This window comes from Photobacterium aquimaris (genome assembly GCF_002954455.1).
Classification (GTDB): domain Bacteria; phylum Pseudomonadota; class Gammaproteobacteria; order Enterobacterales; family Vibrionaceae; genus Photobacterium; species Photobacterium aquimaris.
This window is the reverse complement of the sequence record NZ_MSCC01000002.1, coordinates 854,699-897,102: the sequence shown is the minus strand read 5'-3', so window position 1 is coordinate 897,102 and position 42,404 is coordinate 854,699. Positions and strand designations below refer to the sequence as shown.

Sequence of the window (42,404 nt, the reverse complement as noted above, 5' to 3'; positions counted from 1 at the left end):
AAAGGTTGTAAGTCCCATTTAGAAATGTCATGTTGAACTATCTTCAGATCATAGGTTTTGCTATGAACTGGAATCAATAAATGTTGCTCACTATGACTGAAAATGAATTAAGCCGAATCAAATTTATTCAAGATGTTTGTGATAAACAAATTACTGGTGTTGAAGCTGCTTGTCGACTTAACTTGAGTTGTCGTCAAGTATCACGATTAGTAAAACGCTTTACTCAGTTCGGTGCTGGCGGATTACTTTCACAACAGCGCGGCGTGCCAAGTAATCATCGTTATGATGATAACCTTAGGCTGCGTATTTTAAAGCTCATCCACGAATATTACGCAGACTTCGGGCCCACATTGGCGCGTGAAAAATTGATTGAACGTCACGGCATTAAAATTGGATTAGAAACCTTACGCCAATGGATGATCGCTGATGGCCTTTGGGTGCCACATTTCAAACGTAAGCCTCGTGTTTATCAACCGCGTCATCGACGTGATTGTTATGGTGAGTTAATTCAGATAGATGTCTCACATCATGATTGGTTTGAAGGTCGCAGCGACAAATGTTGCTTGTTGGTTTTCATTGATGATGCCACCGGCAAACTGATGAACTTACGTTTTAGCGAAACAGAATCTGCGTTTGATTACATGGTTGCCACGCGTGAATATGTTGAACATCATGGCAAACCCACTGCTTTTTACAGTGATCGGCATGCGGTATTTCATGTCAGTAAACGGGATGCAGAAACCAACCGTGTGACTCAGTTTGGTCGTGTTTTACATGACTTAAACATTGAATTGATTTGCGCAAACAGCTCTCAAGCCAAAGGTCGTGTTGAACGTGCCAACAAGACCTTACAAGATCGCTTAGTCAAAGAAATGCGTTTACAACACATTGATAATATTGAAAAAGCTAATCCGTGGTTCCCCGACTTTATCCTTGATTTTAACCAACGTTTTGCCAATACTGGTGAGACTCAAACCGCATATAGCATCATCATGTTACCTCATGCGAATAGTTTGATTGTTACAGGTTCACTCTCTCAAATAGTCCAGATAGATAACCTATTTCATTACAAGCTAAAATTGGGGATACTTATGATACATCAAGATGCTCTGTTAAATTTGAATCTAAAGTTACATATTTTAAAGGGAAAATAAAAGTATTATCTATTTTTGCAAAGTGGGTTGGTCTAATAATATCAGCTTTATTATTAACTTTACTTACATATTTAGGATTTAACCCTTGAATACACACATTGCTTATTAATTTGTATCTTCTCTGTTTTACCATCAGTTTTTTTTCTATTAATAGGTCAATTATATGTTAAATATGCAAGCACTAAATTAGAATCATTTATGGAGCAGCAAAAAGATGCTGTAGATGATTGGGAAACGGTTTATGGTAATGTAATGAAATAGTTTTTTAAAAGCCGATTATATATCGGCTTTTAAATGAAATTTCATTTTAACTTCTTTAGCATCTAAGCCGTTCTCAATACACGTAATTCATCTGTTGCACCTATTTCGATGATAGCATTCCCCATAACAATCCGATCTAGTGTTAAGGGCCAGCCATCTGGATTATTTTCAAACGCTGATACTGTATTTGCTAGCATTTTTGCCGATGTTATTTGCATTTCATCACCACATTTAAATTATCCGCTATAAGGGATAAATCTCGGCAAGCATACATTTTCATTAAACGCCAACAGATTGACTGTATTGCCTTAAATATGATGTTCTTGTTTTACGTAACAGACTAACTTCCCTACTCTTTAACCTTGCTCACCAAATATAAAAATACCGCCACAGTGGACGGTATTAGATTGGTTCTAGTTATTTAGACTTAGCAGTGCTCTTCTCGGTGTCTTTAAACCAATAGTAAGTCGGCAACTCTGAGTACGTTAGTTGTAACTTGTTAAGCTCATTATTGTATACCGCGCCAAATTTTGGATCTTGTAAGATTAACTTTTTCATTTCTTTAATAGTGACGATTGCGGCTGGTCATCTTACTAAGTATGAGCCTAGCGAACCTTTGTATTTCATGATGGTTAATTAGTTACAGTGTCACTTTTGTGAAATACTGAGATGATTACACCGGACAAGATGTACTTAACCTACTCGCGTTAGGTGGATGGACAGGTGGTCGAATAGATGATGATATGTCGAATCGCTTTGGCATGGAAAGCCGCTATTAACGTTCATAATTAATAGATTTTTAATCTTTATCCGCTACAGGGGATAAATAATAGTAGCAATAATGAAGATAGCTTGATCTACGTTGAATAATAAAGTGGTTAAATATCAGTGTGGATTTTAGGGAAAATACAACTTGCAACGGGGATACGTGAGTAACAACAGCGGCAATAACAAGGTTGACTAACCTACTACTATTGTCGAAATAGTAGTAGGCCAAACATCATAAATAGAAAGATTCTATTCTGCAGTTTGTTGAAGCTTACTAAGCTCTATTTCGATTTTTTCAATTTCAGCAGTGTAACGTGCTTTACTCGCACCATCCCTAGTAGATTTAGACATGGCTTGTAACTTAGAAAGCTTTTTTGTAAGGGTAGCTAATTGATTCTGAGTTCTACGATTGCTGCTCATTAATAAATGGTACTCCAATAAATAAATTTTTGTGTGACATACAATATGAATAGTATGTTAATACAATACCTTAACTCATTAAACGGTTAACACTATTGTATTTCTAGCTCGTTACATTTATAGCGTAGCATATAAGACTACAAAAAATAAAATATTAATAGCGTTTAGTTTCGTTTTGATAACTAGCACCTGTTATTAATGCTATAGAGAGTCGATATTCCCACTAAGATCATAACATTAAGGTTACCTTGTCTGTCTTTTGTTAACAATTGAAGATACTCATAAGTGTTGTATGAGGCTTTTATTGCTTTTATAAAAAAACAAAAAATCCATATCGTGAAATATGGATTTTTAAGGTGTGATTTCAAGTTCTGTTTTAGCCGATGTTTTTACAACGTGAAGCTAAGATAGGATCCACATTGCCTTGAATTTTTTGAATTTTAGCCGCACGTTCACATTCCCATTTTGATACTGGGTATTGCTTATCCCATGCTGTCATTAATTGACGCTGCTGACGGCTCATTTTGTAGCTTGGGTACACCGCTTCAAAATACATGTAAGTACGTGCGATAACACCACGCGCGCGCTCTGGTGGTTGTGCATCATGGTCTTTTTTATCAATGATCATGTCGCAGCTACCAAATGAACGATAGTCTTTGCTGGCTGTTTTAGGCAGCATCACATAGTTGTAGTTCTGGCGAGCCGCATTCACAGCGCCTACTGCTGGGAATAAGTTATATAGGTCTGATTGCATTAAGCGATATTCAGCATTGGCTTTTTCAGCACATTTACGGCCTTTAAATGATTTGCCTTTGCTATCAACACATACCTTTGCCCCATCACGCCATTCACTAAATGAGCGACCAAAGTTCTCCGCAGGTACTACGTGTTCAGCTTCCCAACGTTTAACGCGCTTTTTATATACGTCAGTTGTAAAGCCTGAAGGTAATGTAACGTATTTTTTATTGTTGAAATCAGCACCACAGTAAATAGTTTTCATATCTACAGGATTGGTATAGATCTGCTGTTGCATGATCTTTTTAGCTTTGCTGAATGATTGGTTAGTCGTGTTACCTTGTGGGGTTTGTGCAAATGCTAGCGTCGGTAAGAGTGCGACACTTAGTAGCATAATATTGGTTCGATTCACGATGTTCTCTTTCTATATAGTGCGATCAAAATGCCGAATTAATGGCACGTTGATATAACAAAACCAGACTAGGGTTTGGTTATGATTGGATTAAATACGTGGTAAGTTGTTTATTAGCGACCTACGTTTACAGGATCACTTTCACTCGACCGACATCGCCCGTTGTTAGGCGTACTTTTATGCCGTGAGGATGGGTTGGTGAGTTAGTAAGTATTTTTTCTACCGTACCTGATGTTAGTGTTCCGCTACGTTGATCTTGCTTTAATACGATTTTAACGTCTAAACCAACATGGATATTAGAACGGTTTGTGCCTGACATATTGACTCTTTTGTTTTTAATTTTTAGAGCTGTATTATTGATTGTTTACAGTAAAACGCAACTGAATATTAACAGTTGATTATTTTTTGATCGTTATCGACGATTTTTTAACTATTACTGACGTTTATTTACTGCTCTAGCGTAAGCGCTGGGTTATTTGTTAGGCTAATAGATAAACAACAAATATGAAGGACGGCGACATGAAAGTAATGAAACAGATGCTATTAGCAACAACACTTGCAACTATCAGTGGCGGTGCATTTGCTTCTGAATCGACTCAAACAGTACCACAACCTCCGTGTGATGCTGGTTTTACCACGATTGTGACTGGCGATTATAGTAAAGCACCGCAACAAACATGTTTGCCAACGGATCCAAAGCAAGCGGTAACGATGAAGCTAGGCCAAACGTTTACATTAAGTTTACCGCTAATCCTTCTACTGGTGCTTCTTGGGCGCTGCGCTCAATGCCAAATTCATTAATGTTGTTGAGTGTTGATTATCATAATTCAACACAATGTAAGAAAGGCATGATCGGTTGCGGTGGTTTACGTTCATATACCTTTGAGGTGGTTGCTGCTGGTGTTGGAGAGTTAAAGCTTAACTATGGCCGCTCATGGGAAAAAGACAGCTGGGAAAGCAAAAATATTGCGATTTCAGTTCAACCTTAGTTGATTGTGTATAAATAACTAAGCGAACAATTGCCCTCCGTGATTTGGAGGGCTGAATACTATGAAGCGACTATCTGTTTTGAAGTGCTGGGCAATCTTTTGGTAGTAATTGTTCTGGTATTGCTGGTCCAACGCCCATATCAGCAGTCCACCCTTTTAAACCTCCTGTTTTAGGGTCAAAATCACTGCATTTGTAAGGCTTATCTTTAACTTGTAGCACAGGCGTTGAATCTGAATTTTCTGCTTTTGGCAATGCCGCAGCGGGAACTTTAACAACAGTGTTATGTTGTGTCTGCTCGATGATTGTATTGCTCTTTGTCGTCTGTTCACTTTTGATGATCGTAAATACTAAACTGCATATCACGATTCCACTAAGGACTGCGACGGCTGACTTTGTCGACTTTTTCATGAGCTATCCCTCTGTAAACACGCATTGGTTATCAATGGGCTATTTAAAGTCTATTTTATATAGAAGATCAAATTATGTATTAAAACAAAGTTATTATTGCTTGTTTAAGCATCAATTTAATGACTTATTGTTGCGAGTAGTGGCATTATTGTTTGATAACGCATCGGTAACTGACGATGTTGTTTTTGAATGATATACAATTTTTCTGTCACGGCTGTTAATGGCGGAGCAATGTATAATTTATGTTTATCGAAAAAATGTGCGATGGCGCTTTGAGGTAAAACGGTAAATCCTATCCCTTCGGCGACGGCAATTAAAATCTGATTGAGTTGATTGATATAGCTCGTTATTGGTAATTGCTCAATTTTAATATCGACTAAATCTGTTTGGCCGCAACTGCTGAAGTATTTGGTTAAATAATATTCAGCATCAGGGTGATCTATAAGTCCACAATCAGTTAATAGATCGAGATTAACATCAGTATCTTTATAGCGTAGTGGTAACACCAAACATAATTGTTCTTGGCCGATGGTGGTTGCTTTAAGTTTATTATTTTGCGGCGACTGAGTGACAATGCCCATATCAATAGTATTACTCTCAATATCTTGCAAAATTTTATGGTTAGGTGCTGCTTCGAGATGAAAATGCAGCTGAGGGTATTGCTGTTGTAAACGTAATAACTGCGGATATAACGATAAAGCAAACGAGCCAGAACAGGCTAATTTACAGATACCGGCATGAGGATTATCTGTTTGTAGACTATTGATTAAGGTTTGATACTGCTGAGTTTGTTGTTGGGCATATTGATATACAAGCATCCCCTGCTCGGTGAGCTCAAATTGTTTGTTATAACGGGTAATTAGCTGATAACCACAAGCTTGTTCTAACTTTTTAATATGTTGGCTGACACCTGGCTGTGTCATGTGCAAAATATCAGCAGTTTGTGTGAAATGCCCTGTATCTATTAATGTTTTAAAGGTTGTTAGCCATTGGGGATTAATCATTACTTACCGCGCATTATTACAAAAAATTATTGTAATGAGAGTAAATGATAATTTAATACATATCAATTACGACGGTAATGTTCTTTTTTGATTCATGAACCTGATTTGTTCAGTGCGCACTATTAAGAATTATTATTAACATATGATTAAAATACATATAATGTTTATTTATGTGTAATGCTATTTTTATGGATAATATAACTCCGTCTTATAACTTTTGTATTTTTAAAGAAAAAAGTTATAAATTTTAATGATATAAATAGAAGCAAATATCCGTTATTACCATGGTTATCACAATAAATGCTGATATTAATATCAAATGATATAAACAGATACGACAATCATTGAATAAAATTATTTTTTATGTGACCATTTATATATATCTAAGAATTGTAAAAGATTTACCTAATGAATAAAATAAAAAACATTATTACTACTGTTCAGAACTACCGCTATCATGACATGCATAAAAATAAGGCATTGACGATTCTTTCTGAAGTTGAGAAAACGAAAGGCAAATTAGCTGATAGTATTAAACAACAGTGTGATAAATATGCAATAGAAAAACTGGGTGATATTAAATATGCACCTTGGCTATATGTATACTCAATTATTCGTGGTGAATTTAAAGAAGGCTGGATCCCTGATAATTATTATGGAAAGGTTGTATTACCTAAATGTAATGGTATTAGCGGAACACCGGCGCAAATAAAAAATATAACATCGAAACTGTTTAATTCTCATTTATTTCCAGATTTAGTGTGTTATTCAAGTGGTATATTTAGTATTCCACTTGAGAATAGAGTGCTAGCCACAGATGAGATTGCAGACTACCTTTTTGATGGTCGTGATAGTGTGATTTTTAAGGTTAACTCTTCTAATCAAGGCCGCGGAATTTTCTTTTATACCAAAGATAATTTCTCTATTGCAGATGTTATGAAAAAAGGTTCTGGGATTTTTCAAAAAATCATCAAGCAACATGCTGTTTTTGATGAATTATTTCCAAAACCAGGCGCAACTATGCGTTTAACTACAGTATTAAAGCCAGACGGCACTACTTGCTTAAAAGCGGCTTATTTGCGTTTAGGTGTAGGCACAGATGAGTATGTACGTTCTGCAACTAATATTCGTGTCGCTATTGATATTGAAACCGGTGCATTATCTGATAAGGGTTATACCACTGAGTGGAATGAAATTAACGAGCACCCTAACACCAAAAAAGCATTTAAGGGCGTAATATTACCAAACTTTGCTCAAGCGCGTGAAAGTGTTGAAGAATTGCATAGCCGCTATCCATACGTACAATCAATTGGTTGGGATGTGACAATTAACACTGACAATAATGTTGAAATAATGGAATGGAATGCAATTCATAATAGCATTACCTTTACTGAAGCCGTTCAAGGGCCTTCATTTACAGATCTACCGTGGTGCGATAAATCATTATTATCGTGATAGTAGAGTTTCACCATTTAATATTTAGCCCAAGATTATTTTAGTATTACTATAATTATACAAAGCATATGCCATATTTATTGTTGGTGTGTGCTTTATTATTATTACTAATACCTCTTCTTTAATAATTAATTATTTATACTGTATTTATTCATATCATATTAAAAATGATTATATTATTTATGGTTATGTGTTTTTTCTATTATTTTTTTTTAACATATAAAAATAAAGTCTATTTATTGGCATACTTACATGTTACTTTTTGCTCAATCGGATAACAATAAATCGGTAATATTTATTGTTAGTTAATAAAGATTGAAAATGTAATGTTTAAAGCATGCATTATTTAGATGAGAAACTGATTTAATGAAAATCAAAGATATAAAAAAAGCAATTACATATATTCAAGACTATCGATATAACGCAGCATTAAACAAAGAAGCAATGGAGGTTCTTGCTAACTTAGAACACTCTAAAGGCAAGTTACCTCAAAATATCAAAGAGCAATGCGATAATTACGCTAAAAATACTCTTGGTGATATCAAATACGCACCGTGGTTATATGTGTACTCATTAATGCGCGGTGAATTTAAACATGGTTGGATCCCTGATAACTACTACGGCAAAATTGTATTACCTAAAAGTAACGGCATTAGTGGTACGCCGGCTCAAATTAAAAATATCAGTGGCTCTCTGCTAAAGTCTGATCTTTTCCCTGATTTAGTGAGCTATTCTAGTGGCATTTATAGTGCTTCAGCTTCCAATGATGTTTTAAAACCAGAACAAGTAAAAGACTTTTTGTTTAAAGATCACGACACTGTTATCTATAAACTGAATTCTTCATTTCAAGGCAAAGGTATCCATTTCTTCAATAAGGACGAATTCTGTTTGGATAAAGTCGCGAAGCTCGGTTCAGGTATATTCCAGCGTCTTATTGTTCAGCATCAAATATTTAATGAGCTATTCCCTAAACCAGGCGCGACAATGCGTTTAACTACAGCACTAACACCTGAAGGTAATGTTGATGTGCGTGGCGCTTACTTACGTTTAGGTATTGGCACTGATGAATTTGTAAAATCTTCAACCAATATTCGTGTTGGTATCGATTTAGACTCAGGTGCATTGTTTAATAATGGCTATACCAGTGATTGGTTTGAAATTGACCAACACCCGACAACGAAAAAGAGTTTTAAAGGGGTGGTTATTCCCAATTTTAAACAAGCTTGTGAAGATGTGATCGCATTGCATAAAAACTACCCTTTTGTTCAATCTATCGGTTGGGATGTTATTATCAATGAACATGGTGGTGTTGAAATCATGGAATGGAATGCTGTCCATAATGGGATCAAATTTACAGAGGCAATTCAAGGGCCGATGTTTGCTGACATGGCATGGACAGATAAAAAGTTCATCGCAGCATAATTTATTAAGGGTTGAATAAGATTGTTCAGCCCTTTTTTAGTTTAGAATTGTTTGTTGGTATTCTTTGAGAGATAAGCCAAATTGTTTTTTAAACCGCTGTGCGAATCGTGTCTCTGACTGATAACCACAAAGTTGTGCTAAATCCAGCTGAGTATAATGCTGCTTTTGAAGCAACGTTAATGCGTATCCCATTCTTAACTCTGCCAACACTTCTCTGAACTGGGTTGATTCTTCGCGTAGACGACGAATTAAGGTCGATTTACTTAATCCAAAATGCTGACACGCAGATTCAATACTGTGTTGTTCACCAGGATGTTGTTTAAATAACGCAACCAGCTTGTCACGCCATGATAAATCTTGTGAATTAAAGAGCTGATGTAACCTACCGACATTCGCTAAATATTCAAACAGCGCATTAACCATACACTCTTGAACGTTACGTGGTAACGATTTTGGCATGTTAATGATATTCATAAATAAATATTCACCCGCATGGTCAAACTGATAATCAGGTGCAATATTATTGCTCCTAGCCTGTTGACGCGAACGATTGATGAGCTCTGTAGTGGGCTTAATGAAAAAACACAGTTGCAAAGATGAAAATACACTCTGTGAGGGTTGGTTTATAAACGTATGTTGCGAATGGCCAGTGGTCAATAACCAATGCTGAGGATCAATATTTATCCAATCATTTTGCCATTGTAATTTTTTTACCCCTGTTTGTACCCAAACAATGGATGGATAGATAAAAGGAACATTACGTAATTGCTGTGATTTTTGACCGCTGTAATGAATGCATTGCACAACTGATGACATGCTATCCCCCTTTTAGCTATTTATATTATCGCTATAAAAAAGAAAGTCTCATAATAGAGTGCTATTAATGAGACTTTTCTTTTTAACTATCATTAGAACAATTAACGCTGGTAATGAGCTGTAATAGTAGATTTAGCTAATGCTGTACCATTTAGCATAAAGCTTACTAAAGCACATGATGCATCATCTGGTACTTCCATCTTTTCACAAGGCAATGCCCATACGGTGAATACATAACGGTGAACACCATGGCCTTCTGGAGGGCAAGCGCCGCCGTAACCATTAAAACCGTAATCGTTACGCATTTCTAAACCAGCAGCAAGATGCGTTGATGCGCCTTCTGCAAGCTCATGGGTTGATGCTGGAATATTAATTACCTGCCAGTGCCAAAAACCACTGTCAGTTGGTGCATCTGGATCAAAACATGTAACAGCAAAACTCTTAGTGCCTTCAGGAGCATTTTCCCAAGCTAATTGAGGTGAGATATTATCACCATCGTTACCAAAACTATTAAATGAAAAACGTTTATCGTGATGCAGTTCTTCGGCAATGCTGTTACTTGTCATAGTAAATGTTGACATGATTATATACTCTATTTGTTGTCGATGAAGTAACTATACGACTTTTTTGCTGTTTGTTTTCATCTTTAAGTGTCAAAATAAGTTTTTATTATTATCTATATGACATTTTTTGTTCTTTGTTAAATATTTTGACGGTTATGGTTGCGCGGTATGATAAAAGGCATATTAAAAATCAAATCGATTATAGGATGATTATTTAATGAAACTAGCTCCCTTGCTCCTACTCGCTAACCTCTTCTCTGGTGCTGTTATGGCACAGTCGACTTGTTCTGTTACTCACTTTGATGCTGTTAATATCGAACCAACAATAGAAGCAGTTAACTATGATAAACAAACCCAAATGGCAGCAGTACATCATTCAGCGCCTATGCGTTGTGCAACAATTAGTTTTCAAACAGAACATACATTAAATAAAGTCGCTAATGCTATTAATGATGAGTTTGAAGCCACATATGCAGATATGACGATGGCAAAATCACATCTTATAACCTTCTCTGATGATGATATTGATTCTGGTTACATTCAATTACGTCGTCATAAACCTCAAACTGTTTATGCATGTTTCTCAACCTCAAACACACCAATTACATCAATTAGCTGTAAATTTGAGTAACTTACGTTTAATAAAGATTACCACTTAACACCATAAAGAGATTAAATTGCTCAGTCTATTATGCTGTATATATAATCAGTGTTATTTTATCCAGTGTAATAGATGGACTTATATGCGTATAGAGTTAATGGTTAATAAAAATAATGTACCACAAGATGTTTTTTGCCAAGTTGAACACGAGTTTTGTCGTCGCATGGCTATATATTGGCCTGATGCTTTAGTTCGAGTACGTTTAGGTGGTGCAAATGAATTGAATGTACTTGGTGGTCTCAAGGAAGATAAACAACATGTCGAGTCACAACTTGAAGCTATGTTTGATGAGGCCGATGATTGGCTAGAGCAGCCAAGTTACGATATGTAGTACGTTATAATTGCATATTGAGCTTGCTAATTTAATACATGATGATGTTACTGATAAGCGTTTATAATAATTATAATGTTATTTATTGGTGGTTTTTATTATGAGCACGTTTATTTCAAAAGATATTTGGTCTGATTTTACTGCTGATCCTGAATTCCCTGGATTTAGTTTTCGAGACACAGATGAAAGTAATGCAAATTGTGTTACCGCATTACTTGAGCGTTGGAAAGCAGGTACTATCGAAGATCCACATCACCACCCTCATGATGATATGTCTATTATCGTTACTGGTGAGATCGCTATTCAATTTCACCTTCGTGTTGATGGCAAGTTAGTAAAAGACGGCGAACCAATGATCTTAAAAGCAGGTCAAACAGGCTACATTAAAGCCAATCGTATTCACAGTGTAGTGTATACAACTGACTGTGACATGGTCTATATCCAAAATAAAACATTTGGTTTTGAAGTCGATCATTAATCGTTGTTAAATATGTTACTTTTAAAAAAACTCTCACTGTTATTTGTGGGAGTTTTTTTGCTAATTTTTAATATTTGCTACTGTATTGATTAACAATAGATTTTTGACATGAAAGCAATAATGTAATGAAAGAATGAATAACACTTTTTAATTTTGTGGTTTTTATCGCATGTTATTGAAACTATTCTGACGAAATAACTCAATGCTATATATTAATGGAATGTTAAATTTTGTGGTGTTGTTATGTTTACGTTGATGGCGAGATTTGTATGTCCTAAGTGTGGGAAATCCGAATACCTTGAAGGGAAAAATCTTATTCTGTGTATTTGTGGTTATCGTGTTAATTACATTGAAGCATAAAAATATTCACTAATAACTTGCTAAAATATCACTTAGTATCGCTGATGCTGGAACTTGAGTATTAGATGGTGTGGTATAAGCTTTACAATATTTATATGCAATGTCTTTTTGTATATCGCTAGATAGCGTGTCATATTTTGTTTCTACTTCTAGTGGCAAGTCTTTTAGCGCATAAGTTAATGCATATAAATTAGCAATTGTCTGTAAGGCTTCAGTCGGCTGTTTGAGATCAAAAGGTGTAATTGAATAAATGTAGCCTAAGCGAAAAATCTCAAGTTCATGCGCCGTCTTTACTTTTGTGTCTGCATAAGCTAGTCCATTGAAAAATAAAGAAATACTAAGCATAGATAGTATGATTGTTCTTTTCATTGACTCTTACTCCTTTTGCATTGATAAAGCTATTTATAGCACATATGTTTTAAAGTGCACATCTGATATTTGTTAGTTTGTTGCATGTTATTTAAATTTATGACTATTTAGTCATATTTTACATCACTCATCTCGCCTTAATTCTACTTATATTGCTGTCTTTTATGAAAGATATGACAATATAACCGTAATAAATTCTATTTATTAATAGTTAGCGTTTTTAACAAATAACGATAAAATGCTTCACTAATATAGATAGAATTCAAATTGCTGGTGAATAAATGAAACATTTTTCAAAAAAATTCTCTACAGTTGTTATGGCGAGTCTTGCATTAGTCTCTACCAGTGTCTGCGCAACACCTTCTGGCACAAATATGTCAATCTGGATTGATGTTGGTGGCCCTGTCGGTGGACCTTATGCAACGGTTGTTCAAAACGGAGCAAAGCAAGCAGCAGAAGATCTTGGGGCTAACTTACGGGTTGTTTACTCTGATTGGCAGACACAAAAAATGATTGAAAACTTTAAACAAGCCGTTGCTGCCAACCCTTCTGGCATTATTATTATGGGTCACCCAGGCGATAGTGCGTATCAACCTTTAGTTATGGAAGCTGAAAATAAAGGCATTAATGTCACTTCAATTGATACTGCTCTGCCGGCAAGCATGGGAGCGATACAACATAAAGGTTTTGGTTATGTTGGAGTAAGTAACGCTAAACGCGGGATCAAGCTTGCAGCCGAAGCGTTACGTCGCGGCCAATTTAAAGCAGGTGATCATGCATTAGTTTGGGGAATAAAAGACATAGCAGAACGAAGTAAATCAACTCGAGGAATGATCAAAACCTTAGAGCAAGCTGGGTTAACTGTTGATTTTCTACAAATTTCACCTGAAACAGATAAAGATCCTTCATTGGGTACTGCTGCGATCACATCATACCTTGCCAGTCATATCAATACTAAGCTCATCTTAGTTGATCATGGATCCCTCACCTCTCAAATGGCTAATTTCTTGCGTAATGCAGGTGTTAGACCTAAAGAGATCTTTGTTGCTGGTTTTAGTTTATCTCCTGCAACCGCAGATGCTATTCGTAGCGGCTATGTTCAGTTAGTTGCAGATAGTCAACCTTATCTGATGGGATATTTATCTGTTGTACAAACTGTATTAAGTAAGCGATACGGCTTTTCTGGTTTAAATATAGATACTGGTGCTGGGTTTGTTGATCTTAAGAATATTAATTTCATTGCTCCGCTAGCAACAAAAGGTATTCGTTAATGTGCCCAAAGGCATTAATGCTAACAGACGTAAATAAGTGGTTTGGGCCGATTCATGCATTGCGAAACATTAACCTCAGTATCAATGAAGGTGAAGTGATTGCACTACTTGGTGATAATGGCGCAGGTAAATCAACCTTAATTAAGCTGATTGCAGGGATTGAAGCATTTGATTCCGGTGAGATCAATATTCAAAATGAACTTGTTGATAAACAACAATATAATGTAAAAAATGCCCGTAAACTGGGAATTGAAACTGTTTATCAATCTGGTTCGCTCGGTGAACAACAATCGGTATGGCGTAACCTATTTTTAGGTCGTCATATTCGTAATCGGTTTGGGTTTATCGATCAAACACAAGAACGCCACCAAGCACAACAGTTACTGAAGAAGCTCGATTTCCGTGGCGTCGGTGCAAACATTGATAGTTGTGTGTCGCAACTTTCTGGTGGTGAACGTCAAGGTTTAGCCATTGGTCGTGCGATGTTATTCAATGCAAAATTAGTGATACTTGATGAACCAACCACGGCATTATCGTTAGGTGAAGTTGAGAAAGTATTATGTTTTATTGAACAATTAAAAGCACAACGTCGTGCCTGTTTGCTGATTACGCATAATATGAATGATGCTTATCGAGTCGCTGATCGTTTTGTCGTTATGGATCGTGGCACGATTGTAGCCGAATACAGTAAAACCGAAATGGATCAACAATCTTTACAACATGCGTTACTAGCAGCTGTTGGTCGAGGTGCTGCATGAATACATTTATTGTAAAACACCGCGCCCCTATTATTACTAGCTTAATGTTAGTTAGTTTATGGTTATTGTTTACAGCTTATAGCCCGCAAACATTTACCCATATGCGTATTTATACTTCGTTTATGTCAACGATCCCATTTACGGCAATGCTCGCTTTTTGTTTGACACTATTGGTTATTGCTCGTGAAATTGACATGAGTTTTCCATCTGTGATTGCACTTGGCGGTTATGTTTTTGCTGCAACATTTCAGGCGACACAATCTCCTGTTATTGCTTTTGCTGCTGCGGTTATCGTCGGTATTTTATGCGGAGTGCTAAATGGCCTATTAGTGGTATGTTTTAATATACCCTCGATTATTGCAACCATTGGTAGTCAATTTTTCATTGGCGGTTTAACGACTGTCGTTGCTGATGGATTAGCATTAAGTTTGCCTCAAGTTCGTGATAGCTGGTTCCATACTATGATGGTGGGTCGAATAGCTGATGTAATCCCTGCACAAGCAGTATGGTGTTTGGTGATTTTGGCAGTTTTATGGCTAATATTATCACGTCATGTTTTTGGTGATAATATCAATTTTATTGGCGATAATCCGAAAGCTGCTGAAATGATGGGGGTACCTGTTGCTCGTACTCGATTGTTATTATTCGTTTTAATGGGTTTAATGTCTGCAGTTGTGGGCGTTTTTGTTAGTCTTGAAATGAGCAGCTGGTGGCCAAATCAAGGACAAGGTTATATGTTACTTGTTTTTGCATCAGTTTTTATTGGTGGAACATCAGTACTTGGTGGACGCGGTACATTATTAGGTACATTTTTTGGTGCGTGTATTATCGGTATTTTAGAGGCTGGTATTATTAGTGCTGGTCTCGCCGGATTTTGGACGCGACTGGTGTATGGCGTAATTATCATTGCTTCGTTAATTATTCATAGCATATTGCTTAAACAGCACAAAGGAACATGGCGACGATTATTGCACTAATATATTCTTAAATATTACATAAAAAAGAGAGCCTTACCCGCTCTCTTTTTTGTTTGTCGATTACAGTACAATCCAAGGCTGATGGTTGTTAAGCTAAAAATAACCTGATTATCCTTAATAACGAACGGCAATTTTTCTTGAAAAGTATCAATTTCATCTTGGTTATTACATGGCCAAAAGAAGTGAATACCATAACTTACATGGGCTAAACCCGAATGATGTTCATCATCAAATTCAACCATATCCACTCTTAGCGATGCTGTCGCAAATTGAAAACGCGCATCTTCTACATTGTGTTTTGAAAAAAGCATTGGTGAAAATTGTGGTTCGTGACCTTGAACATAATCAATGATTGATTCCGCAATAGAAATTGATGGCTTAACTACAAACGATATTTTCTCTACCATAATCTATGCTCCCTAAAAAATAATCTCTATTAATGATAGTCCTATTTACTCACTCTTTCATTAGATAATCTACTTATTTGTGACAGCGTAACACTTTAAAAGTAATAGAGACAATGCAGTATTATCCTTAAATTATAAAAATAACGGCGATAAAAATTGCAGATCTACAATGATTATTATGGGGTATTTTGTTATTTATCACTGTTCTTATTCGATCGCTGTATGATCTTTTATTTTTGATAAACATATGAATTATATAGCTTTAATATATCAGTCTTATATAATATCTCTTATAGCAGATCAAGAATAAAGACCTATAATAATGACGACCAACCCATCAAATTCCCTAGTACATAACGATTGCAATCTTCGACCTGGTACATTACGCCAACAAATAGCGCTTAGCCAACAGATCCGTCACCATGATCATTTTGTATCTAATCCAGCATTAGCATATGTTTATTCTCTAGCCGCTACCGATACTACTGGTGGTCAGGCAAATGCGCGTTATACATTAGAGCGTTTTAGTCGGTTTTTATTAGGATCAAGTTTTGATCAAATTGATTGGCTAATGTTGCTGACGACCCCTGATCTTATTAAACAAGCGATGGCTGTTTTTTTGATTCATCGCGCTCAAAATAAGGCAACAATGAAAGGCTTAGTTTATGATCCACAGCGTTCGCTTAAGAATTTACATATTAATCCCTTAAAAAAAGCACTGCTGGTTATTGGTGATTATTATTATCAGCAACAACAAATCTCATTATCTCAATTAACTGTGTGGCAATCTGTCATTAGTGGTTTTTCTGTCCATGAGTATAAAGAGCAACAATTGGATTCAGGTTGGCTTTCCCCTATTTCGGCACCTCAACCATTAACGATTGAATTAACCACTCAAGCGCAGATAATGTTAGAAGCATTTAGTTGTTTTTGTTTAAGATCTTGTATTGAAAGGATGGATTGGCAAACTGTACTTTATGCACCGGTATTACAAACGGCAATGCAATCGTTTTTATCATCACGTTTAACGATGAAAAGTAACGATAAAAAACAAGATTATGCCCCAGCTACTGCAGATAATTTACTAAGAATGTTACGTGGTGTTGCTCATCATGCGTGGTTATCTGAGTCGATTTCTATTGAAACACTTCAGCGAATTAAGGCTATAAAACTGCCTAGAGGTTCTCGCCAATCAAGCGGTCGCTACTTAAGTTATGCTGATGTTGACCAAATATCGGCACTCACTTTAGCACAATCAAATAAGATCAAAGCCGTAAGAGATAACGCAATATTTTGGCTAATGTATGAATCCGGCTTACGTCGGGCGGAAGTTATTGGTCTTGATATCGGTGATATTGATCTGTATTTATGTAAAATTCGTGTAATGGGTAAAGGTAACAAGGAACGCCATGTGCCTTTCTCCAAAAACAGTGATTTGTACTCAGCAATTGAGCAATGGTTAACAATTCGTTCGCAACATTCACAAAAAATATCAAGTTTTTTCTGTGGTGTTAATCGTTATCAGCAACTCACCTCACAGCGACTAACGACTCAAACCTTAAATGATCTTTGTAAACAGGTTCATCTACTTGGTTTTTCACGTAAAATATCACCCCATGATTTTCGTCATTCGGTTGCGACAAACCTGCTACGATCAGGATATGATTTATTATTAGTTAGTAAATTTATGGGACACAGCAGTATAAGTACAACTCAACGCTATGACCGTCGTACTGATGATGAATTACAAGGTGTAACACCTGGCCGTTAACAGATCACATTATGGAATTAAAATTACATAGGTTGTGATGTAGTCTGTAGTATAAGTATTATTATTGTACGATATTGTTTTATATTTATACTGACGTGATATCGTATCCAAAATAAGAATTGGATTTTCAATAATGATAAGTATTCGACTATTAGTGATTTTTTTATTTACAGGTTTTCATGCATCAAGCTCAGCTTTGAGTATTGAACAATATAAAAACCAATATGCGTTACTGCCCTGCACTGGATTAGAAGCTCGTATTATTAGTTTTGATAAGAAAATATCAATGCGATTATCTAATTCATCAAAAAAAGAAAGATCTAAACTAAAAAGAGAATATAAGGCATTAAATACATTATATAAACAAAAAAATTGCCATAAAAAACACCTCGATAATATAACAATTATCGAGGTATTGTTAATGACAAGGAGTTTGAATTTATAAATTAAGCAAGTAATGTATAACTTAGATATAAATTAAGAGCTAGAACGATAGTAATAATAATTAAACCAAGAACAGATACTATTTTATTATTCTTGTATTTACCCATGATCTTTTTACTATTGGTAAAGTAAAGTAATGGAACAATTGCAAGTGCAATACCAAAGCTTAAAACAACTTGGCTCATTACTAATATTTCAATGGTATTAATAGCAAGAGCAATCACAATAAATGACGGAACCATCGTAATCAAGCGACGCAACCACATAGGAATTGTAAATTTTACAAAGCCTTCCATCACTACATCACCAGCCATTGTACCAACAACTGTAGACGATAAACCTGACGCGACTAACGAAATACCAAATAGAATTGAGGCAGCTTTACCTACTAATGGCGTTAATGTTTTATAGGCTGTTTCTATGGCTGCTATATCTTGATGGCCTGAATAATGAAATACCGCCGCAGCCATAGCGACGATTGCAATATTAACAAATCCTGCAATAACCATTGCAATTAATACATCATACTTTGTTGAACGTAAACGTGTTGATACTTTTTCACCGTAAGTATTTTTAAATAGCGCTGAATGTAAATAAATAACATGAGGCATTACAGTCGCACCAAGAATACCTGCAGCTAAATATATTTGGTGTGGACTATTTAATGTTGGAACAATCAGCCCTTTAACTAATTCATGAGATGCTGGCGGTGTAATAAATAACTCAAAAATATAAACAACGGCAACTAATAATAATAAGGTACCAATAATTATTTCTAACGGTTTTTGACTTTTATTATTAAGCATTAATATCATAACGGTAACTATCGCAGTAATGACAGCACCTTCCATCAAACTTATACCAAATAATAATTGAAAACCAACGGCTGCACCGATAAATTCAGCAAGATCAGTTGCCATGGCAATTATTTCAGCTTGTATCCAATACGGCACTATTGCCCATTTAGGAAGATGGTCTCGTAAATGTTCCGCTAAGTTTTTACCTGTAACAATGCCTAATTTAGCTGATAAATATTGAATCAACATCGCCATTAAGTTTGCCCACAATACCACCCATAGTAACTGGTAACCAAAAGCTGAACCAGACTCGATATTTGTCGCAAAATTACCAGGATCTATATAACCAATAGCAGCAATAAATGCAGGACCTAATAAAAGTAATTTCTTTTTTAATTTGAAACCAAATAGTGATGGTTGCATATCAAGGGCAATGGTTGATTTATTCATAGTGACTCCTTTGTCATGAGTCAACCTTACCCCTTGCGTAAATGATAATCAATATCATTTAGATTTTAAATATGGTTGTTAAATCTCCATGTATGGCTGTTAAGTTATTGATAGGAAATATCTATTTAATAATAGGTGTAGGGTATTAAAAATGTAGATTTTATCATTTAATGATTCAATTATGTGAAACACATCAATAAAACGCGATCATTTTTAATCAATATGTATTAAATGGTTTTATGTTTTATAAAAAATAGATATTGTCGTTATTATTTATTTATATATCTTTTGCGTATTGTGGTGCCAAGTGTTAATGCCTATTAAATATAAGTGTGTTTTAATTTTAAAATGAATGTAATCGTTTTGTAAGATTCAATATTAATAATAAACATGATTAATTATTTATAAAGACCTCACTATTGTACTCAAAATGGATGTTGAAAAGAGGGATGTAATATGGAAAACGAAGAAAATAGTAAGACTCAAAATTTTGATACCGATGTGATTCAATTATATCTTCGTGATATTTCTATGAAACCACTCTTAACTAAAACTGAGGAGATCCTCTATAGCCGTAAAGCATTGACAGGCGATGCCACGGCAAAAAAGGTAATGATCGAAAGTAATTTACGCTTAGTTGTTAATATCGCCAAACGTTACCGTGGTAGCTCTATTCAATTAAGTGATCTTATTGATGAGGGAAATATTGGTCTTATTACTGCTGTTGATAAATTTGATCCTGAAAAAGGTTTTCGATTTTCAACTTATGCTACATGGTGGATCAAACAAACAATAGAACGTGCTATTCACAATCAAAGCCGTACTATTCGTTTACCTGTTCACGTATCAAAAGAAATTAATACGATAGTACGAGCACATAAACATCTGCTTAATACTCAAAATAAAGAACCAAAGAATGAAGATGTCGCAGAGACACTCGATCGAAGTGTTAGTGATATATCTATGCTTTTATCTTATGATGCTCCTATTATCTCTTATGACCAAACAATCAATGATGATGCTAATTCACAATCACTTTCGGTATTTTTAACGGATGATAAAGTCGTTAAGCCAGAAAGTCATTTAGATGATCTCGATATAAAACAAATAACTTCTTCTATTTTAAATTCTCTATCTCCACGCGATAAAGAAATTATTTGTCGTCGTTTTGGTTTGCTTGGACATGAATCACAAACTTTGCAAGAAGTTGCAGATGAAGTAGGATTAACACGTGAGAGAATTAGACAACTACAAGTTATTTCATTGAAAAAACTGCGCAATTATCTTCAACGCGATAATTATGACATCTCAATTCTATTTGCTGACACGGCATGATGATTCTTTGCTATTATTTAAAAGAGCACTTGAAGTGCTCTTTTTTTGTTATAGTAAGGTTTGTTATGCATTTAAAATCATTATTAGTTGCGGGTTCTGTATTATTTTTTTCAGGTTGTGCTAGTTACGGTGTAACTGAAAATGAAATGCAGTCATACCTAAATAAAGAAACCAAGTTTAATCATTCTGTGGGCATTCAAGGGCTGGCTTACGCGACGGGTAAATTTGATAATATCAAAGTTGGTATTGGTCGTGTCGCTAAAAATAAAGTCAATGTTGCAGCTACTGCAACCGCAGACTTAGAGCTAATGGGACAACCAACGCAAAATATTTCAATAAAAGCTAATTTCAGTGCTATTCCTTATTACAATCAACAACAAGGTGCTATCTACTTAAAAGATCTTAATATTGAATCTTTAGACGTTACACCTAAGCGATTAAATAATGTCTTAACCAAACCGGTGATAACACCTATTGTTTCTTTTTTAAGCCAAGTATTATCAACAAAACCTGTGTACAAACTCAATGATAATGAATTAGAGCAATCTCTATTGAAAAAAACCAAACCTGAGTTAGTGATTGAAAATCATAAATTAGTTTTAGATTGGTAATATTACATATTTAATTAAAAAGCTCTTTCTTATAAGAGCTTTTTATTGTTCAGCTTTTGACTGTTCTAAATAGTGTGTACCGGCAGCATCGTCTATCATCTTTATTGCCCTTTCCATTTCAAAAGATCGTTTCATTGCATCAGCAGCATAATCTCTCGTCGTGGGAGTTTGGCTAGTAATAATGAGTATTAAAACAAAAGTGATTGTGGCTACTGATAATATAGCTGCAGTATATATTCGTCGAATAATTCGTTCCTCACTGGCTTTTATTTCTAATTTAACAGCTCGCAACACATCATAATTAGTAATATTAGATCGTATTCTTTGGTTTTTATTCATCGTAAATATTTAATATAATCTACCCTACCCGTATTTCATTTTAACAAGCATGACTGAATTTAAGCTGACATAATTATATGTTATCGATGATTAATTATTTTTTAATCATCGATAAGTTATAGTGCGTTAGACACTTAAAAAATCAGAGCTATAGAGCTCTGATTTTATGTTTAATAAAAAGTTAACACATATATTAATAGTAATACCGCCAACAACCATACGGGTATATTATATTTTTTAATCAACCCATAACCTACAGTTACGGCAACTATATCAGGTATAGATTTAATCGAACTGGTAATTACTGGATCGATTAGTGCACTTGCTAATAAACCTACAACACAAGCATTGATTAATATTATTGCTTGCGTTAAACGCGGATGACTAAATAAAGCTCTCCAAGCAGGTAAAAAAGCAAATAAGAGTAAACTTCCAGGTAAAAACACCGCTATTGTAGCAATTAAGCTACCGATTATTGGCATTTGAGGTATTGCTGATGCTCCTAAATAACTGGCCATGGTAAACATCGGTCCTGGTACTAATTGTGCAGAAGCATAAGCACTTAAGAAAGTATTATCCGATACCATTCCATCAAGCATTGGCTGTAATAGTGGTAATACAACATGACCACCACCAAAAACAAAACTTCCCGCTTGATAGAAAATTGAGAATATTTTAATACTCTCGTTAGTACTCGCGATTAATGGTAATAAAATTAATAACCCACAAAAGATAAAAACTAAGCCAATATGTGGTCGTATTGGTTTGATGAGTGATTTATTGATAATCGGTTGGGTTTTAAATGACCATAAAAAACCAAAAATACTAGCAATAATAATAGGTAGAATTTGACTAAATAACCCTTTATTAAACGCTAACCATATTACGGTCAATAGCGCTGTCGCGATAGTTGGCATTGATATAAGGTTTTTCTTTGCCATCCCCCATAACGCATCGCTAACAACCACAACAGCTAATAATTTGGCAGCAGTAATGATATGTTCAACACAGTCTGAACCACTCAATTGATTGTTTGCAACCGCAAGAAATGTAAGTAACGCAAATGATGGTAATGTAAAACCAGCAAACGCAGCTATTGATCCTAAATAGCCTGCTTTTTTATAACCAATATACATACCTAGCTGACTACTTGCTGGGCCGGGTAAAAACTGACATAACGCAATAGCTTGGGTGAAATCTTCATTACTAAGCCATTTCTTTTTAACGACAAATGCTTGTTGAAAAAAGCCTATATGTGCTGCTGGCCCACCAAAACTGCATAAACCTAGCACTAAAAACTGCCAAAATACCGTTAACATTAATCACATCTCCTTAAGTGAAATATTATATTAACGGCTGTTTAACTATTACTGAAATCGTTTGTACGGATATATATCATTACTATTATCGATAGTGATTAACTTATGTTGTCAGCTTTTATTTTCAAGGCGCTGATAATCCTTTATGATAGAAATTAGGTTATTATTTTGTAATAACAAGCAAAGTTATATACATCGTCCCCTACTTTGCTTTTCTCTTCTAAGAGTAAATGCTTATGCTAGAAAATCTTCAACAAATGGTTATCTTGGCTGCGGTTGGCCATGAACAAAGTTTCACTCGTGCAGCAGATAGATTAGGTATCTCTAAATCTCAAGTCAGTAAGCAAATTCGTTATTTAGAAGAACGTTTAGGTTGCCAACTCGTGCAGCGAAGTACTCGTACAGTAGCTTTAACGGAAATTGGATTACAGTATGCTGATTACGGCCAACAACTGGTTGATACCGTCAATGAAGCGGAAGCAATGGTCGCGGGTTATCGTAATGAAATAAAGGGGGTGTTACGCATTGGTATTGCACAATCTTTTGGTAATATCCATATCACCTCCGCTTTAGCTGAATTTCAAAAAGCCAATCCTGAATTAGAATTAGAAATAAGTCTATTTGATCATCGTCCAAATTTATTAGAAGAAGGCTTTGATTGTTGGATAGCCATTCATGAACACCCGCCAGAAGGTATGGTAGCGCGCAAATTAGCCAATTGTGAATTTATAGTCGTTGCTTCACCTGATTATATTGCGCTGCATGGCAAACCAGTAACACCAAGTGAACTACGCCATCATAATTGTATTACTTATCAAAGCCGTGAGCGTAAATATGTCAATTGGGCTTTTTCTCGTGACGGTGTGCAACAATCTATTCGAGTACGAGGTAATTACCGTATAGATAACGCGCCTGCTGTATTAGATGCTGCAGTGAGTAGTTTAGGGATTGCGTATTTGTCGACCTATTTAATGACCGATGAGATTGAAACCAATAAGCTAGTACAGTTACTCCCTGAGTGGAAAACAACGGTTGATTTACCGATTTATGCTGTTTATCCACGCCGAAAATACCTAGCCCCCAAAGTACGTTGCTTTATTGATTTTATGGCTGAACGTATGGCACAAGCTCCTTATAAAACACCACCTTCTATGCACTAATTAACTGTGTTTATATACAACACAGTTAATTAAATACATTGTGCAGTTAAGTAATTACAACAACGCGGCCATAATAGCCGCGTTGTTCATTACTAGGTAAAGCTGTCTTATTCTACTGCTTGTTTTTTCTGCGCCGGTAACGCATACATACGACGTAATATCGTTTGTACGCCTTGTGGTTGGTCAGCTAATTTCTGTTCAAACAACTGACGCTCAGCAGCTGTCACTTGCTCAGATTCAATATCAGCAGCAATATAATTTGATGGGAATAAATGATAATTTTCTGTAATTTGCTTATCAATAATCGCTGCTAATTCATCAGGGGTTTCTGGCGAATCAGTGATGACATCACCAAAGCTAATATGAATTCTACGTTTCTGACCGACAATACCTTGCACGATACTTTCAATATCTTCAAATTCAGATTTTTCATACGTACCGGTGGTTTCTTTTTGGTAAAGCTCTTGCGCTTTCGCCAAATCGCAAGGGTCATTTTCGTATGAAATTGCCACTGGAACAATATTAAGCCCACTCATAAACTCAGCAAATGGTAATTTTTGCTTACGCCCTTCCATAAAGAACATTTTTAGAATCGCAGGATCGGTTTTATCATTACCGTCTTTTGCACGACCTTCTTTTTGTGCTATCCAAATGTTATTACCCGTCATTAAAGAATGAGAAATATAGCTAGAAAGTAAGCCTAATGACTTCATTAACTCACGTGGACCTTTTGCTGAACGTTTAACAATAAAACTTTTATTTAAACGCATTAACTCAGTCGCACATGGTTTTTTAAGTAAATTATCACCAATCGCAATACGTACAGTATTGAAATTATTATTAAATAAACACCAATTTACCATTGCTGGATCCATCGCGATATCACGATGATTTGATACAAATAAGTAAGATTTATTGGGATCAAGTTTATCTAACCCCGTTACTGTTACACCGTCACATGACTGATCGATGGTTGCTCGCATATACTTCGCTACATAATCTTGAACATTTTTAACGCTGGTCACGTTTGACCATTTTTTTACAAGAAAACGTTTTATTAGCGGAATCAGTAACCAGCCAAACATACCGGAAGCATGAGGAAAGCGGTATTTTAAAATGGCATTGATAAAATCTTTATCATCAATCAGACGTTGGATAGCCCCTTTAACTTCGTCATCGTTGTAAGGGCGGATTTCTTTATAAATATCGTTATCTATACACACAATAAGGCTTCATCTTAAAAAACTGGGTTATTTTACAGGTAAATACTATCTTTACCCAATAATCTAAATCAATAAGGAGTATGGTTGCAAACCTAACCACGCCGAGTCGCTGAATTTTCAACCACAATTAATCATAAAAAGTGCGTTCTAATGCAAAAACGACCAATCATACACTGATTTTGATTATTGTCGCCTATGCAATGTTGACGATGTAACAAAAACAGCCGAATATGTGTAGGATATCGAGTTAGAGAGACATTATGAAACAAGCTATTGAGTTTTCCCAAAACGAGCACCCTTTTCTTTTCGTCGGTTCTCGTCGTAAAAGTCACAATGCCTATTTTATTGTTGTGACCAGCGGCAGCATATTAATGCGCTTAGGTAAACATGAACATCTTGTCTCTAAAGGACATGGCTTCTGGGTTCCTTTTGATTGTTTACATGCATTAACGGTTTTACCTGGCACTTGCTTTTTTAAAGTCGCTTTTTCAATCCGTCTACAACAGCCATTATGCCGTGATGCTGGATTCTTTGTAGTTAGTCCACTGCTTGACGCTTTATTAGTTGAACTTACAAAGCAACCAACAGAAAAACATGACTGGAATGGTGTTGAAGGACGTTTACTCAAAGTTATTGCAGATCAAATATCAAATCTATCTGCATCAACCCAATCACTATCGCCAGCTATTAATAAGCAATATCATAATGCATTAGCGTTATTGCTTAACGGCAACAAGGTAACAGAGCAAACTGCTGTTCAAGCTATCGAACCCATTCTTGGAATGACGATAAAAGAGTTTGAATCTTGCATTACAATACGTGAGGCGTTGAAATTAATACGCTCAGGAAGAAAGCTGCCACAAATTGCTGCTCAACTAAATACATCTGAAATGTTACTTGATGCACTGGCAATGCCTATTTTGGGTAAACCCTTTTAATCGCGGTAGTAGATCACTAAAATATACTGTTAATAGCTATCGTTATAACAGCGCCCGTTAATACTAATGGGCGTTACATTTACAGGCTATTAATCAAATGGTACATAGACTTGTAGTGAGACTCCATCATCAACATTACTCTTAGTATGCCAACGATAATCTAATCGAACATGGGTGCTATTACTGCTAGGTTCACCAAAACCAATACTCATTTGGACACCGTGATTTAATACCCACTGCTCAGCATCAACAATATCTTCAACCTGTTCATGATCATATTCTTTTGGTAACCAGAATCCTAAACCGTAGTACATTGAATCATCATATTCAGTGAAAATGGGATGATCGGAAAAATTATCACTCCATTTATTCCAAAAATCACTGGTGTTATAACCATGGTCTTGTTTCCAATTACTAAATTGCTTAGCTTGTTCGCTTGAATGAAGGCTTGAATGAAGCAAAGGAATATTATCGTACTCAGTTTCTTGACTGCATAACGACTGATTATATTGAAAAAAATCATTCGTTATTGAAGATTTTGGCGTTGGAATAAATTCACAAGAAAAAGCATACACAGATGACGAGTAAAATAAATTACCAACGAGTACAAGTATGTATACTTTAACTTTATTTACGCGCAATGATTAACGTCCTTGTTGTTCATCGTTAAACTTAAATCTGTTGTCATTAATTAACATTGAAGCCACTGTAGGCGTCGTGTAGTGACTAATATCACTTTTATTGACCAATGCATTCCGTATTAATGTACTGCGTATTGGTAGCGTTTCAGGACACGCCATCACCTGCCACCGTTTGAGAATCTCATCAGCGTTATAAAAGCGCTGAAAGCTTAAAAAATTATCTGGGCCAATTACAAAAGTAATATTGCTATCAGGATACTGCAATTGTAATGCTTCAAGCACAGCAAAGGTTGTGACAGCATTATCATCAATAGCAATTTGTTGCTCTAGTGTGGATAATTCCAGATTAGATTGGCCAATATCACTGATAAATGCACCTACCAGATCACAACGGGCATTATAATCAAGCATGACTTTTCCCCACGCATGCTGATAACTCGGTAGTAGTAATACTTTATCAAATTGGCCTAAGCGCTCTAATACTGAGCGATGCCCTAGGCTTGGAGGGTTAAATGCGCTACCAAAAACTGCCAGTGTGTGTTTCATAAATCAATCAGCTAACCTCTGTTGCTACATCTTCGAAAGACAATCTATTGAACTAATTTAGTAATATGATGCTGTTTTTATGCTAAAACAACATTATTTTAAAGAAATTTACACTTGAGCATTGATCCTTAGTTAGAGTTATCGCATGATTTTGATAAGGGTGTAATGACTGAGTTCTCATTTTTCCATTATACCAACTTAAGTGATTAATATTTGGGCAAAAGCCTTAAGGATTCATGACCCATGGAACAACTTATCCGTGACGAAATGCGTGTGCTGCCGACTATCGATGTTGAATATGAAATTCAGCGCCGTGTTGCTTTCATCCAGAAAAAACTCAAGCAATCTGGCTGTAAATCTCTAGTACTCGGTATTAGCGGAGGTGTTGATTCAACCACTTGTGGCCGTCTAGCACAACTTGCTATTAATGATTTAAATGCGACTTCTGCGACTAATGACTATCAATTTATTGCTGTTCGCCTACCTTATGGTGAACAACAAGATGAAGACGAAGCTCAGCATGCTTTGCAATTTATTCAGCCTAGTCAATCGGTAAGTGTCAACATCAAAGCTGGCGTTGATGGCTTACATGCTAATGCGTTACTCGGATTAGAAGGCACAGGGTTAATTCCAACTGATGCTGCTAAAGTTGATTTTGTAAAAGGCAATGTAAAAGCAAGAGCACGCATGATTGCACAATATGAAATTGCAGGCTTAGTAGGTGGATTGGTAATTGGTACTGATCATTCAGCAGAAAACATTACTGGTTTTTATACTAAATTTGGTGATGGTGCTTGTGATTTAGCGCCTCTTTTTGGCTTAAACAAACGCCAAATTCGTAGTATCGCAGCGAAATTAGGTGCACCAGAGCATCTCGTTGCTAAAGTACCGACTGCAGATTTAGAAGAGTTAGCACCACAAAAAGCAGATGAAGATGCATTATTAGTCACTTATGACCAAATTGATGATTTTCTTGAAGGTAAACCTGTTGATGACTTTGTACGTGATCGTTTAGTCAGCATTTACCGTGCAACACAGCACAAGCGTCAACCTATCCCGACCATTTATGACATCGACTAATAACTTTAAATCATATAGTTAAAGTAAAACAAAAGGCCTAACAAAATGTCAGGCCTTTATTTTTTTCATTAGCTAGTTGCTTGCTTACATAATATTGCTTCAGGTTGACCAATAATAAGTGCATTGAGTTCTTTCCATAGACCATCACAAAGACCAGGACGATATACCGCTTCTTTAAAAGCTGGATGCTCATTTTGATACATTTTATAGTGACGCGGCGAACTCTGACTGCTCGAAAGTACATTTGCTAAACGATCACATACTTTCACGATCAACGCTAGACGAGCAGCCTCTTCTTCAATATTTAAAGCCGCTAATCGTTGGTTTATTTCTAATTTGCGCTTAGCACGATCTTCTAACTTAACATCGGTGACATAATTAACAGCGTCTGCAATAGTAAAACCAAAACATTCTGCTAACTCATTAAAACTTGTATCCGTGTCTTCAATAATATCGTGTAACTGAGCGATGATCATTGCGTCTAAACCAAATGGTTCGGCAAGCTTTGCTACAGCATCAAGATGAACAGAATACGGAAACTCGCCATATTTTTGATTGCCATGGCGATTTTTGGCAAATGCTTGTGCTGCAAAATAACGACTATTCATCTATGCTTCCTTGGTACTTTTTTATTTTATTTTTCCATTGTAGAAGTAAAACATACCTTTATACTAGTCGTTTATTTAGAATTATAATTACCCAAAAATAAAAAAGAGCCTTACGACTCTTTTTATTAATTAGATAATTACGAATAATAAGCTATAGTTATTCTTCTTCATCCGCAGCAAGCTCACCCGCAGCTTGGCGACGTTTCATGTCAGCTTCACGAATTTCATTGGCTACAATCATGATAGCTTCACCGCTACTGATACCTTTAGACATAAGATCATGAATACGCTCAGCGGCTTCTTGTTGCTCTGAATGCGTTAATGTCGGCGTGTGATTATACATATCATTCTTCTTAACTTCGTAAACGGGTGAGTATTCTAGAAGTAATGTCAAACAATGTCACTGTTTATCCACGCTGAGCGCTAATTAGCCAGGATGACCGTCAGCACGAGCTTGAGTCAGTATTGGAAAATAAACCACTGTAAAAATTGTGAATGCCACTATCCATAAAATAGCTGAGATAACATACGCATTAACGACGGCAATAGGCATAAAAAATACTAATAATGTTCTAGCAAACAATGAAGCAAATAAACTCAAAAAAGCAACCGCCATCCACTTTCCTGTCTGTAATTTTCGTCCTGTGTGTCCTAATGAAACACGTGCCATCATTGCAAGTATCATGGAGCCAATACCACCAATAGCGATAAAATGAATACCTACCGTTGGGCTCATCGTGCTATTTACATAGCTTCCCCCTAGCCACGCAAAACCGATTATCATTGATAAATAAGCCCCATGTAGCGACCATAACAAAGGTATCGCTAATGTTTTGTGACTACGCCAACGACACATGCGTACTAAATTAGTCACTGCAGCAATAAGGTAAGTTGCAGCTAGCAAAGATGGAGCAATTGTCACCGGCAAAAGAGTGAAGGTTAACACTATCCAAATCGGTATTAAGGCGGCATATTCTAACAGTGGTATACGAGTAATTGGCGCAGTTTGAGTAGCTCGTGAAGTAAAAAATGGAATCACTCTACCACCAACAATAAGCACTACTGCAGCAATGATCGTCAATGTTGCTAACGCCGTTGCTTGTAAAGCAAACGGGATCACTTTAAGTACCATCAAATGATATTTTATATTCAGCAATGTAAACATGAGCAGCACAGGAATAAAAAACATATTGCGCCATTGCTTAACTTTAATGATTGGTATTGCTAAAAAAATCATCGCCATAACAATCCAAGCACAATCAATAACCATCCACAGATAACTCGGCGTCGCAAACATTAGTCCTAACCGCGCAATTAACCATAGGCTAAATAAAATGGCTAGCTTTGTCCCCTTCACCCCATTTTGGCCAGTCCATGTCTGCACTGCTGTCAGTAGAAACCCCACAATCACTGCGCCAGCAAATCCAAATAGCATTTCATGAGTATGCCACCACAAAGGATTACTATACATAAACTGACTTATTTGGGGAGTACCCGCCCAAAGCAGCCCCCATAGTACTATTGAAACAACAGCATAAACGGTTGCTCCGATAAAAAATGGCCGAAAAGCAAGTCTAAATATAGGTGGGATTTTTTCTTCTTGCGCGCGATCGATAATTTGCATCATACACCCCTTATAAACATGCATTAATTATACATATTTATAAGTCTATTACTACTTTTCTAATTTTAGTTTTATCTTACTGAATTTTAGATAAAAAAATGGCCATCACACTAATGTAATGGCCATATCATTCTAACTATAATTAATCATCATCACCGACATAATCAACAGGCCGCGTGATCCGTTGAATATCTAAGATTGAAATTTCACCTTGCCATCGTGTTTTTACAACACCAACACTTAACCAATAACGCCCTTCTGGAAGGTCTAATTTGGGTAATGTTGTCGGCCAATTTGAGTCTGATTCTTGACTCCAGATAGCATGCCATGTTGTATCATTAAGATCATATAATTTAATACTTAATGTCGGCGACGGACAATTACCACTATTTTTTTCAATGTTATCAATTCGCCAGGTTTTACTGTCTTTCCAACTAATTTCTTGTTTTTCAGCAGGAGAATTTAGCACAATCCATCCAACCCAAGGCGGCTCATTTTCTGCGGTGATAGAGAGCTTATATAACCCAGCAGATACTGGCTCATCTAACCGTTGTGTTTCCACTGAAAAATACCCACCATCATCGATAAAAGGCGCACCTTTCAATAACGGCTTATTTGGCCATTTGGTCAAACTAATATTAGTTATATCAGCTCGAGTTAGGCCTACGACAGAAATTTTTAATAGTTGTTGATTAAGATTTTGCTCAACTTGACGTTCAATCGATAATTTAGGAAGCCAAGTCGGTAATACTTTACGCTCAAGGCTATGTCCACAATCTTCGCTAATGGCTAAATTAAGTAACTGATTGAGATTATCAGCTTGAACGCTATTAGGTGATTGTTGCCATGCTTGTATAATCGTCTGAAAAACGGCATCCGTATCATCTTCAAGCAGTTCTTTATGCGCCATCGTATAAAGATCTTTTGAGATAAACCAATCAGACGATGCAAATGCACTCGAAGGAAATAATATCGAGTGCATTAACAATAACCCCATAAGCCAGCGCGTTTGCTTTTTTATTCTCATGGAATACACAGACATAAGCGTTATGGCTTCATTCGGTATCCGACACCACGTAATGTCTCTATCTCAATATCAGGCAATTTTTGACGCAATTGCAGAATATGAGTATCAACTGTACGTGTTGTTGGGTAATGATTGTAGCCCCAAACTTGATCTAATAGCTCATCACGGGTAAATACACGACCGGCATTCTTTGCTAAGAAGACTAATAATTCAAACTCAGTACGTGTTAACGTCACGCTTTCACTGCCATGAAAAACTTCACGACTTTCTTGGTTAATACGAATGTTACCAACAGAGATGATATTAATCACTGCCATATCACCATCTTCGCCACGTAGATGTACTCGAACGCGAGCTAATAGTTCTTCTTCCGCAAATGGCTTAGTTAAATAATCTTTTGCTCCTGAGTCTAATCCTATTACTTTATCGTTAATGGAAACCATTGCTGTTAATAAAATAACTGGAACATGTTTCTTTTTTAACCAACCTGACAAGTAGTCGAGTGAATCACCTTCCGGCAATTGGCGATCGAGTACAACAAGATCTGCATTTTTCCACAATGCCTCGACTTTAGTGGCACAATCAGCATATAAGCAGTTGTATCCAGCTTGCCTTAAGCAATCGAGTAAACCATCAGCAAGGTTACGGTCATCTTCAACCAGTAGCAGAGTTTGATTCACACGGTATCTCCAAAATAAATGTTGTCGGTGGACCAATGAGTTTCATTCGACCCCCCATTCTATTAATCATCGATTCAACAATTGTTAAACCCAAGCCTAAACCTTGAGAACTAACAAAAGGCTTTCTTAAGCGAGACCAATCTTTTGCACCTAATTGTCCTTCATCTTGAACAATAAGCTTCAAGGTCCCATTCTTATACGATGACGATAAACTAACAGGTGCTACACCATATTTATAAGCATTAGATAATAAGTTATCAAGACAAGTCCCTAGCCAATAAATATTAACCAAAACACTTCTATCTTCACCTAAGTTCAATATAACATCGTACTTTTCTGCTATGTAACCTAACCATTCATTCAGCGATTCAACTTCTTGAACACTTAACTGTTGTTGGTTAGCTTGTAAATAATCTTTACTCGCTTCGGCTAATTGTCGCAACCGTCGCGAATCTTCTGTTAAACGACGAAACTCGTCGTATAAACCTTCAGGTAACTCATCAAAATGACGGCGAAAACCTTCAACTGTCATCGCTAAACTGGCAATTGGAGTACGTAATTCATGGGTTAGAATTTGTAACACTAACATCCGTTCTTCCATCGTACGACGGCGGATCCTGAATCGGTAAATACTCCAACTCAACAATAACCCAGCATTCATCACCAGTAAGCCTATTAATAAATAATAGGTTACATGTGACTTATTATCTTCACGCCAACAAATATTACCATTTTTAGCAAGACAAAAATCATTTTGATCTAAGCGTTTAAAATGTAACTGATAACGATTAAGCATTTTAGACCATGTTACTTGGTCAAAGACACGGTATTCATTATCGTTGCGAACCCACAATTCACCATTTGAGATAAAAAATTGTGCACCAGAAATAAACGCGTGAATCTCATCGTTATTCATTCGCTGCAAGCGTCCTAAAATCGTTGTTGCTGCAGCAATTGGTCGTTCTTTTATATGTAAATATTTACTGTATTTTATCGCCATATCCGGATGTTTCTGAATATAACGGTAAGCATAACTACCACCGCCAGGATGAATATATCCTGAACGTACAAACCAACTCGATGGTAATTTTGTTTTAAAGCACATAGCACGTGTAAATACAACAGGTTGAGTAACTAATGGCGATAATGGCCATGGCCCTTTACACGTTATCGAATTATGGTAGAGCTGACGCAATGCATTTAGTGGATATTCACCTGTTTGTGGTAATAGTGTTTCAGGGATTAACAGTCGCCCTGGATATAAGCTCTGAAGTTTACGAAAATCGTATGTTGCTAGAGGCTTACGTTTTAGTATATCAGCACGAGCGGCATTTAACCGTTCTGGAAATGTTTGAGCTTCTGCAAATGATGCAGCAGAAAATAATAAAGAAAAGATTAGTACATACGTTTTCATACTTTTAGTTTAACATTATAGAACAGTGTTTTGTCAAAAAAAATGTCAGCGAAATAATCATATGACTATAAATCATTTAATTGAATATATCTCACTTAAAACACCTTTTTTGTTTATAAATAAAAAAGCCACTCAACTCTGAGTGGCTTTATTTATACTACGGCTATTTTTATAGATGTTCAAGAATAGATAAACATGAAGCTTTCGCGTCACCAAACAACATCTGACTGTTTTCTTTAAAGAACAGTGGGTTTTGTACCCCTGCATAACCGGTATTCATTGAGCGTTTAAATACAATCACATTACTTGCATTCCACACTTCAAGAACAGGCATACCAGCAATCGGACTATTTGGATCTTCCATTGCCGCTGGGTTTACTGTGTCATTAGCACCAATAACTAATACCACATCAGTTTTAGGGAAATCATCATTGATTTCGTCCATTTCTAATACAATATCGTAAGGCACTTTAGCTTCTGCCAATAATACGTTCATGTGTCCTGGCAAACGTCCAGCAACAGGGTGAATACCAAAACGTACTTCTACACCTTGAGCGCGTAATTTATCAGTAATTTCGTGAACAGGATATTGCGCTTGTGCAACCGCCATACCGTATCCTGGAGTAATAATGACTGATTTAGCATCTTTCAATAATTCAGCAACTTCTTCTGCTGTTGTTTCACGATGCTCACCATATTCTTCATCATCGCTCGAAGCAACACCGTCTGAACCAAAACCACCCGCAATAACACTTACGAATGAACGGTTCATCGCTTTACACATAATGTAAGACAGAATAGCACCTGAAGAACCGACTAATGCACCAGTAACAATCAACAGATCATTAGCTAACATAAAGCCTGCTGCTGCTGCTGCCCAACCTGAGTATGAGTTCAGCATCGACACTACAACTGGCATATCAGCGCCACCAATAGAGGCAACTAAGTGATAACCAAATGCAAATGCAATCAAAGTCACTAGAATTAATGCCGCCATTGAGCCTTCAGCTTTCACAAACCATACTAGCAATAGTGCTGAAACAATCAGAGCAACTAGATTTAGCTTATGACGATGTGGTAGCTGTAATGCTGACGTTGATACTAAGCCACGCAATTTAGCAAAAGCAACCAGTGAACCGGTAAAGGTTACGGCACCAATGAATACACCAAGGAAAACTTCTACTAAGTGAATGTTTAGCAATGCGCCTTCTAGCGGTTGATGGTGTAAGAAGGTATTAAAACCAACCAGTACTGCTGCCATACCCACAAAGCTGTGTAGCATTGCAACAAGCTCTGGCATTTCAGTCATCTCTACTTTTTTAGCGTAGAAAATACCAATTGCACCACCAATGATCATCGCTAAAATAATCCAAACCGTCCCTTGTGATTCAGGACCAAAGATTGTAGCGATAAGCGCGATAGCCATACCCACAATACCGAAATAGTTACCCTTTCGTGCGGTTTCTTGCTTGGATAATCCAGCAAGTGACATAATAAACAATACGGCAGCAACAATGTATGCCGTTTGTACGATTCCTGCAGACATGTATTACTCCTTATTTATCTTTACGAAACATTTCTAGCATCCGCTTGGTAACAGTAAAGCCACCAAAAATATTGATACTAGCAATGAGAACAGCAACAAAAGCCAACACGGAAACGATTCCGGAGCCTTGTCCTATTTGGAGTAATGCACCTACGATGATGATGCCTGAAATTGCGTTAGTTACAGACATTAATGGCGTGTGTAAAGAATGGCTAACATTCCATACTACGTAGTAACCAACCACACATGACAATACAAAAACGGTAAAGTGAGCAAGGAATTCAGGTGGAGAGTAATGACCAACCCAAGCAAATAATGCAATGCCAGCCGCCATCATGCCATATTTCTTAATCGGTGACATTGGCTCAGCTTTTTTGGGCTGTACTTTTTCTACTGTTTTAGGTTTCTGAGCAACCGCTGATACTTTAATTGGTGGCGCAGGCCATGTAACTTCGCCCGCTTTGATAACTGTTAAGCCACGTAGTACTTCATCATCAAAGTTAATATCTATGTTGCCGTCTTTTTCTTTGCACAGCAGCTTTAATAAATTAACTAAGTTAGTACCATAAAGCTGTGAAGCTTGAGTTGGTAAACGACCAACCATATCAGTATAACCAATGATTTTTACACCATTAGCAGTGGTAATCACTTTATCAGCTTCAGTGTAAGCACAGTTACCGCCATTAGCTGCTGCTAGATCAACAATAACACTGCCCGACTTCATTGAATCAACCATTTCTTTGGTGATCAATTTAGGCGCAGGACGTCCCGGAATCAGAGCTGTTGTGATGATAATATCAACATCTTTTGCTTGCTCAGCGTATAAACGCTCAGCTGCTTTGTTGAACTCATCAGACATTTCTTTAGCGTAGCCATCACCCGTTGAAGTATCTTCTTTAAAATCAACTTCAAGGAATTCAGCACCCATTGATTCAACTTGTTCTTTCACCTCAGGGCGAACATCAAATGAACGCACGATTGCGCCAAGGCTACCAGCAGCACCGATTGCAGCCAGACCCGCAACACCAGCACCAGCGACTAACACTTTTGCTGGCGGTACTTTACCTGCAGCTGTAATTTGACCAGTAAAGAATCGACCAAACTCATGCGCAGCTTCTACTACGGCACGATAACCGGCAATATTTGCCATCGAACTAAGCGCATCAAGCGCTTGAGCACGTGAAATACGAGGAACTGAATCCATCGCCATCACATTAATATTTTTTGTGGCTAACTTTTCTAATAATTCAGGGTGCTGAGCAGGCCAAATAAAACTAACTAAGCTCGCACCTTCTTTTATTAGTTCGCATTCATCAATACCCGTTGCAGGATTAACCTGAGGAGCATTAACTTTTAAAATGAGATCGGCTTGCCATACTTTGTCAGTAGAGGCTAGTTCTGCGCCAGCGGCTTCAAAAGCTGCATCATCAAAACTCGCTAATGCACCCGCTCCATGTTCAACAACAACGCTGAACCCCATTTTCAATAACTGCTCAACCGTTTTAGGTGTGGCAGCAACTCGCGTTTCGTTCGCGAAAACCTCTTTTGGTACACCAATCTGCATTATTATTCCCTGAACATTGGCTATAGATAAATATTTTGTATCCAACCTTAAAAGCAATAGCAAGCTTTTTACCGTTGAAATCAAAAAATTCCACAAATTTCATTAAAAAATAACATTAAAGTCATTTTATATCAAAATACAAGCACCTTTTCATCCGTGACAAATAGGTTAAAAAACATAAATTACATGATGTTAGTCATATTAACCAAGTCTAAAAACTGACTCAGTTAATATTCCCATCAATATTGCTTTAAATACATTCAAATATTGGATTTTTTAACAAAAGCGCAACATCTAGACGTTATTTTTAATCGCTAAAAACAAGATACCCAGCAAATAACACGATTGCAATGAAATATGTTGTATATGTGCTATTTATTTAAACATTCTATCGCCAGTTTGATCAATAAACATCTGTGCTTTTTTAACCATAAATGTTTCTGCATCTGCTTGAGACGGTAAAACATCAGATCGTATAAAGTAATGAGTTTGCACTGTTTCTTCACTTTTTTTTACAAATACGTCCAGCAATACGGAATTGTCCTCCCTCTTGCTTTGGCTCTGGATAAATCAAATAACCGTTATATTCAATTGGTTCAACATCAACAGCAGTTACTGCTTTTTTATTACCAAAAAGCCAAGAAAATAAGCCCATTACTACCTCTTATTATTTTTATCAATGGCACCCGTTACTACGAGCACTTGCTAGAATATCAATCTGATCAATACTATATAGTTTTCTTCATTGAGGAAATAACCACTGCCATCATAATCAAATGAGAGTATCAAGAATATTGACGATAAATAGTGATATTTCAGGTATAAAAAAACCAGCACAGTGGCTGGTTATCTTTCTTTAATGAAAATCGCTGTATTATTACGGCTTTTTCTATCTTTAGAGTATTAGCGATATAAGCCAATATCTTTTTGAATATGCAATGGTAAATCAGAGATATTACGCATTTTTGGTGTCGCTGCTGAACGGCTAAAAAGGATATCACGAGCATGAACAAGCAGACCTTTAAACGTCAATGAATATGCTTTTTGATTATTCATTATAGGTGCTGGAATAGAATCAAAATCAAATACCTGTGCCATGATGCCTCTCAATTTAAGCCGTTACTAATGGAATTGGCAGCATAATAACGCAACGTTAGTCGTGTTGAATAATGACATTATTTAGTAATTAGCATTAGATAATCTAATCCAAATAATTGAATAAATATAACCATTAACTCCCAGAATATCGCACTATAAAAGATAATACCTTATCGATTAAGTGCGATTAATGTGCTTTTTATTCAAAAATAATAGCTGTAAATAATTAGTTATGATTATCACAAGCAATGAAGACAGTTAGATTCTCGGTCGGTTTATTAAATTCATGCTGTTGTTTAGCAAACGCTTCAAATGCATCTGCCATGGTGACATTCAGTGCTTGAGGTTCAACCACATAATCAAGTAAAGGTGCATAGCCCTCTTTTCCTGTTGCGGTATAACCTGAAGATACAGAGGTGTAAACATCTTCATCATTAACAGCTAACCACTGTCCTTGGGTGTAATACTCTAGCGTTTCAATCCGCTGACCACTTGGTAATCCACAGCGATACACATAACGCAAGTCAGCAACATAGGGAAAACTACCATCACCAGTGCCTTCAATATCGTTATTAATGGCGTTATCAATTGCCCCTTCAAGTGCCTGACGAATACGTAGCCCTTTGACGCTATACATCATAATACCAATCGCAAAAGGCAATAATCGGCCCGCAACATCAGCTGGCGTTATTATCCCAGGATTAAGCGAGCACCTGACTCCACCAGCATTATGAATTCCAAAATCAATATGGTGACCTAACTCTCTTGCTTGCCAAACAAAGCTTTTTACTACCCATGGTGCAATATCACTAGGACCTTTCGCATCTGGCACTCTAATATGGCGCAATGGTTCATTAATACTGGCTATTTTTTCCGTTTGCAATACGCGTACTGCGGGTCGATAATATTCATTAAGCATGTTTTCTATACGCGGTTCTTTTACCACAAAGCGAATATTTTGCTGCTGCTGTAAATAATCTCGCACTTTATTATGATTATCATGATCAAGATGTTGAGTACGCCCTGCGTCAATTGTAAATTTACGTCCAAGTAATAATTGATTACAGCCAGTTGCACTTTCCACGCTGCCATCAGCATTAAATACCAGTGTTAATTGGCCCAGTGCCAGCGCATTACAACCAGCTTGCACGACACAAGTATTGTTTACCATCAATGCGTAAGTATCTGTTTTACCATAACCAATATTGGTAAAGTCACCTTGCATAGTATGGCTATGACCGCCAATAATCGCCCCAATACCATTAACTTCTTGGGCTAATAATAAATCTCGGTCGTAACCTAAATGGCTTAAAATAACAACTTTATTAATACCTTTTGTTTTAAGTAATGCGATGGTATTTTGTGCAACCGTTGTAACATGATGAAAAAAGGTATCTGGATCTGGACTGGATATTCCCGCCATATTTTCAATTGCAAGACCAAAAATAGCGACAGGCTCACCATGAACGCGCTTAATAATATAATGTGCCGATTGATTTTTATTATCATACGCGTAAATATTTCGTTTATTACGTAAAGGATTACGTTTATTTTGATCTTCTTGTGATAAATCCCAATTACCAGCTAATAATGGAAATGCCGTATGGTCAAGAAAATCAGCGACAACATCATTACCAATATCAAGTTCATGATTACCTAAAGCCATAGCCTCGATACCTATAGCATTAAGCATAATCGCATTTGCTATTCCCTTATATAGAGAGAAATACAATGTGCCTTGAAAGCAATCACCTGCGTGCAAAAACATAAATTCACGCTGATGAAGAAAAGCATCTTGTTTAACTTCTTTAACCGCAGAATAAATACGAGAGAAACCACCACAACTGGCATAAACAGATGTTTCAGTTTTTAATACTTCAGCTGAGAGGGATAACGAAATTGCGGAAGGCTCAAAGTTAGAGTGAGTATCATTGATATGAGCAAAAGTGATCGTTGCTGCGTGATTAACAGTCATAATAATTTCAGTTCCTCCAGAACCATCAGTACCAACTGACAACTGATTTATAACGCTCACAGCATTACAAAAATAAAGATCGCCATCTAATAAGAAAACAGATTACATTGAGCGACATAAAAATGAGATCTCTATTAAAATATACCATTTTTTAGATTAAATCGCTGAGTGAATAACAGCTTAATACCATCTGGATAATTTTTATTCACTCAGCAATGAGTATTTTATTAATTATTGGTAACGACCATGGCGTTGTAAAAATTCTATTTTGTAACCATCAGGATCTTGAACAAAGAAAAATTTAGCTAATAAGACGCCATCACGGTAAAACTCTTTAATCTCTGCTGGGTGATAATTAAGCTCTGCTAATTTTTGATATTCGGCTTTAAGATCATCAACAGCGACAGCAATATGCCCATAACCCGTACCATGAGTATACGCTTCTGTTGTTCCTTCATTCCACGTTAGTTCAAGCTCCATATCGTTTTCATCATTACGCAGATACACTAAGCTAAAACCATCAAAATCAAGTCGCTCAGCAATATCTAAATCTAACGCTTGTTTATAAAATGCTAATGACGCATCAAGATCTATAACACGAATCATAGCGTGAATCATTTTAGCCATTGGATCATCCTTTATAATTGTTTTCTTTAAATATTCAGCATCGATATAGTAACTTTTTTATTTTGAAGATTGTATCAATAATGTGAGCAAAACGATCCCTTTCTTATAATCTCTAGACTATGTTGTAAAGAAACAATAAGGAAAAGCTATGCATTTAGAGCATATTGAAATTGCTGGGTTTCGAGGTATTAAACGGCTATCACTATCATTTAATCAATTGACCGTTCTAATTGGAGAAAATGCATGGGGAAAATCATCACTGCTTGACGCATTAAGTTTAGTGCTATCGCCCAGTGCAGAATTTTACGAAACCAAATTCTCAGACTTTCACGTCGATCATGCTATTGGACATCAACGTGCATCTTCGCTACAAATAGTATTACGCTGGCATGAAGATTATCAAGGTGAATATCGTGCTCGCCGTTATCGTGCCTTTGATCCATTTTGGATAGAAAAAAATAATCTCAAGCATCTTTATATACAAATAGATAGCCATATCGAAAACGATAAGATCATTACTCATCGTCACTTTTTACATGCCGACGGTCATGTAATTGAACATCCAGATACCAACAAGTTTTTACGGCAACTGATGGTGTTACATCCAATAGTTAGAATTCGAGATGCGCGCCATTTAGAATATACTAATCCCCATAGCGTGCCACATAATAGCTCAATAATGCCACCAGCAAAGAATCGCGAATCTACTCGTATTCAACGTCGGCTTGATAATACTTGCCGTCGCCTAATGACACAACCTGGTCATGTTAGTAGCGCTGAAATAAAAAGTAGCATAAATACATTACGTTCATTAGTTGATCATTACTTTGCTTTTGCGCCGCACTCACGCAGTAAAGCCCAGCCTCAATCTTATTATCCCCTCCACAATCAACATAATGATCACAACACCAACCCTTTTGATCAATTGATACATCCTAAGATGACTAAACAGGCTACACTGCTTTTAATGGGGTTGCTCAATGAATATATTCGTGCGCGAGGTACGGTTGATCTTAAACGTATTTCACGGCCAATAATGATCTTAGAAGATCCTGAAGGACGATTACATCCAATCATGCTCCATCAAGCATGGGCGTTTATTCAAAATATGCCAATGCAAAAGATATTAACCACCAATAGTCCTGAGTTATTAAGTGTTGTTCCACTCGGTGATATTAAACGCTTACAACGGACGCCACAAAAAACTATTGTGCATGGGGTTAATAATGGTGAACTCAATAAAGATGATATTCGTAAAGTAACCTTTCATGTCCGCATGCATCGCCCAAGTGCGTTTTATGCTCGTGTATGGTTATTAGTAGAAGGAGAAACTGAAGTCTGGCTATTTAATGAAATGGCACATTTAACTGGATATAATCTTGCCGCTGAAGGTATTCATGTAATTGAGTTTGCACAAAGTGGATTAAAACCACTGATTAAACTCGCCCGTTTATTAGGCATTGAATGGCACCTTGTCGCTGATGGTGATCCCGCGGGTAGAAAATATGCCGATAAAGTCAGGTTATTATTACATGATGACAGTGAACGTGAACGCTTAACCGTATTA

Annotated in this window: 45 protein-coding genes and 2 pseudogenes (1 of these 47 cut by a window edge); 20 read left to right on the top strand and 27 right to left on the bottom strand. The window is 36.5% G+C overall.

All coding sequences use genetic code 11. The features are described 5' to 3' along the window. The first annotated feature begins 92 nt into the window (after positions 1-92). Positions 93-1,154: an ISNCY family transposase gene (locus BTN98_RS14765; RefSeq protein WP_268875326.1), complete on the top strand. Its 1,062-nt coding sequence runs from the start codon at positions 93-95 to the stop codon at positions 1,152-1,154. Between the two features lie 323 nt (positions 1,155-1,477). Here the strand turns inward: BTN98_RS14765 and BTN98_RS20370 are convergent, their stop codons facing one another. Beyond that, entirely contained in the window at positions 1,478-1,633 is a 156-nt protein-coding gene (locus BTN98_RS20370) for a hypothetical protein (RefSeq protein WP_156451832.1), read from the bottom strand. 465 nt (positions 1,634-2,098) lie between these two features. Here BTN98_RS20370 and BTN98_RS20790 point away from each other — a divergent pair. After that, a pseudogene (locus BTN98_RS20790) lies at positions 2,099-2,194 on the top strand (DUF6559 family protein); the annotation flags it as partial. A gap of 785 nt (positions 2,195-2,979) precedes the next feature. Here BTN98_RS20790 and BTN98_RS14760 read toward each other — a convergent pair. Continuing rightward, entirely contained in the window at positions 2,980-3,732 is a 753-nt protein-coding gene (locus tag BTN98_RS14760; protein WP_060997996.1) for an endonuclease, read from the bottom strand. A 145-nt stretch (positions 3,733-3,877) separates the two neighbouring features. Further along, a complete protein-coding gene (locus tag BTN98_RS14755; RefSeq protein ID WP_060997857.1) occupies positions 3,878-4,069 on the bottom strand; it encodes a YwbE family protein in 192 nt (63 codons plus the stop codon). Positions 4,070-4,269: 200 nt separating this feature from the next. Here BTN98_RS14755 and BTN98_RS20685 point away from each other — a divergent pair, with 200 nt between their 5' ends. Together BTN98_RS20685 and BTN98_RS14750 are read left to right on the top strand one after the other, a co-directional pair. Beyond that, positions 4,270-4,551, top strand: a complete 282-nt coding sequence (locus BTN98_RS20685; RefSeq protein WP_060997858.1) for a hypothetical protein — start codon at positions 4,270-4,272, stop codon at positions 4,549-4,551. After that, positions 4,536-4,739: a protease inhibitor I42 family protein gene (locus tag BTN98_RS14750; protein ID WP_060997859.1), complete on the top strand. Its 204-nt coding sequence runs from the start codon at positions 4,536-4,538 to the stop codon at positions 4,737-4,739. The genes BTN98_RS20685 and BTN98_RS14750 overlap by 16 nt, the downstream gene beginning before the upstream one ends. A gap of 70 nt (positions 4,740-4,809) precedes the next feature. Here BTN98_RS14750 and BTN98_RS14745 read toward each other — a convergent pair whose 3' ends face one another. Together BTN98_RS14745 and BTN98_RS14740 are read right to left on the bottom strand one after the other, a co-directional pair. Beyond that, positions 4,810-5,148 (bottom strand): hypothetical protein, encoded by a 339-nt coding sequence (locus BTN98_RS14745; protein WP_060997860.1) that lies wholly within the window; start codon positions 5,146-5,148, stop codon positions 4,810-4,812. A gap of 116 nt (positions 5,149-5,264) precedes the next feature. Continuing rightward, the gene (locus BTN98_RS14740; RefSeq protein WP_060997861.1) at positions 5,265-6,152 is read right to left on the bottom strand and encodes a LysR family transcriptional regulator; all 888 of its coding nucleotides are present in this window, start codon (positions 6,150-6,152) and stop codon (positions 5,265-5,267) included. A gap of 408 nt (positions 6,153-6,560) precedes the next feature. Here BTN98_RS14740 and BTN98_RS14735 point away from each other — a divergent pair, with 408 nt between their 5' ends. Continuing rightward, on the top strand, positions 6,561-7,607 hold the full coding sequence (locus BTN98_RS14735) for a sugar-transfer associated ATP-grasp domain-containing protein (RefSeq protein WP_060997862.1): 1,047 nt from the start codon (positions 6,561-6,563) through the stop codon (positions 7,605-7,607). Between the two features lie 366 nt (positions 7,608-7,973). Continuing rightward, positions 7,974-9,029 (top strand): sugar-transfer associated ATP-grasp domain-containing protein, encoded by a 1,056-nt coding sequence (locus BTN98_RS14730; RefSeq protein ID WP_060997863.1) that lies wholly within the window; start codon positions 7,974-7,976, stop codon positions 9,027-9,029. Positions 9,030-9,065: 36 nt separating this feature from the next. Here the strand turns inward: BTN98_RS14730 and BTN98_RS14725 are convergent, their stop codons facing one another. Both BTN98_RS14725 and BTN98_RS14720 read right to left on the bottom strand, forming a co-directional pair. Continuing rightward, the gene (locus BTN98_RS14725) at positions 9,066-9,845 is read right to left on the bottom strand and encodes a helix-turn-helix transcriptional regulator (protein WP_060997864.1); all 780 of its coding nucleotides are present in this window, start codon (positions 9,843-9,845) and stop codon (positions 9,066-9,068) included. A gap of 101 nt (positions 9,846-9,946) precedes the next feature. Beyond that, positions 9,947-10,426 (bottom strand): YbhB/YbcL family Raf kinase inhibitor-like protein, encoded by a 480-nt coding sequence (locus tag BTN98_RS14720; protein WP_060997865.1) that lies wholly within the window; start codon positions 10,424-10,426, stop codon positions 9,947-9,949. Between the two features lie 199 nt (positions 10,427-10,625). Here BTN98_RS14720 and BTN98_RS14715 point away from each other — a divergent pair, with 199 nt between their 5' ends. From BTN98_RS14715 to BTN98_RS14705, 3 genes are all read left to right on the top strand, one after another. Beyond that, positions 10,626-11,039, top strand: coding sequence for a hypothetical protein (locus BTN98_RS14715; protein ID WP_060997866.1), 414 nt, complete (start codon positions 10,626-10,628; stop codon positions 11,037-11,039). A 112-nt stretch (positions 11,040-11,151) separates the two neighbouring features. Continuing rightward, positions 11,152-11,400, top strand: coding sequence for a DinI-like family protein (locus tag BTN98_RS14710; protein WP_060997867.1), 249 nt, complete (start codon positions 11,152-11,154; stop codon positions 11,398-11,400). A 100-nt stretch (positions 11,401-11,500) separates the two neighbouring features. Beyond that, on the top strand, positions 11,501-11,878 hold the full coding sequence (locus tag BTN98_RS14705; RefSeq protein ID WP_060997868.1) for a cupin domain-containing protein: 378 nt from the start codon (positions 11,501-11,503) through the stop codon (positions 11,876-11,878). Positions 11,879-12,247: 369 nt separating this feature from the next. Here BTN98_RS14705 and BTN98_RS14700 read toward each other — a convergent pair whose 3' ends face one another. Continuing rightward, positions 12,248-12,607: a hypothetical protein gene (locus BTN98_RS14700; protein WP_146107029.1), complete on the bottom strand. Its 360-nt coding sequence runs from the start codon at positions 12,605-12,607 to the stop codon at positions 12,248-12,250. 281 nt (positions 12,608-12,888) lie between these two features. Between BTN98_RS14700 and BTN98_RS14695 the strand changes: the two genes are divergently transcribed. From BTN98_RS14695 to BTN98_RS14685, 3 genes are read left to right on the top strand one after another with little or no spacing between them, the layout of a single operon-like run. Then, on the top strand, positions 12,889-13,878 hold the full coding sequence (locus tag BTN98_RS14695) for a sugar ABC transporter substrate-binding protein (protein ID WP_231730677.1): 990 nt from the start codon (positions 12,889-12,891) through the stop codon (positions 13,876-13,878). Continuing rightward, on the top strand, positions 13,878-14,636 hold the full coding sequence (locus tag BTN98_RS14690) for an ATP-binding cassette domain-containing protein (RefSeq protein WP_060997870.1): 759 nt from the start codon (positions 13,878-13,880) through the stop codon (positions 14,634-14,636). The genes BTN98_RS14695 and BTN98_RS14690 overlap by 1 nt, the downstream gene beginning before the upstream one ends. Then, the gene (locus BTN98_RS14685) at positions 14,633-15,613 is read left to right on the top strand and encodes an ABC transporter permease (protein WP_060997871.1); all 981 of its coding nucleotides are present in this window, start codon (positions 14,633-14,635) and stop codon (positions 15,611-15,613) included. The genes BTN98_RS14690 and BTN98_RS14685 overlap by 4 nt, the downstream gene beginning before the upstream one ends. Before the next feature lie 14 nt (positions 15,614-15,627). Here the strand turns inward: BTN98_RS14685 and BTN98_RS14680 are convergent, their stop codons facing one another. Then, on the bottom strand, positions 15,628-16,020 hold the full coding sequence (locus tag BTN98_RS14680; protein ID WP_240616127.1) for a hypothetical protein: 393 nt from the start codon (positions 16,018-16,020) through the stop codon (positions 15,628-15,630). A 322-nt stretch (positions 16,021-16,342) separates the two neighbouring features. On the opposite strand from BTN98_RS14680, the gene BTN98_RS14675 reads away from it, so the two are divergent. After that, the gene (locus BTN98_RS14675) at positions 16,343-17,791 is read left to right on the top strand and encodes a tyrosine-type recombinase/integrase (protein ID WP_060997873.1); all 1,449 of its coding nucleotides are present in this window, start codon (positions 16,343-16,345) and stop codon (positions 17,789-17,791) included. A 133-nt stretch (positions 17,792-17,924) separates the two neighbouring features. Continuing rightward, positions 17,925-18,236, top strand: coding sequence for a hypothetical protein (locus tag BTN98_RS14670; protein WP_105030027.1), 312 nt, complete (start codon positions 17,925-17,927; stop codon positions 18,234-18,236). A 1-nt stretch (position 18,237) separates the two neighbouring features. Here BTN98_RS14670 and BTN98_RS14665 read toward each other — a convergent pair whose 3' ends face one another. After that, positions 18,238-19,482: an Nramp family divalent metal transporter gene (locus BTN98_RS14665; protein ID WP_269451312.1), complete on the bottom strand. Its 1,245-nt coding sequence runs from the start codon at positions 19,480-19,482 to the stop codon at positions 18,238-18,240. Between the two features lie 456 nt (positions 19,483-19,938). Between BTN98_RS14665 and rpoS the strand changes: the two genes are divergently transcribed. Both rpoS and BTN98_RS14655 read left to right on the top strand, forming a co-directional pair. Next, entirely contained in the window at positions 19,939-20,817 is an 879-nt protein-coding gene (rpoS, locus tag BTN98_RS14660; RefSeq protein ID WP_060997875.1) for an RNA polymerase sigma factor RpoS, read from the top strand. Between the two features lie 65 nt (positions 20,818-20,882). Continuing rightward, entirely contained in the window at positions 20,883-21,428 is a 546-nt protein-coding gene (locus BTN98_RS14655; protein ID WP_060997876.1) for a YceB family lipoprotein, read from the top strand. Between the two features lie 42 nt (positions 21,429-21,470). Here BTN98_RS14655 and BTN98_RS14650 read toward each other — a convergent pair whose 3' ends face one another. Both BTN98_RS14650 and chrA read right to left on the bottom strand, forming a co-directional pair. Continuing rightward, positions 21,471-21,767: a hypothetical protein gene (locus tag BTN98_RS14650; RefSeq protein ID WP_060997877.1), complete on the bottom strand. Its 297-nt coding sequence runs from the start codon at positions 21,765-21,767 to the stop codon at positions 21,471-21,473. 170 nt (positions 21,768-21,937) lie between these two features. Next, complete coding sequence (chrA, locus tag BTN98_RS14645) at positions 21,938-23,086, bottom strand: chromate efflux transporter (RefSeq protein WP_060997878.1); 1,149 nt, start codon at positions 23,084-23,086, stop codon at positions 21,938-21,940. Positions 23,087-23,322: 236 nt separating this feature from the next. On the opposite strand from chrA, the gene BTN98_RS14640 reads away from it, so the two are divergent. After that, entirely contained in the window at positions 23,323-24,246 is a 924-nt protein-coding gene (locus BTN98_RS14640) for a LysR family transcriptional regulator (RefSeq protein ID WP_060997999.1), read from the top strand. A 107-nt stretch (positions 24,247-24,353) separates the two neighbouring features. On the opposite strand, the gene BTN98_RS14635 is transcribed toward BTN98_RS14640, so the two are convergent. Beyond that, on the bottom strand, positions 24,354-25,469 hold the full coding sequence (locus BTN98_RS14635; protein WP_105030026.1) for a 1-acyl-sn-glycerol-3-phosphate acyltransferase: 1,116 nt from the start codon (positions 25,467-25,469) through the stop codon (positions 24,354-24,356). 260 nt (positions 25,470-25,729) lie between these two features. On the opposite strand from BTN98_RS14635, the gene BTN98_RS14630 reads away from it, so the two are divergent. After that, positions 25,730-26,407, top strand: a complete 678-nt coding sequence (locus BTN98_RS14630; protein WP_060997880.1) for an AraC family ligand binding domain-containing protein — start codon at positions 25,730-25,732, stop codon at positions 26,405-26,407. A gap of 89 nt (positions 26,408-26,496) precedes the next feature. Here the strand turns inward: BTN98_RS14630 and BTN98_RS14625 are convergent, their stop codons facing one another. Further along, positions 26,497-27,048, bottom strand: coding sequence for a hypothetical protein (locus tag BTN98_RS14625; RefSeq protein WP_060997881.1), 552 nt, complete (start codon positions 27,046-27,048; stop codon positions 26,497-26,499). A 3-nt stretch (positions 27,049-27,051) separates the two neighbouring features. Next, positions 27,052-27,594: a nicotinate-nicotinamide nucleotide adenylyltransferase gene (locus tag BTN98_RS14620; protein ID WP_060997882.1), complete on the bottom strand. Its 543-nt coding sequence runs from the start codon at positions 27,592-27,594 to the stop codon at positions 27,052-27,054. A 243-nt stretch (positions 27,595-27,837) separates the two neighbouring features. Between BTN98_RS14620 and nadE the strand changes: the two genes are divergently transcribed. Then, positions 27,838-28,674: an ammonia-dependent NAD(+) synthetase gene (nadE, locus tag BTN98_RS14615; protein ID WP_060997883.1), complete on the top strand. Its 837-nt coding sequence runs from the start codon at positions 27,838-27,840 to the stop codon at positions 28,672-28,674. Between the two features lie 68 nt (positions 28,675-28,742). Here the strand turns inward: nadE and BTN98_RS14610 are convergent, their stop codons facing one another. The 12 genes and pseudogenes from BTN98_RS14610 to BTN98_RS14555 form a co-directional block, all read right to left on the bottom strand. Continuing rightward, on the bottom strand, positions 28,743-29,282 hold the full coding sequence (locus BTN98_RS14610) for an HD domain-containing protein (protein WP_060997884.1): 540 nt from the start codon (positions 29,280-29,282) through the stop codon (positions 28,743-28,745). Between the two features lie 157 nt (positions 29,283-29,439). Continuing rightward, on the bottom strand, positions 29,440-29,625 hold the full coding sequence (locus BTN98_RS14605; RefSeq protein WP_060997885.1) for a YoaH family protein: 186 nt from the start codon (positions 29,623-29,625) through the stop codon (positions 29,440-29,442). Between the two features lie 84 nt (positions 29,626-29,709). Further along, positions 29,710-30,909 carry an NnrS family protein gene (locus tag BTN98_RS14600; RefSeq protein WP_328585772.1) on the bottom strand — a complete coding sequence of 400 codons (1,200 nt, stop codon included), beginning with the start codon at positions 30,907-30,909 and terminating at the stop codon, positions 29,710-29,712. A 139-nt stretch (positions 30,910-31,048) separates the two neighbouring features. Continuing rightward, positions 31,049-31,888 carry a DUF2861 family protein gene (locus BTN98_RS14595; RefSeq protein WP_235859482.1) on the bottom strand — a complete coding sequence of 280 codons (840 nt, stop codon included), beginning with the start codon at positions 31,886-31,888 and terminating at the stop codon, positions 31,049-31,051. Between the two features lie 65 nt (positions 31,889-31,953). Beyond that, positions 31,954-32,613, bottom strand: coding sequence for a response regulator transcription factor (locus BTN98_RS14590; protein WP_060997888.1), 660 nt, complete (start codon positions 32,611-32,613; stop codon positions 31,954-31,956). Continuing rightward, positions 32,588-34,027, bottom strand: a complete 1,440-nt coding sequence (vxrA, locus tag BTN98_RS14585; protein WP_060997889.1) for a sensor histidine kinase VxrA — start codon at positions 34,025-34,027, stop codon at positions 32,588-32,590. Before vxrA ends, BTN98_RS14590 begins: the two co-directional genes overlap by 26 nt. A 169-nt stretch (positions 34,028-34,196) precedes the next feature. Then, positions 34,197-35,573 (bottom strand): Re/Si-specific NAD(P)(+) transhydrogenase subunit beta, encoded by a 1,377-nt coding sequence (gene pntB / locus BTN98_RS14580; RefSeq protein ID WP_060997890.1) that lies wholly within the window; start codon positions 35,571-35,573, stop codon positions 34,197-34,199. A 10-nt stretch (positions 35,574-35,583) separates the two neighbouring features. Then, a complete protein-coding gene (locus BTN98_RS14575; protein ID WP_060997891.1) occupies positions 35,584-37,137 on the bottom strand; it encodes a Re/Si-specific NAD(P)(+) transhydrogenase subunit alpha in 1,554 nt (517 codons plus the stop codon). A gap of 375 nt (positions 37,138-37,512) precedes the next feature. Next, a pseudogene (locus BTN98_RS14570) lies at positions 37,513-37,792 on the bottom strand (HlyU family transcriptional regulator). A gap of 248 nt (positions 37,793-38,040) precedes the next feature. Continuing rightward, complete coding sequence (locus BTN98_RS14565) at positions 38,041-38,235, bottom strand: hypothetical protein (protein ID WP_060997893.1); 195 nt, start codon at positions 38,233-38,235, stop codon at positions 38,041-38,043. A 226-nt stretch (positions 38,236-38,461) separates the two neighbouring features. Beyond that, complete coding sequence (locus tag BTN98_RS14560) at positions 38,462-40,210, bottom strand: bifunctional metallophosphatase/5'-nucleotidase (RefSeq protein ID WP_060998000.1); 1,749 nt, start codon at positions 40,208-40,210, stop codon at positions 38,462-38,464. Positions 40,211-40,441: 231 nt separating this feature from the next. Beyond that, positions 40,442-40,837 carry a VOC family protein gene (locus BTN98_RS14555; RefSeq protein ID WP_060997894.1) on the bottom strand — a complete coding sequence of 132 codons (396 nt, stop codon included), beginning with the start codon at positions 40,835-40,837 and terminating at the stop codon, positions 40,442-40,444. Positions 40,838-40,985: 148 nt separating this feature from the next. Between BTN98_RS14555 and BTN98_RS14550 the strand changes: the two genes are divergently transcribed. Next, on the top strand, positions 40,986-42,404 hold the 5' portion of the coding sequence (locus BTN98_RS14550; protein WP_060997895.1) for a DUF2813 domain-containing protein. Its footprint extends 252 nt past the window's final position; 1,419 of the gene's 1,671 nt are visible here — the first part of the coding sequence; its start codon is at positions 40,986-40,988; its stop codon lies off the right edge, out of view.

Bases quoted from the DNA above. Each gene is read 5' to 3' on its own strand.
- BTN98_RS14765 (WP_268875326.1), top strand. From the start codon at position 93: ATGACTGAAAATGAATTAAGCCGAATCAAATTTATTCAAGATGTTTGT.
- BTN98_RS20370 (WP_156451832.1), bottom strand. From the start codon at position 1,633: ATGCAAATAACATCGGCAAAAATGCTAGCAAATACAGTATCAGCGTTT.
- BTN98_RS14760 (WP_060997996.1), bottom strand. From the start codon at position 3,732: ATGCTACTAAGTGTCGCACTCTTACCGACGCTAGCATTTGCACAAACC.
- BTN98_RS14755 (WP_060997857.1), bottom strand. From the start codon at position 4,069: ATGTCAGGCACAAACCGTTCTAATATCCATGTTGGTTTAGACGTTAAA.
- BTN98_RS20685 (WP_060997858.1), top strand. From the start codon at position 4,270: ATGAAAGTAATGAAACAGATGCTATTAGCAACAACACTTGCAACTATC.
- BTN98_RS14750 (WP_060997859.1), top strand. From the start codon at position 4,536: ATGCCAAATTCATTAATGTTGTTGAGTGTTGATTATCATAATTCAACA.
- BTN98_RS14745 (WP_060997860.1), bottom strand. From the start codon at position 5,148: ATGAAAAAGTCGACAAAGTCAGCCGTCGCAGTCCTTAGTGGAATCGTG.
- BTN98_RS14740 (WP_060997861.1), bottom strand. From the start codon at position 6,152: ATGATTAATCCCCAATGGCTAACAACCTTTAAAACATTAATAGATACA.
- BTN98_RS14735 (WP_060997862.1), top strand. From the start codon at position 6,561: ATGAATAAAATAAAAAACATTATTACTACTGTTCAGAACTACCGCTAT.
- BTN98_RS14730 (WP_060997863.1), top strand. From the start codon at position 7,974: ATGAAAATCAAAGATATAAAAAAAGCAATTACATATATTCAAGACTAT.
- BTN98_RS14725 (WP_060997864.1), bottom strand. From the start codon at position 9,845: ATGTCATCAGTTGTGCAATGCATTCATTACAGCGGTCAAAAATCACAG.
- BTN98_RS14720 (WP_060997865.1), bottom strand. From the start codon at position 10,426: ATGTCAACATTTACTATGACAAGTAACAGCATTGCCGAAGAACTGCAT.
- BTN98_RS14715 (WP_060997866.1), top strand. From the start codon at position 10,626: ATGAAACTAGCTCCCTTGCTCCTACTCGCTAACCTCTTCTCTGGTGCT.
- BTN98_RS14710 (WP_060997867.1), top strand. From the start codon at position 11,152: ATGCGTATAGAGTTAATGGTTAATAAAAATAATGTACCACAAGATGTT.
- BTN98_RS14705 (WP_060997868.1), top strand. From the start codon at position 11,501: ATGAGCACGTTTATTTCAAAAGATATTTGGTCTGATTTTACTGCTGAT.
- BTN98_RS14700 (WP_146107029.1), bottom strand. From the start codon at position 12,607: ATGAAAAGAACAATCATACTATCTATGCTTAGTATTTCTTTATTTTTC.
- BTN98_RS14695 (WP_231730677.1), top strand. From the start codon at position 12,889: ATGAAACATTTTTCAAAAAAATTCTCTACAGTTGTTATGGCGAGTCTT.
- BTN98_RS14690 (WP_060997870.1), top strand. From the start codon at position 13,878: ATGTGCCCAAAGGCATTAATGCTAACAGACGTAAATAAGTGGTTTGGG.
- BTN98_RS14685 (WP_060997871.1), top strand. From the start codon at position 14,633: ATGAATACATTTATTGTAAAACACCGCGCCCCTATTATTACTAGCTTA.
- BTN98_RS14680 (WP_240616127.1), bottom strand. From the start codon at position 16,020: ATGGTAGAGAAAATATCGTTTGTAGTTAAGCCATCAATTTCTATTGCG.
- BTN98_RS14675 (WP_060997873.1), top strand. From the start codon at position 16,343: ATGACGACCAACCCATCAAATTCCCTAGTACATAACGATTGCAATCTT.
- BTN98_RS14670 (WP_105030027.1), top strand. From the start codon at position 17,925: ATGATAAGTATTCGACTATTAGTGATTTTTTTATTTACAGGTTTTCAT.
- BTN98_RS14665 (WP_269451312.1), bottom strand. From the start codon at position 19,482: ATGAATAAATCAACCATTGCCCTTGATATGCAACCATCACTATTTGGT.
- rpoS (WP_060997875.1), top strand. From the start codon at position 19,939: ATGGAAAACGAAGAAAATAGTAAGACTCAAAATTTTGATACCGATGTG.
- BTN98_RS14655 (WP_060997876.1), top strand. From the start codon at position 20,883: ATGCATTTAAAATCATTATTAGTTGCGGGTTCTGTATTATTTTTTTCA.
- BTN98_RS14650 (WP_060997877.1), bottom strand. From the start codon at position 21,767: ATGAATAAAAACCAAAGAATACGATCTAATATTACTAATTATGATGTG.
- chrA (WP_060997878.1), bottom strand. From the start codon at position 23,086: ATGTTAACGGTATTTTGGCAGTTTTTAGTGCTAGGTTTATGCAGTTTT.
- BTN98_RS14640 (WP_060997999.1), top strand. From the start codon at position 23,323: ATGCTAGAAAATCTTCAACAAATGGTTATCTTGGCTGCGGTTGGCCAT.
- BTN98_RS14630 (WP_060997880.1), top strand. From the start codon at position 25,730: ATGAAACAAGCTATTGAGTTTTCCCAAAACGAGCACCCTTTTCTTTTC.
- BTN98_RS14620 (WP_060997882.1), bottom strand. From the start codon at position 27,594: ATGAAACACACACTGGCAGTTTTTGGTAGCGCATTTAACCCTCCAAGC.
- nadE (WP_060997883.1), top strand. From the start codon at position 27,838: ATGGAACAACTTATCCGTGACGAAATGCGTGTGCTGCCGACTATCGAT.
- BTN98_RS14610 (WP_060997884.1), bottom strand. From the start codon at position 29,282: ATGAATAGTCGTTATTTTGCAGCACAAGCATTTGCCAAAAATCGCCAT.
- BTN98_RS14605 (WP_060997885.1), bottom strand. From the start codon at position 29,625: ATGTATAATCACACGCCGACATTAACGCATTCAGAGCAACAAGAAGCC.
- BTN98_RS14600 (WP_328585772.1), bottom strand. From the start codon at position 30,909: ATGATGCAAATTATCGATCGCGCGCAAGAAGAAAAAATCCCACCTATA.
- BTN98_RS14595 (WP_235859482.1), bottom strand. From the start codon at position 31,888: ATGCACTCGATATTATTTCCTTCGAGTGCATTTGCATCGTCTGATTGG.
- vxrA (WP_060997889.1), bottom strand. From the start codon at position 34,027: ATGAAAACGTATGTACTAATCTTTTCTTTATTATTTTCTGCTGCATCA.
- pntB (WP_060997890.1), bottom strand. From the start codon at position 35,573: ATGTCTGCAGGAATCGTACAAACGGCATACATTGTTGCTGCCGTATTG.
- BTN98_RS14575 (WP_060997891.1), bottom strand. From the start codon at position 37,137: ATGCAGATTGGTGTACCAAAAGAGGTTTTCGCGAACGAAACGCGAGTT.
- BTN98_RS14565 (WP_060997893.1), bottom strand. From the start codon at position 38,235: ATGGCACAGGTATTTGATTTTGATTCTATTCCAGCACCTATAATGAAT.
- BTN98_RS14560 (WP_060998000.1), bottom strand. From the start codon at position 40,210: ATGACTGTTAATCACGCAGCAACGATCACTTTTGCTCATATCAATGAT.
- BTN98_RS14555 (WP_060997894.1), bottom strand. From the start codon at position 40,837: ATGGCTAAAATGATTCACGCTATGATTCGTGTTATAGATCTTGATGCG.